40 protein-coding genes and 1 pseudogene (1 of these 41 running past the window's edge) are annotated in these 57,671 nt (G+C 67.8%); 23 read left to right on the top strand and 18 right to left on the bottom strand.

What is annotated here, in order from left to right; translation table 11 throughout:
* Positions 1-640, bottom strand: partial view of a DUF6445 family protein gene (locus VF643_RS01480; RefSeq protein WP_331041587.1) — the 5' portion only. It extends 56 nt beyond the left edge of the window; 640 of the gene's 696 nt are visible here — the first part of the coding sequence; its start codon is at positions 638-640; the stop codon falls past the left edge of the window.
* Positions 641-799: 159 nt separating this feature from the next.
* On the opposite strand from VF643_RS01480, the gene VF643_RS01475 reads away from it, so the two are divergent.
* From VF643_RS01475 to VF643_RS01445, 7 genes are all read left to right on the top strand, one after another.
* On the top strand, positions 800-1,897 hold the full coding sequence (locus VF643_RS01475; protein ID WP_331041586.1) for an alpha/beta hydrolase: 1,098 nt from the start codon (positions 800-802) through the stop codon (positions 1,895-1,897).
* A gap of 21 nt (positions 1,898-1,918) precedes the next feature.
* A complete protein-coding gene (locus VF643_RS01470; RefSeq protein ID WP_331041585.1) occupies positions 1,919-2,398 on the top strand; it encodes a DUF4142 domain-containing protein in 480 nt (159 codons plus the stop codon).
* 136 nt (positions 2,399-2,534) lie between these two features.
* A complete protein-coding gene (locus VF643_RS01465; RefSeq protein WP_331041584.1) occupies positions 2,535-3,074 on the top strand; it encodes an SRPBCC family protein in 540 nt (179 codons plus the stop codon).
* The gene (locus tag VF643_RS01460; protein ID WP_331041583.1) at positions 3,074-4,267 is read left to right on the top strand and encodes a zinc-dependent alcohol dehydrogenase; all 1,194 of its coding nucleotides are present in this window, start codon (positions 3,074-3,076) and stop codon (positions 4,265-4,267) included. Before VF643_RS01465 ends, VF643_RS01460 begins: the two co-directional genes overlap by 1 nt.
* A gap of 94 nt (positions 4,268-4,361) precedes the next feature.
* Positions 4,362-5,147, top strand: coding sequence for an SDR family NAD(P)-dependent oxidoreductase (locus VF643_RS01455; RefSeq protein WP_331041582.1), 786 nt, complete (start codon positions 4,362-4,364; stop codon positions 5,145-5,147).
* A gap of 114 nt (positions 5,148-5,261) precedes the next feature.
* Entirely contained in the window at positions 5,262-6,425 is a 1,164-nt protein-coding gene (locus tag VF643_RS01450) for an isovaleryl-CoA dehydrogenase (protein ID WP_331041581.1), read from the top strand.
* 166 nt (positions 6,426-6,591) lie between these two features.
* A complete protein-coding gene (locus VF643_RS01445; protein ID WP_331041580.1) occupies positions 6,592-8,193 on the top strand; it encodes a carboxyl transferase domain-containing protein in 1,602 nt (533 codons plus the stop codon).
* Between the two features lie 14 nt (positions 8,194-8,207).
* On the opposite strand, the gene VF643_RS01440 is transcribed toward VF643_RS01445, so the two are convergent.
* Complete coding sequence (locus tag VF643_RS01440; RefSeq protein WP_331041579.1) at positions 8,208-8,630, bottom strand: endonuclease domain-containing protein; 423 nt, start codon at positions 8,628-8,630, stop codon at positions 8,208-8,210.
* 74 nt (positions 8,631-8,704) lie between these two features.
* Here VF643_RS01440 and VF643_RS01435 point away from each other — a divergent pair, with 74 nt between their 5' ends.
* The 3 genes from VF643_RS01435 (at position 8,705) to VF643_RS01425 (ending at position 12,160) form a co-directional block, all read left to right on the top strand.
* Positions 8,705-10,594 carry an acetyl/propionyl/methylcrotonyl-CoA carboxylase subunit alpha gene (locus VF643_RS01435; protein ID WP_331041578.1) on the top strand — a complete coding sequence of 630 codons (1,890 nt, stop codon included), beginning with the start codon at positions 8,705-8,707 and terminating at the stop codon, positions 10,592-10,594.
* A gap of 115 nt (positions 10,595-10,709) precedes the next feature.
* Positions 10,710-11,171 carry a MaoC family dehydratase gene (locus VF643_RS01430; protein ID WP_331041577.1) on the top strand — a complete coding sequence of 154 codons (462 nt, stop codon included), beginning with the start codon at positions 10,710-10,712 and terminating at the stop codon, positions 11,169-11,171.
* On the top strand, positions 11,168-12,160 hold the full coding sequence (locus tag VF643_RS01425; RefSeq protein WP_331041576.1) for a PEP-CTERM sorting domain-containing protein: 993 nt from the start codon (positions 11,168-11,170) through the stop codon (positions 12,158-12,160). Before VF643_RS01430 ends, VF643_RS01425 begins: the two co-directional genes overlap by 4 nt.
* On the opposite strand, the pseudogene VF643_RS01420 reads toward VF643_RS01425, so the two are convergent.
* Together VF643_RS01420 and VF643_RS01415 are read right to left on the bottom strand one after the other, a co-directional pair.
* Positions 12,142-13,107 (bottom strand): annotated as a pseudogene (locus VF643_RS01420) (serine hydrolase domain-containing protein); the annotation flags it as partial. The gene VF643_RS01425 and the pseudogene VF643_RS01420 overlap by 19 nt on opposite strands.
* 47 nt (positions 13,108-13,154) lie before the next feature.
* Positions 13,155-16,208 (bottom strand): TonB-dependent receptor domain-containing protein, encoded by a 3,054-nt coding sequence (locus tag VF643_RS01415; RefSeq protein WP_331041575.1) that lies wholly within the window; start codon positions 16,206-16,208, stop codon positions 13,155-13,157.
* A 172-nt stretch (positions 16,209-16,380) separates the two neighbouring features.
* Here VF643_RS01415 and VF643_RS01410 point away from each other — a divergent pair, with 172 nt between their 5' ends.
* Positions 16,381-17,901 (top strand): permease, encoded by a 1,521-nt coding sequence (locus tag VF643_RS01410; RefSeq protein ID WP_331041574.1) that lies wholly within the window; start codon positions 16,381-16,383, stop codon positions 17,899-17,901.
* A complete protein-coding gene (locus VF643_RS01405; RefSeq protein ID WP_331041573.1) occupies positions 17,898-18,917 on the top strand; it encodes a serine hydrolase domain-containing protein in 1,020 nt (339 codons plus the stop codon). Before VF643_RS01410 ends, VF643_RS01405 begins: the two co-directional genes overlap by 4 nt.
* Here the strand turns inward: VF643_RS01405 and dacB are convergent.
* The gene (dacB, locus tag VF643_RS01400; protein WP_331041572.1) at positions 18,898-20,355 is read right to left on the bottom strand and encodes a D-alanyl-D-alanine carboxypeptidase/D-alanyl-D-alanine endopeptidase; all 1,458 of its coding nucleotides are present in this window, start codon (positions 20,353-20,355) and stop codon (positions 18,898-18,900) included. The two genes, VF643_RS01405 and dacB, sit on opposite strands and share 20 nt — an antisense overlap.
* Before the next feature lie 107 nt (positions 20,356-20,462).
* On the opposite strand from dacB, the gene VF643_RS01395 reads away from it, so the two are divergent.
* Positions 20,463-22,298: an amidohydrolase family protein gene (locus tag VF643_RS01395; RefSeq protein WP_331041571.1), complete on the top strand. Its 1,836-nt coding sequence runs from the start codon at positions 20,463-20,465 to the stop codon at positions 22,296-22,298.
* On the opposite strand, the gene VF643_RS01390 is transcribed toward VF643_RS01395, so the two are convergent.
* Genes VF643_RS01390 through VF643_RS01360 form a run of 7 tightly spaced genes read right to left on the bottom strand, consistent with a single transcriptional unit; the run spans position 22,277 to position 31,380 of the window.
* On the bottom strand, positions 22,277-23,521 hold the full coding sequence (locus tag VF643_RS01390) for a dicarboxylate/amino acid:cation symporter (RefSeq protein ID WP_414713770.1): 1,245 nt from the start codon (positions 23,519-23,521) through the stop codon (positions 22,277-22,279). The genes VF643_RS01395 and VF643_RS01390 overlap by 22 nt on opposite strands.
* On the bottom strand, positions 23,512-25,056 hold the full coding sequence (locus VF643_RS01385; protein ID WP_331041569.1) for an N-acyl-D-amino-acid deacylase family protein: 1,545 nt from the start codon (positions 25,054-25,056) through the stop codon (positions 23,512-23,514). The genes VF643_RS01390 and VF643_RS01385 overlap by 10 nt, the downstream gene beginning before the upstream one ends.
* Complete coding sequence (gene dgcA, locus VF643_RS01380; protein WP_331041568.1) at positions 25,053-26,042, bottom strand: N-acetyl-D-Glu racemase DgcA; 990 nt, start codon at positions 26,040-26,042, stop codon at positions 25,053-25,055. The genes VF643_RS01385 and dgcA overlap by 4 nt, the downstream gene beginning before the upstream one ends.
* Positions 26,039-27,037, bottom strand: coding sequence for an N-acetyltransferase DgcN (dgcN, locus tag VF643_RS01375; RefSeq protein ID WP_331041567.1), 999 nt, complete (start codon positions 27,035-27,037; stop codon positions 26,039-26,041). The genes dgcA and dgcN overlap by 4 nt, the downstream gene beginning before the upstream one ends.
* 56 nt (positions 27,038-27,093) lie before the next feature.
* The gene (locus VF643_RS01370) at positions 27,094-28,140 is read right to left on the bottom strand and encodes a carotenoid 1,2-hydratase (RefSeq protein WP_331041566.1); all 1,047 of its coding nucleotides are present in this window, start codon (positions 28,138-28,140) and stop codon (positions 27,094-27,096) included.
* Entirely contained in the window at positions 28,140-30,656 is a 2,517-nt protein-coding gene (locus VF643_RS01365) for an FtsX-like permease family protein (RefSeq protein WP_331041565.1), read from the bottom strand. Before VF643_RS01365 ends, VF643_RS01370 begins: the two co-directional genes overlap by 1 nt.
* Positions 30,646-31,380: an ABC transporter ATP-binding protein gene (locus VF643_RS01360; RefSeq protein ID WP_331041564.1), complete on the bottom strand. Its 735-nt coding sequence runs from the start codon at positions 31,378-31,380 to the stop codon at positions 30,646-30,648. The genes VF643_RS01365 and VF643_RS01360 overlap by 11 nt, the downstream gene beginning before the upstream one ends.
* A gap of 320 nt (positions 31,381-31,700) precedes the next feature.
* Here VF643_RS01360 and VF643_RS01355 point away from each other — a divergent pair, with 320 nt between their 5' ends.
* The 3 genes from VF643_RS01355 to VF643_RS01345 all read left to right on the top strand — a co-directional run bounded on the left by VF643_RS01355 (position 31,701) and on the right by VF643_RS01345 (position 36,744).
* Positions 31,701-33,281, top strand: a complete 1,581-nt coding sequence (locus tag VF643_RS01355; protein ID WP_331041563.1) for a flavin monoamine oxidase family protein — start codon at positions 31,701-31,703, stop codon at positions 33,279-33,281.
* 183 nt (positions 33,282-33,464) lie between these two features.
* On the top strand, positions 33,465-36,182 hold the full coding sequence (locus VF643_RS01350) for a TonB-dependent receptor plug domain-containing protein (protein WP_331041562.1): 2,718 nt from the start codon (positions 33,465-33,467) through the stop codon (positions 36,180-36,182).
* A gap of 55 nt (positions 36,183-36,237) precedes the next feature.
* Entirely contained in the window at positions 36,238-36,744 is a 507-nt protein-coding gene (locus VF643_RS01345) for a RidA family protein (RefSeq protein ID WP_331041561.1), read from the top strand.
* A 5-nt stretch (positions 36,745-36,749) separates the two neighbouring features.
* Here the strand turns inward: VF643_RS01345 and VF643_RS01340 are convergent, their stop codons facing one another.
* The 4 genes from VF643_RS01340 to VF643_RS01325 all read right to left on the bottom strand — a co-directional run bounded on the left by VF643_RS01340 (position 36,750) and on the right by VF643_RS01325 (position 45,244).
* A complete protein-coding gene (locus VF643_RS01340) occupies positions 36,750-39,797 on the bottom strand; it encodes a discoidin domain-containing protein (RefSeq protein WP_331041560.1) in 3,048 nt (1,015 codons plus the stop codon).
* Positions 39,794-41,182, bottom strand: coding sequence for a glucoamylase family protein (locus VF643_RS01335; RefSeq protein ID WP_331041559.1), 1,389 nt, complete (start codon positions 41,180-41,182; stop codon positions 39,794-39,796). Before VF643_RS01335 ends, VF643_RS01340 begins: the two co-directional genes overlap by 4 nt.
* A gap of 70 nt (positions 41,183-41,252) precedes the next feature.
* A complete protein-coding gene (locus tag VF643_RS01330; RefSeq protein WP_331041558.1) occupies positions 41,253-44,210 on the bottom strand; it encodes a TonB-dependent receptor in 2,958 nt (985 codons plus the stop codon).
* The gene (locus VF643_RS01325; RefSeq protein ID WP_331041557.1) at positions 44,207-45,244 is read right to left on the bottom strand and encodes a LacI family DNA-binding transcriptional regulator; all 1,038 of its coding nucleotides are present in this window, start codon (positions 45,242-45,244) and stop codon (positions 44,207-44,209) included. The genes VF643_RS01330 and VF643_RS01325 overlap by 4 nt, the downstream gene beginning before the upstream one ends.
* A 154-nt stretch (positions 45,245-45,398) precedes the next feature.
* Between VF643_RS01325 and VF643_RS01320 the strand changes: the two genes are divergently transcribed.
* The 7 genes from VF643_RS01320 to VF643_RS01290 all read left to right on the top strand — a co-directional run bounded on the left by VF643_RS01320 (position 45,399) and on the right by VF643_RS01290 (position 56,696).
* Positions 45,399-47,693 carry a glycoside hydrolase family 3 N-terminal domain-containing protein gene (locus VF643_RS01320; protein WP_331041556.1) on the top strand — a complete coding sequence of 765 codons (2,295 nt, stop codon included), beginning with the start codon at positions 45,399-45,401 and terminating at the stop codon, positions 47,691-47,693.
* A 56-nt stretch (positions 47,694-47,749) separates the two neighbouring features.
* The gene (locus VF643_RS01315; RefSeq protein ID WP_331041555.1) at positions 47,750-50,956 is read left to right on the top strand and encodes a bifunctional cytochrome P450/NADPH--P450 reductase; all 3,207 of its coding nucleotides are present in this window, start codon (positions 47,750-47,752) and stop codon (positions 50,954-50,956) included.
* Positions 50,957-51,221: 265 nt separating this feature from the next.
* On the top strand, positions 51,222-52,718 hold the full coding sequence (locus tag VF643_RS01310; RefSeq protein WP_331041554.1) for a wax ester/triacylglycerol synthase family O-acyltransferase: 1,497 nt from the start codon (positions 51,222-51,224) through the stop codon (positions 52,716-52,718).
* Positions 52,715-53,167, top strand: a complete 453-nt coding sequence (locus VF643_RS01305) for a phasin family protein (RefSeq protein ID WP_331041553.1) — start codon at positions 52,715-52,717, stop codon at positions 53,165-53,167. Before VF643_RS01310 ends, VF643_RS01305 begins: the two co-directional genes overlap by 4 nt.
* Positions 53,168-53,248: 81 nt before the next feature.
* Positions 53,249-54,091 (top strand): NAD(P)-dependent oxidoreductase, encoded by an 843-nt coding sequence (locus VF643_RS01300; protein ID WP_331041552.1) that lies wholly within the window; start codon positions 53,249-53,251, stop codon positions 54,089-54,091.
* On the top strand, positions 54,088-55,725 hold the full coding sequence (locus VF643_RS01295) for an amidohydrolase (protein WP_414713761.1): 1,638 nt from the start codon (positions 54,088-54,090) through the stop codon (positions 55,723-55,725). The genes VF643_RS01300 and VF643_RS01295 overlap by 4 nt, the downstream gene beginning before the upstream one ends.
* A gap of 305 nt (positions 55,726-56,030) precedes the next feature.
* Positions 56,031-56,696 (top strand): hypothetical protein, encoded by a 666-nt coding sequence (locus VF643_RS01290; RefSeq protein WP_331041551.1) that lies wholly within the window; start codon positions 56,031-56,033, stop codon positions 56,694-56,696.
* Between the two features lie 26 nt (positions 56,697-56,722).
* Here VF643_RS01290 and VF643_RS01285 read toward each other — a convergent pair whose 3' ends face one another.
* Both VF643_RS01285 and VF643_RS01280 read right to left on the bottom strand, forming a co-directional pair.
* Positions 56,723-57,244: a ferritin-like domain-containing protein gene (locus VF643_RS01285; protein ID WP_331041550.1), complete on the bottom strand. Its 522-nt coding sequence runs from the start codon at positions 57,242-57,244 to the stop codon at positions 56,723-56,725.
* Between the two features lie 135 nt (positions 57,245-57,379).
* A partial coding sequence (locus VF643_RS01280) for a winged helix-turn-helix domain-containing protein (RefSeq protein ID WP_331041549.1) occupies positions 57,380-57,671 on the bottom strand: 292 nt, incomplete at its 5' end.

Here is a 57,671-nt window from a genome sequence, read left to right as displayed (position 1 = left end):
CGGCGGGGAGCAGGGTGCCCGCCGCGATATGGGCGCAATGGAGCGCGTGGCTGCGATAGATGAGCGCGCGATTGGGCCGTGCTTCATAGGCGGCGATCTGCTCATACAGCGGCGTGTCGCCCGCTATATACGCCGCCGGGGGCAGGCCGTGCTCGGCCACCCCCGTCCGCAACGCTGCATCGAACGCGGGGAACCGCGCCGCATCGACCGTCTCGAACCCCGTCTTGCGCTGCCGGTAGAATGCGGTGCCGCCCTGATCGGCGCCCGAGAGATAGATCAGGATCGCCAGCCGGTCCGGCTCCAGCCCGTCGACATGCGGCAACCGCTGGATCGGTGCCAACGCCTCGGGCGGAGTGGTGACGATCGAGAAATAACATTCGAACACCTGCGGCACCGGCGCCAGCGCGAAGGTGTCGCCGATCAGCGCGGCCAGTTCGACCCGCATCTCGATCGCCGCCGCTGCGGGGACGAGCGCGCGCAATCCGGGATAATGCGGCCCGATCTGCCGGTACGCCGCCTGCGCCGCCAGATCGCGCCAGCGCTCCGGCGCCGCCAGCATGTCGTCGATCACGATGACCGGCTGCGCTTCGCTGCCCTGGTGCTCGACGCGGACCGCGGCGTGTGGATTGAGTAGGGTCATTGTGCCCGCTTGTTCCACCATTCGTCATCACCGCGCAACGCCGGGTCGTGCGGCGAACGCCTTCGCCTCCGTCAATCCTTTTGCCCTCGGCGGAACCCGGACCGGTTCACCCTTGTTCAACGCTGCGTGCCTCGGGCAGGCAATCAGGGATAAAGCAAGATGAAGACGACGTTTTTTGCAGGGGCAGGCTTGCTGCTGACGGTTTCCGCCGGAGCGCTGGCGCAGTCGCCGCCCTCGATCAACGCCGCTCCGCCGCCGCAGCCCCCCGTCGCCCAGACGGTGCCGCCGCCGGCCGCTGCCGACATGCAGGCGGTCCTCGACGCGATGGTGACGCTGGGCGCAAAGCCGATCGAGATGCTGACCCCGGTGGAGGCGCGGCTGCAACCGACGGCAACCGACGCGGCGCGGACTGTGATGCGCAAGCAGGGCTTGTCAACCGCACCCGATCCGGCCGTGACGACCCAGGATCTCGCTTATGGCGCCGACGACATGCAATATGCGCGCATCTACAAACCCGTCGCGGCCGCAGGCGCTGCGGCGCTGCCGATAATAGTCTATTATCACGGTGGCGGTTTCGTGATCGCCGACGTCAACGTCTATGATCCGACGCCGCGCTTCCTCTCCAAGCAGTTGAACGCCATCGTCGTCTCGGTCGAATACCGCCACGCGCCCGAAGCCAAGTTCCCGGCGCAGCACGACGATGCGGCGGCGGCCTATCGCTGGGTGCTCGACAATGCCGCGGCCTGGGGCGGAGACACGGCAAAGATCGCGCTGGCGGGCGAGAGTGCCGGCGGCAATCTGGCCGTCGCCACCGCGATCTTTGCGCGCGACAACCGGCTGACCGCGCCGGTCCATATCCTGGCGGTCTATCCGATCGCCAACAGCGACATGATGCTGCCGTCCAAGCAGGATTCGGCCAAGGCAAAGCCGCTGAACACCCCGATGCTGAACTGGTTCGGCTATTATTATTCCCGGACCAAGGCCGATCAGATGGACCCGCGCGTCAACCTGGTGCGCGCCAACCTGCGCGGCCTGCCGCCCACGACCATCGTCAACGCACAGATCGACCCACTGCGGTCGGACGGAGAGACGCTGGAAAATGCGATGCGCGCGGCGGGCGACCGGGTCGAGCGGCGCACGTTCGAGGGCGTGACCCACGAATTCTTCGGCATGGGGAAGGTCGTGCGCGGTGCCTACGACGCCGAGCTCTACGCGGTCGATCGCCTCAAGACCGCATTTGGCATCCCGCGCCAGTAAAAAGTCGATCAGGAGACCATCATGAAACTCGCCATCACTACCGCCCTCATCTTTGCGGGCGCGGCGCCCGCTGCCGCGCAGGTCATGCCGCCCGCGCAATATGTGAAGAACGCCGGCGCCAGCGATCTGTACGAGATCACGTCGAGCCGCACGGTGCTCGAATCCACCGCCGACCCGAAGGTTCGCTCGTTCGCCCAGATGATGATCGCGCATCACACGAAGAGCACCGCAGCCGTGAAAGCGGCTGCCACGCGGGCAAGGGTGCGGGCGCCCAAGCCGATGCTCAACCCCGTGCAGGCCGAACTCGTCGCGCAGTTGCGGGCCGAGACGGGTACGGCGCGCGACACGACCTATATCGCGCAGCAGCGTCAGGCGCACGGGCAGGCGCTGGCGCTGCAACAGGCTTATGCCAGTGAGGGCAAGGCCGCGCCGCTGAAGGCTGCGGCCACGAAGATCGTTCCCGTGGTCAAGAGCCACATCGCGATGCTCAAGACGATGTGACCGACGCCGCGGCCCGGCGGACCGTCGGACCGCAGCAATGACTGACCTGGATCAAGTGCTTGCGTCGATGCGCATATTGTCTGGAACCGCATGCGCGTCTCGCGCGGTTCTGCCATTTATCGACACGGAGAATGCCATGACCGACAAGGTCCAGACGGATGACGCCCCGCCCACTACGTCCAAACGTGGCGGCGATGCTGGGGTAGCCCGCGCGGTGACGATCAACCGCCCGGTGGCCGAGGTTTATGCCTATTTCCGCGACTTCGCGCAGCTGCCCAGCTTCATGGAAAATGTCGTGCGGATCGACGTCCACGACGCCATCCGCTCGCACTGGGTCGTCAAGGCACCCGGCGGCAAGACCGTCGAATGGGACGCCCGCGTCACTCATGAGGAGCCGAACCGGCTGATCGCCTGGACCTCCGAAGAGGGCGCCGACGTGCCCAATTCAGGCCATGTCGTGTTCCAAGACGCCGGGTCGCGCGGCACGATCGTCACCGCCACGATCCGTTACGACCCGCCCGGCGGCGCGATCGGCAAGCTGGTCGCCAAGATGTTCCAGCGGGAACCCGCGATCCAGGCGCGCCGCGACCTGCGCCGCTTCAAGCAATTGCTCGAAACCGGTGAGATCGCCACCGCCGCGATGAACCCCGCCCAACGCGAAAGGGAGGACGCCTGATGCGCGCCTTGGCCTGGCATGGAAAGCACGACGTCCGCATGGACACCGTTCCCGATCCCGAGATCGTCAATCCGCGCGATTGCATCATCAAGGTCACCTCGACCGCGATCTGCGGGTCGGACCTCCACCTTTACGACCATTATATCCCGACGATGCAAGCGGGCGATGTACTCGGCCATGAATTCATGGGCGAAGTGGTCGAGGTCGGCGCGAAATCGACCCTGAAGAAGGGCCAGCGCGTCGTCGTGCCGTTCACGATCGCGTGCGGCAGCTGCTTCCACTGCGGCAAGCATCAATATTCGGCCTGCGAGAACGGCTTGCCCGCCGATAACCAGGACATCGCGCAGGAGGCTTACGGCCATCCGATGGCGGGATTGTTCGGCTACAGCCACATGACCGGCGGCTACGCCGGCGGCCAGGCGGAATATGTCCGCGTGCCGTTCAGCGACGTCGGCCCGATTGTCATCCCCGACGGCATCGAAGACGACAAGGTGCTGTTCCTTTCCGACATTCTGCCGACCGGTTGGCAGGCGGCGGAAAATGCGCAGATCGAGCCGGGGGATACCGTCGCGGTCTGGGGTTGTGGCCCTGTCGGCTTGTTTGCGGTGCAATCGGCGTTCCTGATGGGCGCCGAGCGCGTTATCGCGATCGACCATTTCCCGACACGCCTGGCGCTGGCCGCCAAGTTCGGCGCGGAGACGATCAACTTCGAGCAGACCGACACCTACGAAGCGCTGATGCTGATGACCGGCGGCATCGGCCCCGATGCGGTTATCGACGCGGTCGGGCTGGAGGCGCACGGCCTGTTCGTCGACAATGTCGTCGATCAGATAAAGGCGTCGACCTTCCTCGGCACCGATCGCATCCACTCGATCCGCCAGGCGATCATCGCCTGCCGCAAGGGCGGGCGGGTGTCGATGCCCGCGGTCTATGGCGGTTTCGTCGACAAGTTCCCGCTCGGCGCGTTCATGGAGAAGGGGCTGACCCTCAAGACGGGCCAGACCCACGTGCAGCATTACATGCCTGGCCTGCTGAACGCTATTCTGGAGGGCAAGATCGACACGACCTTCCTGATCTCGCACCGCATGGACCTCGAACAGGCGCCGCATGCCTATAAAATGTTCAAGGATCACCAGGATGAGTACACCAAGATCGTACTGAAGCCCGGCATGAGCGGCACGTCGGCAGCGTAGCTGGCGACGAGACCGCGATAGCCGGACGGCCTCGGCCTGCCGAGGGCCGACGACGCGGCTTTGTCGCGGCGACCCATTCAAAGGAGACAGACAGATGGCCAACAAATTCGCGATCATCACCGGCGCCTCGACCGGCATCGGTTTCGAACTGGCGACGCTCGCCGCAAAGAACGGTTACGACATTCTCGTCGCGGCAGACGAACCGCTGATCGACGCGGCGGCGGCGGACTTCAAGCAGTTCGGCACCGACGTGCAATCCGTGCAGGCCGATCTGTCGACCATCGAAGGCGTGGATCAGCTCCTCGCCGCGGCCGGCGGGAGGCAGATCGACGTGCTCTGCGCCAATGCGGGCCATGGTCTCGGCCACGCCTTCCTCGATCAGGATTTGGCGGACTGGCGCAAGGTCGTCGACCTGAACGTCATCGGCACCGCCTATACGCTGCAGAAAGTCCTGAAGCAGATGGTCGCGCGCAACGACGGCAAGGTGCTCGTGACCGGCTCGATCGCGGGCTACATCCCCGGCAGCTTCCAGGCGGTGTACAACGGCACCAAGGCGTTCGTGGACAATTTCGTCTCGGCGATCCAGAACGAGATCAAGGATGCGGACGGCGTTACCCTGACCAATCTGATGCCCGGTCCGGTGGAGACCGAATTCTTTGCGCGCGGCGGCATGCTCGATACCGATGTCGGCACCGATCCCAAGAAGAGCGACCCCGCCGACGTGGCGAAGGACGGCTGGGATGCGCTGATGGCGGGCAAGGCGTCCATCGTCTCGGGCTGGAAGAACAAGCTTCAGGTCGCGACGGCGAATGTCACCCCCAACGCGGTACTCGCGGAGCGCCATCGCAAGATGGCCGAGCCGGGCACCGCCAAGAACTGAGATATAGGTTTGGGGCGGCGCGCGGGCGTCGTCCCGAACCCTGTTGCGTATCCATCCCCCCTTGCGAACTGGCGCGGGAGCGGCGACACGCGGCTCCGGGAGGATCGGAGCCAGATGAACGATTTCGACTTCGCGTTGGGAGAGACCGCGGACATGATCCGCGACACCACGCGTCGCTTTGCCGCAGAACGCATCGCGCCACTTGCGCAGCGGATCGACGCCGAGGATTGGTTTCCGCGCGCGCTATGGCCGGAGATGGGCGCGCTCGGCCTGCACGGCATCACCGTGCCGGAGGAAAATGGCGGGCTGGGTCTCGGCTACCTCGATCACGTCGTCGCCATCGAGGAGGTCAGCCGCGCCTCCGCCTCGGTCGGCCTCAGCTACGGCGCGCATTCCAACCTGTGCGTCAACCAGATCGCGCGCTGGGCGTCCCCTGAGCAGAAAGCGAAATATCTGCCCAGGCTGGTTTCCGGTGAACACGTCGGCAGCCTCGCCATGTCCGAGGTCGGAGCGGGTTCCGACGTCGTCTCGATGAAGTTGCGCGCCGATGCCACGGGCGATGGCTATGTGCTCAACGGCACCAAATTCTGGATCACCAACGCCGCCTTTGCAGACACGCTGGTTGTGTACGCCAAGACCGGCGAAGGAAGCCGCGGCATCACCGCCTTCCTGATCGACCGCGACATGCCAGGCTTCTCGATCGGCCAGAAGATCGACAAGATGGGCATGCGCGGCAGCCCGACCGCCGAACTGGTGTTCGAAGATTGCCACGTTTCCGAAGCGCAGGTCATGGGGCCGCTGAATGGCGGCGTCGGCGTGCTGATGTCGGGGCTGGACTACGAACGCGCGGTGCTGGCCGGTATTCAGCTCGGCATCATGCAGGCATGCCTCGACGTCGTCCTCCCCTATATCCGCGAGCGTCGCCAGTTCGGGCAACCGATCGGCACGTTCCAGCTGATGCAGGCCAAGGTCGCGGACATGTACGTCGCGTTGAACAGCGCGCGCGCCTATGTCTATGCGGTCGCGCGCAGCTGCGATGCCGGCCGGACGACGCGTTTCGATGCGGCCGGCGCCATCCTGCTGGCGAGCGAGAATGCGGTGAAGGTCGCGCTCGAAGCCATCCAGGCGCTGGGCGGCGCAGGCTATACGAAGGACTGGCCTGTCGAACGCTTTCTGCGCGACGCCAAATTGCTCGACATCGGAGCCGGCACCAACGAAGTCCGCCGCATGCTGATCGGCCGCGAACTGATCGGCGCGGCCGAACGGGTGGCGCAGTGATCGCCACTCTAGTCCTCCCCGAGCTTCGCTCGGGGAGGGGGACCGCTCGCGAAGCGAGTGGTGGAGGGGCAAAGCCGCAGGCGAGACGCGTGGGGCGCTGCCCCTCCACCACGACGCTACGCGCCGCGGTCCCCCTCCCCAAGCGAGCTTGGGGAGGATCAGAAACATGACCGCCCTCGTCCTCACCACCGCGCTGTCCCCCGAAGCCGAAACCACCCGCGCCAACGCCGCCCACAACCGCGCGCTTGCCGCATCTCTCCGTGAAAAAGTCGCCATCTCGGCCCTCGGTGGCAACGAGAAGTCGCGCGAGCGCCACACCGCGCGCGGCAAATTGCTCCCGCGCGACCGCGTCGAGCGCCTGCTCGATCCCGGCAGCCCCTTCCTGGAGATCGGTCAGCTCGCCGCGAACGGCCTCTACGACGGCGAAGTCCCAGGCGCAGGGATCATCGCCGGCATCGGCCGCGTCTCGGGCCGCCAATGCATGATCGTCTGCAACGACGCGACGGTGAAGGGCGGCACCTATTACCCGCTGACCGTCAAGAAGCACTTGCGCGCGCAGGAGATCGCGCAGGAAAACCGCCTCCCCTGCATATATCTGGTCGACAGCGGCGGCGCGAACCTGCCGCACCAGTCGGAGGTCTTCCCCGACCGCGACCATTTCGGCCGCATCTTCTTCAACCAGGCCAACATGTCGGCGCTCGGCATCCCACAGATCGCCTGCGTCATGGGCAGCTGCACCGCGGGCGGCGCCTATGTGCCCGCGATGAGCGACGAGACGGTGATCGTTCGCGGGCAGGGCACCATCTTCCTCGCCGGCCCGCCGCTGGTGAAGGCCGCGACGGGAGAGGTCATCAGCGCGGAGGAACTGGGCGGCGCCGATACCCACGGCCGCCGCTCGGGCGTGGTCGATCATGTCGCCGAGAGTGACGAACATGCGCTGACGATCGTCCGCGACATCGTCTCGACGCTGGCACCTGCAAAGAAGGCCGACGTCAATCTGCGCCCCCCCCGGCCGCCCAAATTCGCCGCGGAGGACCTGTACGGCATCATCCCGCAAGACGTCCGCGCACCTTATGACGTCCACGAGATCATCGCCCGGCTGGCCGACGGGTCCGAATTCCACGAATTCAAGGCGCTGTACGGCGCGTCCTTGGTCTGCGGGTTCGCGCATATCTGGGGGATGCCGGTCGCGATCCTCGCCAACAACGGCGTGCTGTTCAGCGAAAGCGCGCAGAAGGGCGCACACTTCATCGAACTCGCGCAGCAACGCCACATCCCGCTGCTGTTCCTCCAGAACATTTCGGGCTTCATGGTCGGCGGCCGATACGAGGCGGAGGGCATCGCCAAACACGGCGCCAAGCTCGTCACGGCGGTCGCCACCGCCAGCGTCCCCAAGATCACGGTGTTGATCGGCGGCAGCTTCGGTGCGGGCAATTACGGCATGTGCGGCCGCGCCTATTCGCCGCGCTTCCTCTTTACCTGGCCCAACGCGCGGATCAGCGTGATGGGCGGCGAGCAGGCGGCCAGCGTGCTCGCCACCGTCCACCGCGACGCCGAGACGTGGACGCTGGACGAAGCCGAGGCCTTCAAGGCCCCCGTCCGCCAGAAATACGAGGACGAAGGCAACCCCTATTACGCCACCGCGCGGCTATGGGACGACGGCATCATCGACCCCGCCCAGACCCGCGATGTCCTGGGCCTGGCCCTGGCGGCCACCCTCGAAGCCCCGATCCCGGAGGCACCCCGCTTCGGGGTGTTCCGGATGTGAGGGGGCGGGTCGGCTCAGTCCTCCCCAAGCTCTGCTTGGGGAGGGGGACCGCCCGGCGCAGCCGGGTGGTGGAGGGGCAGGCGCGCTGTAGCGGCGACGACGATGGCCACAAGAACCGAGTCCAGATCGGCGTAGAGTTTACTAGCCGGTATCCGCAGCGTTGCGACACCGAACTGCCTCAACCATGCGTCGCGCTCGGCATCCCATGCGGGTGCGTCGCCGCGGTCGTGGAATGCCCCATCCACCTCAATCGCCAATCGTGCGGCGGCGCAGTAGAAATCGAGCACATACCGTCCCGCCGGATGCTGCTTGCGGAACTTCAGCCCGCCGGGACGGGACCGAAGCTCGCACCACAGTTTCACTTCGGCAGGCGACATCTCGCGGCGCAGCTTGCGCGCGCGACGCACCGTCTCACCCGGTTTCTTCGGTATCGGCATCGCCCCTCCACCACCGCGCTGCGCGCGGCGGTCCCCCTCCCCAAGCATAGCTTGGGGAGGACAGGAATGCAGCCATGATCCAGTCCCTCCTCATCGCCAATCGCGGCGAGATCGCGTGCCGGATCATCCGCACCGCGCGCCGCCTCGGCATCCGCACCGTCGCGGTCTATTCCGATGCCGACGCACAGGCGCTCCACGTCGCCCAGGCCGACGAAGCGGTCCACATCGGCGCCAGCCCCGCGCGCGAAAGCTACCTCGTCGGCGACCGCATCATCGCCGCCGCGCAGGCGACCGGGGCGCAGGCGATCCACCCCGGCTACGGCTTCCTCAGCGAAAACGCCGACTTCGCGCAGGCCGTGATCGACGCCGGCCTGATCTGGGTCGGCCCGCGCCCGGACAGCATCCGCGCGATGGGGCTGAAGGACGCCGCCAAAGCGCGGATGATCGCCGCTGGCGTTCCCGTCACTCCCGGCTATCTGGGTGAGGATCAATCCCCCGATCGCCTCGCCCGCGAGGCCGAGGCGACCGGCTATCCCGTCCTCATCAAGGCAGTTGCCGGCGGTGGCGGCAAGGGCATGCGCCGCGTCGAGGCACACGCCGATTTCGCCGACGCGCTCGCCTCCTGCCGCCGAGAAGCCGCATCGAGCTTCGGCGACGACCGCGTGCTGCTGGAAAAATACATCCTCTCGCCGCGCCACATCGAGGTGCAGGTCTTCGGCGACACCCACGGCAACCTCGTCCACCTGTTCGAGCGCGACTGCTCGCTCCAGCGCCGTCACCAGAAGGTGATCGAGGAAGCCCCCGCGCCCGGCATGGACGAAGCGACGCGCGCAGCGGTGTGCGGCGCGGCCGTGCGTGCGGCCAAGGCGGTCGATTATGTCGGCGCCGGCACGATCGAGTTCATCGCCGACGCCTCCGAAGGCCTGCGCGCCGATCGCATCTGGTTCATGGAGATGAACACCCGCCTCCAGGTCGAGCACCCGGTCACCGAGGAGATCACCGGCGTCGACCTGGTCGAATGGCAATTGCGCGTGGCAAGCGGGGAGCCGCTGCCCAGGCGGCAGGACGAACTGGCTATAAACGGCTGGGCGATGGAGGCGCGGCTGTATGCCGAAGACCCGGCGAAGGGGTTCCTGCCGAGCATCGGCAAGCTGGAAGTTTTGCGCTTCCCGCACGACGCTCGCGTCGAAACAGGAGTCGAGGAAGGTAGCGCGGTGTCGCCCTTCTACGATCCGATGATCGCCAAGCTGATCGTTCACGCGCCAGAGCGAGAGGCTGCAGCGGCGGCGTTGTCTCACGCATGCGCCCAAGTTCGTTGCGCACCGGTGAGTAGCAATGCATGGTTCTTGTACAGGCTGCTCGGCACGGAGGCATTTACGACCGCCGCGATCACGACGGGAACAATCGACGCGCTAGGAGACGCGCTCGTTGCACGCCCGCAGCCGAGCACCGACCTTCTTCAAGCGGCCGCCCAGGGAGCACTGTGGCGCCATGTGGTCGCCGATGACACGGAGTCGATGCGCGGCCTGTTCGGCTTCCGTCTGAACGCCAATCCGGTGCGTTCGGCTCTCTTATCAATCGATGGCGAAGCCCGCGCGGTTTCGATCGACTTTGCTGCGTCCGAACGATTCTGGGATCGGCCGTTCTGGTCCCACCAAGCGGATCGGTATTTTGAAGACGGGGCGGTCTTCACCATAGAGCCATTCCGAACAGCAGTTTCGGCGGTAGGCGCTGCCGCCGACGGCGCGATCCTCGCTCCCATGCCGGGCCGCGTCATCGCAGTTGACGTTGCGAAGGGCGACCATGTCGCCAAGGGTCAGAAGCTGGTCACCCTCGAAGCCATGAAGATGGAACACGCGCTTGTCGCGCCGTTCGACGGCATCGTCGCGGAATTGAACGCCACCGAAGGCGCTCAGGTGGTCGAGGGGACGACGCTGGTGCAGGTGGATCGAAGTCAGGGATAGTCGCCCTCACCCTTCCCACTCGGCTACGCCGAGCGGGCCCCTTCCCTCTCCCGGCGGGAGAGGGAAGGAGCGCCGAAGGCGCGGAAGGGTGAGGGCGATGACAAGGAGACGAACTATGCCGGGCCGCCACTATGACCAATGGACCGTCGGCGACACGCTGGCCCACGATATCCGTCGCACGGTCACCGAAACGGACAATCTGCTGTTCAGCGTCATGACCCACAATCCGCAGCCGCTGCACATCGACGCGGAGGCCGCCGCGGCGAGTGAGTTCGGCCGTATCCTCGTCAACGGCACCTTCACCTTCGCGCTGATGGTCGGGCTGTCGGTCGGCGACACCACGCTCGGCACGCTCGTCGCCAACTTGGGCTACGACAAGCTGGTGATGCCCAACCCGGTCTTCATCGGCGACACGATGCGCGCAGAGACCGAAGTGGTCGAACTGCGCGACAGCCGCTCTCGTCCGAACGCCGGGCTGGTTACCTTCCGCCACCGCCTGAAGAACCAGCGCGGTCAGATCGTCTGCGAATGCCTGCGCACCGCCTTGCTCGCGCGCTCGGCGCCGGTCGCGGCATGAAGACCGTCCTCGCCGCCCTCCTCGGCCTCCTCGCCACCCCCGCCGCCGCGCAATCCGTCCGCCCGCGAACGATCCTCTTCATCGGCAACAGCTTCACCCAGGGCGCGCTGTCCCCGGTTCGCCGCTACCGGCCCGAAACCGTCACCGACCTGACGCGCGAAGGGCAGGGCGGTGTGCCGGCATTGTTCAAGACCTTTGCCGAGCAAGCGGGGCTGTCCTACGCCGTCAGCCTGGAGACTCAGGGTGGGCGGACGCTCGGCTTCCACTACGACCAGCGGCGACAGCTGTTCGCGCGCGCGTGGGACGTGGTCGTGCTTCAGGAATACAGCACGCTCGACCCCGAACGGCCGGGCGACGCCACTGCCTATCAGCGAGACGCGGTGCGGCTTGCGCAGTTTTTCACCCGCGCCAACCCCGCCGTCGATGTCGAACTCGTCGCCACCTGGACCCGCGCCGATCTCACCTATCGCCCCGGCAGCCCGTGGTCGGGCCGCCCGGTCGGGGCGATGGCGAGCGATCTTGCGGCGGCGGCCCGCACGGTTCGCGCCGCCTCCCCCGACATCGACGGTGTCATCGCCGTAGGTGAGGCATGGAACCGCGCCTTCGCCCAGCGGATAGCCGACGCGAACCCCTATGACGGCATAGGCTTCGGCCAGGTCGATCTCTGGGCGCACGACCAATATCACGCCAGCGTCCACGGCTATTATCTCGAAGCGCTGATGATCTTCGGCAAGGTGACCGGCGTCGATCCACGCTCGCTGGGCGAGCGCGAGCGCGCCGCCGAAGACCTCGGCATCGCGCCGACCGTCGCGGTGGCACTCCAACGTATCGCCGCTGAGCAACTCGCCGCCGGCGCCGATCAACGCGCCAGCCGCTCCTCGGTCGCGGTGAAGGCGGAACTGCCGGCGCCGGCCGGAACATCGGTCGCGAAATACGCGACCCCCGTACCCCGCGCGCGGTCGACCCAAAGTCCCGAGCGCAAGCCATAGGCTTCGCCCGCATGGCCCAGCCGCTGTCGCCCATCCCCGAACAGATCGTCGCGGCACCCCGCCGCCTTGGTCGCCAGGAACATCACCGCCAGCCCGTAACGGCAATTCAGCCCCTGTTCGGTCTCGCCATTGCGCCCGTCGAACGTCCACGACGGCTGCTCCAGCATCCTGGCCGACCGTGGCGTCAGCAACCGGACGCCATCCACCTTGCCGCGCCCCAGCAGCAACCGCCCTATCGTCGCCAGCCCCCGCGCCGAGATGCGCAGGCCCCCTTGCGGAGAGAAGGTCGCGCCGTTCCATCCGGCCCGCCAGGTGCCCAGGTCGCAGCCGCCATCGCGTGTCGGTTGGACCGGGCAGGCCGGGACGCCGCCGCGATGATCGTCACGCACCGCGACGCCGTCGCGGTACAGCACCACCGCGCGCGATGCCGTGGCATCCGTACAGGCCGCCCAGTTGAAGCAGGCATCCAGCTTCAGCGGCGCCAGCACCAGCCGCTGCATCGCCAGGTCGAACCGCTCGCCGGTCGCCCGCTCGACCACGCTCGCGATCACCGGATAGCCGATGTTGGCGTAGCGAAAGTATTTGCCCGTCGCATGCGCATCGTCCCAGACCTTGGGATCGCCCAGCGCCTCTCGCAGGCTCACGTCCAGTGGCAGGACATAGTCGATGCCGTCGATCAGGCCGGAGCGGTGCGACAGCAGCAGCCGCAGGGTGATCGGCACGCCGGGATGCGCGGGATTGCGCAGGGGCCACCCGAGCAGCACAGACACGTCCGCATCCAGGTCGAGCCGCCGCTGCTCGACGAGCCGCATCACCGCGATGGCGACGACCAGCTTGGAAATCGACGCGACCCGCACCGGATCGTCGGCGGTAACCGCACGCCGCGCCGCCAGATCGGCGTAGCCCGATGCGGCGATCGCGGTGACGCCGCGCCGGTCGAACGCCACCCGCACCGCCGCGACGGGCTGCGCCGCGGCCAGCAGGGCGAGCGCGATCAGAACTTGGTGTCCACCGATATAGTGAACGAACGGCCGCGGGGATCGGCGACGCGCGGCTCCCACGAACTGCCGGCGCCCGTGTTGCTGTCATAGGTGATGGCGAACGGCGGATCCTTGTCGAACAGGTTCCTGACGCCCGCGATCAGCGTCATCCGATCGGCGATCCGCGTACTGACGGACGCATGATAGATGATGTATGGCTTCACCCGCTCGTTGAAATCGGGGCGCACCACCGTGCCGTTGGCGATGCCCGGCAGCGCCTGGTTCGTGTAGCCGGCGCGATAGATCTGGGTGAGGCTGAACACATAGTCGCCGATCGCATAGGTGGCGAAGGCGGTGTGCTTCCAGCGCAGCCCCAGGTCGCCGGCAAAACTGAAGATGCCGATCTGGCTGGGTCCGTAAGGCGCCGCCGGCAGGAACTTCTCGCGCTTCTTGAGCAGCAACGTCCCGTCGATCCCGACCGAGAGCAGCCCCGTGCCCACGTCGATGCCGCCTCGCCCAGAGACTTCCAACCCTTGCGTCCGCCGCGAGCCGGTATTGGCAGAGCGCAGGTCGGCACCCACGATCGTACCCGTTCCGCCCTGATCGCGGATCAGCCGCTCGGGAAAGAATTGCGCATTCTCGAGCAATTGGCGCAGCGTCAGCGCACCGATGACGTCGTCGACGTTGATAGACCAGAAATCGACCGAAGCGCTGAACCGTGCAGAGGGCTGAACGACGACGCCGCCGCTGAACTGTTTCGACGTCTCCGGCCCCAGGTTCAGGTTGCCGCCGCTCAGCGTGTCCGGCGTGATCGCCGCGCAACCGGGAATGGCAGGGTTGACCGCGCCGGTGGGACAGCGCGTCGGATCGACCAGCGTGTTCCCGGGGTTGGGCGAGACCGTCGTGCCGTTGAAGATCTGGTTGAACGCGGGCACGCGGAACCCGGTGTTGTACGATCCGCGGAACAGCAGCCAGTCGGCCGGCCGATATTTTGCCGCCAGCTTGGGATTATAGGTTCGGCCGAAGCCGGTGTAATCGTCGACGCGGCCCGCGGCGGTGAAGTCGAACCCTTCGAACACCGGGATCAGGATTTCGGCATAGGCCGCCTTTACGTCGCGGTTCACGCGGGCGAGCGCGTTCACATTGTCGAAGGCGGCGTTGAAGATGTCGGGCGCGGCCAGGGTCGCTGAGGACGATCCGTTGAAGCTATAGATTTCCCGCCGGTAATCCACGCCGATCGCCGCCTGCACCATGCCGCCGGGCAGACGAAAGAGCGGGCCGGAGATCGACCCGTCGAACTGCGTGACCTCGTACTTGCCGCCGTACAGCGTGGCACCGCGTGCCGAAACCGATTCCAGGGCGGCGAGGCCCGCATCCGTCTGGGTCAGCGAAAATGGGTTGAGGAGTCCCGCGTTCAGGACGCCGACCAGCCCCGGCTGCGTCGCCCCGGGGGCGGTCGGCGCACGCCGGTCCGGCCCGCCGTTGACCGCGCCCGCGATGCCGGAACCGGTCGCCGCGGCCGCGCCGTTGAACGTGCCGCGGTAATAATAACCGCTGCCCAGCACCGAGGAGGATTCGCTGCGCGCATAGGAAGCGCCCGCGCGATAGTCCCAGCCCCCGCCCAGCGGCCCGTCGGCTCCCACCGCCGCGCGCAGCGTCGTGGTGTCGGTCACATATTCGCGCGGCCCGCACGCGATGCAGCGCCAGCGATACGCGATCGGCTTGCCGTAATTCGCGGCCACCCCGGGAAACACTGCCGCAATGCGAGAATATACGTCGTTGTAGGTCGCCGCGGTCAGTGCGTTCAGCGGATAGGCGACCGCCAGGCTGGTATTGTTGCCCGTGATCTGATTTTCCGAGAAGCGCTTGGCCGACGATGCGTCTGATCCCGTCACCTCGGCAAAGAGTTCGTGGCTGCCGAGCTTGACCGTGCCGCGCGTGTAATAGGTAAGCGTCTCCAGCGGCTGCTGGATGACCGCTGCACGCCCGGTGTCATAGGAGCAGGCGTACAGCGCGCCCGGCACCGCCCACAATTGCTCGTCATAGGCAAGACCGCCTTCCATCGTCGAACATCCCGCGCCGCCCGGCAGATCTAGGATGTTGATGCCGCCGTTCGCCATCACGCTGGTGCCCGGCACTGTCAGATTAGCGCCGCTCAGCAACGTCCCCGTGGGCGTGATCGACCCCGGCACCGTCGATCCGGCTGTCGGGAACGCCGTCGCGATCGGCGTGCCACGGGTGTCGATCGACAGGCCGCGGTTCGGCTGGTTGCCGTTGACGAAGTCGCGATCCGATCCATTCAGCACGCCGTTCCAGCTCTTGCTGACCGCGCCCATGATGTTGAAACCGTCCTCACGCAGATCGCCGAAGCCTGCGGTCGCGGACAGCCGATAGATCGGGCTGTCGCCTTGCTGGGTGATGTCGGTGAAGCCGTTCAGCGCCAGGCCGGTGAAATCCTTCTTGGTGATGAAGTTGATGACCCCGCCGATCGCGTCGGTGCCGTAGATCGCCGACGCGCCATCCTTCAGCACCTCGACCCGCTCGATCGCCGCAAACGGGATCTGGTTGACGTCCACCGCCGACCCGCTGAGTCCGTGCGCGGCCACCCGCCGGCCGTTCAGCAGGACCAGGGTCGATGCGCTGCCCTGGCCGCGCAGGTTCGCCGACGACAGCCCGTTGGTGCCGCGCTGCGCGCCCGAGGTCACGTCGGCGTTGGAGGCGAGGTTGTCTGCCCCGCTGCCGTTGGTGCTCAGGAACATGATGAGTTGCTCGGGGCTGCTGATCCCGTTGCGTTGAATCTCCTGCGTCGTGATGATCTGCAACGGCAGGGCGCTGTTGTTCGGATCCTGCCTAATCCGCGACCCGGTGACCAGGATCTCGCCCGATTCGTCCGCACGGTCGCTCTCGGCGGCACTGGTCACAGGGCTGGCCGCGCCGGTGGGCGTCGCCGCTTCGCGCGTGGTCTGCGCATCGACCGGCGCATTCTGCGCGGCGGCTGCACCGCAGACGAGCATCGCGATCGCCGATCCGGACGGAAGCAGCCGCAGCACGGACATGGACTTGCGCATTGTATCTGGAACCCCCTTGGCTCGCCTCCCCAGGCGACTGCGGCAATTAGCAACGAAAGTGTCATCCAAGGCTAGTGGCAATCTGCCGCACTGCAAAAAATATCCGTGCGTCATGGAGTTGACGCGGGGCGTGGCCCGCCCGACGCTGCCGATCCATTCATTGGAGAAGCCCTTGTCCGCACCGCCGATGACCGCCCAGGCAGTGGTGACCGCGGATCGCGCGCGCCATGGTGCTGCACGCCTCGCGCTGTTCGGTCTGCTGGGCTTTTCGGCGGGACTGCCGTTCTACATGTTCTCGACCGTGCTCGCGCTTCGGCTGGCGGAGCATGGCGTCGCGTTGGCGGTGATCGGCTTCTTTGCCTGGGTGCAATTGCTGCCGACATGCAAGTTCCTCTGGGCGCCGCTGCTCGATCGCTTCGGCGTGCCGGGGTTCGCGCGCTTCTGGGGGAAGCGGCGCGGGTGGATCATGCTGGCGCAGCTCGGCATTGCATCCGCGACCGCGGCGATGGCGCTGACCGCGGACGATCGCAGCCTGGGCGTGACCGCGCTCTTTGCGGTGCTGCTCGCGTTCTGGACGACGACGCTGGAGGTCGCGGCCGACGCCTGGCGCATCGAACTCGCGCCGACCGCGGACGAACAGGGTCCGATCGTCGCTGCCAATCTGTGGGGCTACCGCAGCGCGATGGTCGCGGCCGGGAGCGGCGCGCTGCTCGTCGCCGACGCGGCCGGGTGGAGCGCCGCATATTGGCTGATCGCCGCGGCGGCGTTGGCACCGTTCCCGCTGCTCGTCGCGATGCGCGGCCAACCGGGTGGGCAGGCAAACAGGGCGGCCGCGTTCTTCGAGGGGCTGCTCGCCAGTGCGGCAATCCTGGGCGCCGCGCTGGGGATCGTCGCGACCGTCGGATCGGCCTCGCTCGCCGGCGCCGCCCGATTGGGAATAGACGGCAACGCGAACGTCACGCCCTATGTGCTGGCGATCTGCCTGCTGCCCTTCCTCGCCATGGCGGCAGCACTGCCGCGGATCAGGCGGGCAGGGCCGGCGTCGCGGCTGCGCACTTCGGTCGCGATCGGGCCGTATGTCGATTTTTTCTGGCGGTACGGCACCGCCGCGCTGGTGCTGATGGCGTTCGTCTCGCTCTATCGTATGGGCGATGTGCTGGCGCTCAACCTGTCGAAGCCGATGATACGAGACCTGGGTTATTCGCTCAGCCAGATCGGTCGCGCCGACAGCGTGGTCGCATTGGTGGCGAGCATGGCCGGCGTGGGCATCGGGGGGTGGATCGTCACCCGCTGGTCACAGGGGTGGACCTTGGCAGCCGGAGCGATCTTTGCGGCGATCGGCAATTTCGGCTTCGTCTGGCTGGCCCACCGCCCGTCGGATGAAGCGGCGCTTTACCTCGCCACCGCCGCCGATCAGTTCGGCAACGGCATGGCGGGGGCGGTGTTCGTCGTGTACCTGTCCATGCTCGTCAACCCGCGTTATCCGGGGGCGCAGTACGCGTTTCTATCCGGCTTCGCCTTTCTGCTGCCCCGGCTGCTGTCGGGCGCGGGCGGTACGATCGTCGAACGGCTGGACCGCGCGGGCTTCGCAGGGTTCGACCTGTTCTTCCTGGGCTCGGGCGTCGTCAGCCTCGCGGCCATCGCCTTCCTGCCCGCGTTGATGCGGATCAGGCCACGGGAGGACGAACGATGATCGAGGATGTGGCGGACATAGCCTTCGCCCCCGCCTTGGCAGCGATTGCTGACGGCCGCATTCCCGGCGCGACGCTGGGCATCTTTACGCGCGACGGCGCCAGCGCGGTGCGGGTAGCGGGCATGGCTGCGCTGATCCCAGACCCAGAGCCGCTGACGCCGGATCACTGGTTCGATCTCGCCTCGCTCACCAAGGTGATCGCGACGACGACGATGATCCTGCACCTTGCAGACCAGGGGCGGCTCGATCTCGATCGCCCGCTGACCGACGCCATTCCCGACTTGCGCCAATATGACGTCGACGGCGCACCGGAGCGCCGCCTGACCTTCCGCGACTGCCTCACCCACGCCACGCACCTGCCCGCGGTCGAACCGATCTACACCTACGGCGGCGACCCCGCCCGGCTGCGTGCCTTCGTGCTCCAGCGCGCATGGACGGGCGGCCCGCCCGTCTATTCGGACATCAACTTCATCCTGCTCGGCATCGCGATCGAGCGGATCACCGGCGCCGGGCTTGATGCCTGGCCGATGCCTCCGGGCCTGTCGTTCACCCCTGCCGGACCTGCGGTGGCGACCGAAGCCTGTACGTGGCGCGGAAGAATACTGAAGGGCGAGGTGCATGACGAGAACGCCTTTGCCTTAGGCGGTGCGGCGGGACACGCCGGGCTGTTCGGCACCGTCGCGGGCGTGCTCGGCTTTGCCCGGGGCCTGCTCGACGGCAGCGGCGCTTCGTCCGCGATGCTGGCCGCCATCCGGACCGCCACCAACGGTCACCGCACGGCAGGGTGGGAGCGGCGCTTCCCCGGCTGGCACGGCGGGGACGCATGTTCGGGCGAGACGATCGGCCATACCGGCTTCACCGGCACCGGGCTGTGGATAGACTTCGAGCGCGGTCTCGCCTGGACGCTGCTCACCAACCGCGTCCACCCGACCCGCCACCGTGACAGCGGCATCTTCGCGCTGCGCCCCGCCACCGGCGACGCGCTCATTGCAGCGTTCAGTTCTCCGCGGCGATGAGGAGCAGTGCGGCATCCACCGTCGCGCTTGCCGGCGCGTCCTCGGGCATGTCGCCCGCAAAGGTGGCGAATACCAGCGTCCGCCCGCTGGCGGCGACGAGAAAACCCGACAGAGCCGAAGCGGCGTTGAGCGTGCCCGTCTTGGCGAAGACCTTGCCCGCCAGCGCGGTGCCCGCGAAGCGCCGTCGCAGCGATCCGTCCACGCCCCCGATCGGCAACGTCGCGCGATAGGTCGCGCCCCAGGGCTGCGTCTGCGTCCAGCGCAGGAAGCGCACCACGCCGCGCGGCGACACCCGGTTGTAGCTCGACATCCCCGATCCGTCGGCCAGATCGTAGCGCCACCGCTCAACCCCCGCCGCATCCAGCATCCCCCGCACCGCCGCCTGCCCGTCGGCGATCGAGCCCGATCCCGCGACCAGCCCGATCCGGCGCAGCAACAGTTCGGCGTGGACGTTCTGGCTGACCTTGTTCGTCGGCGTCAGGTCGTCGATGAGCGGCGGCGCGATGAGGCGAGCGAGCGCCTCTGCACGCGGTGGGCGGGCAGGGGGCGCGGTTCCCCGAATGGCCGGATCGTCGGCCGGCGACAAAGCGCGATGCCGTACCGACACGCCGCCGGTAACGCGCACGCCCCGCGCCACCAGCATCCCTCGCAACCGCCAGCCGGCATAATGCGCAGGATCGTCGATCCCGACGCGCAACATTGTGGGTTCGGCACCGACGCGGATCGTCCCCTCCACGCGTATCACGTCGCCGCCGGGAGCACGATCGTAGCGCAAGTCCGTCCTGCCCGTCGTCGTCGTGGTGCGGTTGTCGATGCGATAATAACGCAGCGTGTCGATCGTGGGCACGCTACCCGCCGCGACGCCGGGGCTCACGCGCAAGACCAGTTCGTTGTCGTCCAGCGTGAGCGCCGAGATGCCGGTCCCCGATCGCGTCGGCATGTTGTTCCAGCTCATCCCCGGGCTCCATCGTTCGTCGGGGAAGGCGGTGTCGTCGCCGATCACGTGGCGCACGACGCGGGCCTTCGCCGCCACCGCGTCCGCCAACGCCGCAAGGCAGTCGCGCACGCAATCCGCCGCGCTCGACAGCCGCGCGTCGCCGTGACCCTCTACGATCACGTCCGGCGGCCCTCTATGGTCGCGATCGAGCCGCACGGCAGCACCGCCGTCCGCATCGTCACGCATGACGTCGCCCAGCGCTGCGAACGCGGCTGCGGTCGTGAACAGCTTGGTGTTGGATGCGGGTACGAAGCGATCGTCCGGCGCGATCGCGACGATCTCGCGTCCGTTCATATCCGCCACGACCAGCCCGAACCGCGTCCCCGAACCTTGCGCCCGCAGAATCGCAGCGACGCGTTCCGTCAGCGGCGTATCGGCATGGGCCGGCACCGCAATGGCGACCAGCATCAGGGCCAACGCGCGGAAGTGTCTTGTCGCCATCCGCCAAGCCTAACGCGCCGCTGCCGTGCCGCACAATAGAGGCTTGTCCGCCCGGCGCTCCGGTCGCAAACAGGATGCGGTCATTCGCGCAAACGGGGGCAGACCGCATGATCCGTAATGCGCTTGCGATGCTCGCCACGTTGCTCATCGGGATCGCGCCGCCGCCGCAAGCGCCGTCGACGCTGATCCGCGGCGCCTGGGTCTTCGACGGCACGGGCGCGCCGGCTACGATCGGCGACGTCTTGGTGACCGGCGACCGCATCGCTGCCGTCGCACCGCATTTGAAGGCGCCGCGCGGCGCCCGCACGATCGACGCGCGCGGCGCGACGCTGCTGCCGGGGCTTCACGATCTCCACACCCATGCTCGCGCCCCCGGTTTCCCGGCGCCCGACGATCTAGGAAAGGCGTATGCCGCCTATCTCGCGAACGGCGTCACGCGCACGGTGGACTTTTCACTTTCCGGCGAGATGCTGGCCCCCATCCGCGAGATGGCGGGGTCGGGCGCGGTGGCCGCGCCGCGGCTCGCACTGGCGGTGCGGCTGGGCGTACCCGGCGGGCACGGCACCGAATATGGCTGGGGCAGCTTCTTCACGCTGGAGGTCGCCACCCCGCGCGCGGCGCATGCGGCGATGGCGCGTGCGCTCGCCTATCGTCCCGATGTTATCAAGGTGTTCGCCGATGGTTGGCGCTACGGTCGCTCGCCCGATCTGGGCAGCATGAACGTCGCCACTTTGTCGGCGATCGTTGCCGACGCGCACGCCGCCGGACTGCCGGTCATCACCCACACGGTCACGCTGGCCGGTGCGAAGATGGCGGCGGCGGCGGGCGTCGATGCACTCGGCCACGGCATCGGCGATGCCCTGGCGGATGACGAACTGATCGCCGCGATGCGCGCGCACGGCACCGCCTATATTCCCACATTGGTGGTGTACGAGCCGCAGCAGGATCGTACTTTCACGCAGGCCGAATGGCGCGCCATGCGCCCGCCCGAACGTGCGCGCGAGGCCGCCCGAGGGGCCGGGGGTGCCCAGCCCATCCCGGCACTGGAAGCGCGCCGCTGGACGATCATGCAGGACAACGTCCGCCGCCTCCATGCCGCGGGCATCCCCATCGGCGTCGGCACCGATGCGGGGATCGGCGGGGTCTATCATGGCGGCGCGACGATCCGCGAAATCGCGCTGCTCGCCCGCCTGGGGCTAACCCCGGCAGAGGCGCTGACCGCCGCTACCGCCACCAGCGCGCACATCCTGCGATCGACCGATCACGGCCGCATCGCGGTGGGGCAGCGCGCGGACCTCCTGCTCGTTCGTGGTCGGCCCGACCGGCGGGTCGACGACTTGCGCAATGTCCGCCGGGTCTTCGTGGCGGGGCGGGAGGTCGGCCTGAAACCACTACGCCGCATGTTGGATTCGGATGAACCCTCGCCGCTGCCCGTCCACCGCATGACCGGTCCGATCGACACCGGCATCCGCAACGATGGCCGCACCGATCTCGACACGCTGCCGGTCGATGCGAGCGAACCCGGCGTCGATCACAGCACGCTGGACCTGGCGCGCCCCGGAAAGGCGCTGTTCCTGGTCGCGCGCTTGGGGTCGGCGCGGCGACCCTATGCGCAGTTGATCGTGCCGCTCACCCGCGGCGGCATCCAGCTTGCGGACGCGCGCGGTTTCGCCGGCGTCGCCTTCACCGCGCGGGGCAGGGGCCGATATGCCCTCGCTCTCGACAGCTACGGCCAGGGCGACCGCCTCGAAGCCGCATTCGACGCTGGCGACACAGCAGCCCAGGTCCGCATTCCCTTCACCGCCTTCGTCGGCAAGGCTCCCGCGCGGGCCATCGACCTCACCCGTCTGCGCGCCCTGGTGTTCCGCCTTGACGGTACGCCCGGCGCGCGCGCGTGGCTCCAGCTCGAAGATCTGCGCTTCTACCGCGAGGGTGAGCGGTAGCGGGCCTCGTCCATCTCCCCCTCCCACCGCGCAACCGTGGTCACCACCGCAAGGTTCGCGCTGGCGCTCGGCACCGTGCGGGTCATGTCGAGCAGCCGGTCGAACGGCAGGACGAAGCCGACGACCAACGCGGTCTGCTCCGGCGCGATGCCGACCGCGGACAGCACGGCCGCCAGCATGAACAGCGAGGCGGAGGGCACCGGCGCGGTTCCGAACGCCGCCAGCGCGCCGGTCAGCAGCACGGTCGCATAGACCTGCGGCGTCAATGGCGTCCCGAACGCCTGGAGCGCGAACATGCTGAGCAGCCCGACGTACATCGCGGTGCCGTCCTTGCCGATGCTGGCCCCCAGCGGCAGCACCGTGGAATAGACGGTCCGCCCGACGCCCAGCTCGTCCCCCGCCACCCGCATCGCCACCGGCAGCGTCGCCGAACTCGACGCGGTGGAAAAGGCGACGACCAGCGCATCGACCGCGCTGCGAAAGAACGGCCACACCGGCAACCGCGCGAGCAGCCGCAGCACCAGGCTGTGGACGATCACGATCTGCACCAGCGATCCGATCACCACCGCCAGTGCCAGCCAGCCGACATGGACGAACACCGCAGCGCCGTTTGCCGCCACGGCATTGGCGATCAGCGCGAACACCCCGAACGGCGTCGCCTCCATCACGATGCCGACGACCCGCAGCAGCACTGCGGAAAGCGACTGGAGCAATGCAGCGAACGGCTTGCCCGCTTCACCCGCCAGCAACGTGGCAATGCCGATCAGGATCGCGGCGAAGATCAGCGCCAGCATGTCGCCCTTCGCCAGCGCCTCGACGATGTTCAGCGGCACGATGCCGACGAGTTGGTCATAGGGCGTCACCGGCGGCCCCAGCACATGCGGCGCAGCGGTGCCCAGCGCCGCGCCGACCCCCGGCTTGACCACCGAAGCCACCGCCATGCCCACCGACACCGCCACGAACGTCGTGCCAGCAAAGAGCGCGATCGCTCGTCCACCCAGCGATCCCAGCCGTTTCGGGTCGCCCAGCGCCGTGATCCCCGCCGCGATCGTCACCAGCACGATCGGCGCGACCAGCATCCGTATCGCGCGCACGAAGAGATCGCCGATGAGCGCCACGGAGGGCGTTGCATCCGGCAAGACGAGCGCGAACGCGAGGCCCAGCGCCAGGCCCGCGAGCACCCGCTTCCACAAGGGGATGCGGAACCACGCGCTCAAGAGCAGTGCCCCGTCGGCGTGCGCCGCAGCGGCCGTCCCGCGGCGCGTCCGGTCGCGATCCCGCGCTCGACCGCGATCACGCCGTTGACGATCACCGTCTGCACACCCCGCGCGGGCAGGGTCGGCTGTGCATAGGTCGCCCGCGCGGCAAAGGTCGCAGGGTCGAAGACGACGATGTCCGCGAACGCTCCCGGCCGCAGATGCCCGCGCCCGGCCAGCCCGAACGTATCGGCGGTCAGCGCCGAACTCCGCTCGATGAACTGCCGCAGCGTCAGCACCCGCTGCGCCTTGACGTATCTGGCGTATTTGCGCGCGAAGGAGCCATAGACCCGCGGATGCCCGGTCGACGCGTCGGAGCCGGTCATCACCCACGGCTCGCGCATGAACGTGGTAATGTCCGCCTCGCTCTGATTGAAGGATGCCACCGCCGGATCGCGGACGCGGATCGTCGCGATCGCCGCCGTCACCGCGTCCATGCGCATCCGCGCCGCGACCTGGGCCAGCGTCCGGCCGCGCTCCGCCCCTTGCGTGACGAGAAGAGCCGCAGCGCCGCCACGCTTGCGCAGGTTTTCGGCCATGTCTCGCCGCAGACGCTCGGCGAGCGACGCGTCGGCGAAGCGGCGCAGCAATGCTTCGCGCCCGCCATCCTGCGCCCACATGGGCACCAGCGCCGCGACCAGGCTCGTGCCGCTCGCATCCCAGGGATATTGATCCGCGGTCACCGCTTCGCCGCGCCGCCGCGCAGCCTCCACCTTGGCGACGATCGCGGGCGCCTGTCCTCGAACGTCGATCCCCAGCGCCTTGATGTGGCTGATATGCACCGGCATTCGCGCCGCGTGGCCGATCGCGATCGCCTCGTCGATCGCCGCCGCAAGCCCAACCGTATAGCTTGATTCGTCGCGGACATGGCTGTCGTAGGTGCCGCCGCGCGAGGCCGCTTCCTCCGCCAGCGCCACCACTTCGGCGGTCGTCGCGAAACTCTGCGGCGCATAGAACAGCCCGGTCGAAAGCCCCAGCGCGCCCTGACACATCGCCCGCGCGACGATCCCGCGCATCGCCGCCAGCTCGCCCACATCCGGCGCCCGTCGCGCCTCGCCGATCACCGCGCGCCGCACCGTGCCAAAGCCGACATAGGTCGCATGGTTGATCCCCACCGCCGGGGCTGGGGCCAACGCTGCCGCGCCGTCGATCGTACCGCCGCCGTCGTTGCCGACGAATGCGGTCGTCACCCCCTGCATCAGGAAGGGCAGCACCAGCCGCACCCGCAAATCCGGCGCGGTGAGCATCGTCTCGACATGGGTATGCGGGTCGATGAAGCCGGGCGCGACGATCATTCCGCGCGCGTCGATCGTCCGCCGTGCCGCCATGGTCGTGTGCGGCCCGACATAACGGATTCGGTCGCCAGTGACCGCCACGTCGCCGACGAACGGTGCATCGCTTCCGGTGAACACCGTGCCGCCCCGGATCAGCACATCGGCGCGTTCGGGTGCTGCGCCGAGCGTCAGCAGCGCCAGCGCCGCCAGCGCGACCCGAGTCCTCACGCGCCGCCCCAGAAGCCTGGGGCAGGGGGCATCAGCACGCCCCCGTCGTCGCGAACCCCGCCGGCGCGATCCTCGGCCAACCACAACGGCCCGTCCAGATCGACGAAGTCGCTGACGCTCGCGATATGCAGCGCCGGCGCGATCGACAGCGAAGAGGCGACCATGCACCCGGTCATCACCCCCAGGCCCCGCGCCCGCGCCGCCCGCGCCAGGTCCAACGCCGCGGTCAGCCCGCCCGCCTTGTCGAGCTTCACGTTGACGACGCCGTACCGCCCCGCCAGCGCGTCGAGATCGGCCGCGACATGGACCGATTCGTCGGCACACACCGGCACGCCAGCATCGAACCCGCTCAGCCAGGCGTCCGCCCCTGCGGCCGCGGGCTGTTCGAGCAGCGCAACCCGCGCGTCGATCAGCACCGCGCGCATTGCGGTTGCCACCGCCTCGTCCCAGCTTTCGTTCGGATCGACGATCAGTGCGGCATCGGGCGCCGCCGCACGCACGGCGCGGATTTGCGCGGCGGGGTCGTTCGCATCGACCTTGATCTTCAGCACCGGCGCATGCGCCACCGCCGAAGCCGCCCGAGCCATCGCCTGCGGCGTGTCGATGACGATCGTCAGCGCGCTCGCGATCCGCCCCGGCTCCGGAGTGCCCAGAGACGCCGCGACACTGCGCCCCGACGCCCGCGCTTCCAGATCCCACAAAGCGCAATCCACCGCGTTGCGCGCCGCACCGGGCGGCATCAGCGTCAGCAGCGCCTGCCGGTCGGCGCCGTCGCAGACCGCCTCGCGCACCCCTGCGATCTGCGCCAGGACGCTTGCCACGCTCTCCCCGTAACGGGGGTATGGCGCGCCTTCCCCGCGGCCGACGGTGTCGCCATCGCGGATCGCCACCGTCACCACATCCGCTGCCGTCTTCACCCCGCGCGAGATGCGGAACGGCGTGTGCAGCGGCAGGCATTCGTGCTGCGCGGTGAGCGTGCGCCTCACGCGAGCAGGCGATCGACGATCGCGTCCAGCCCGAAGCGCATCGGATCGGTACACGGCAGCGCATGCTCCTCCGCCGTCGCATCGCACAACGCGTGCGCTGCACCCTCCTCCATCGCCGATGTGTTGAGACAGATGCCAACCGCCCGTACCGCTGGGCTGGTCAGCCGTGCGACCGCCAAATTCATCGCCAGCGTCTCCGCGATGCCTGGCAGCGCCTGCCCCGGCAGACCACGCATGTGCGCGCGTCCTGGCTCGTGGCACAGCACGATCGCCTCGGGCTGGGCGCCGTGGAGCAGCCCGGTCGATACGCCGGCGAAGGAGGGGTGGAAAAGCGACCCCTGGCCCTCGATCACGTCCCACCCGCCGTCCTCGCGCGGCGGAGCCAGCCGCTCGATCGCACCCGAGATGAAGTCGGCGACGACCGCATCCACCGGCACGCCGCTCCCGGCGATCAGGATGCCCGTCTGCCCGGTCGCGCGAAAGTCGGCACGCACGCCGCGCGCCACCAACGCGCGCGTCAGCGCCAGCGTCGTGTACATCTTGCCCGTCGAACAATCGGTGCCGATCGTCAGCACCCGTCTGCCCGCGCGCGGGCGCCCGTTGCCGACCGGCAGGTCCACCGGGGCATCGCGCACGTCGAACAGCGCGACACCCGCCGCGCGTGCCGCCTCCACCAGCCGCGGTTGATCGCGCAGCCGCTGATGAAGCCCGGCGGCGACGTTCATCCCCGCCGCGATCGCGTCCAGGGCGTCGTCGACCAGCGCCGGCTCGATCGTGCCCCCCGAATTGGCGATGCCCAGCACCAATGTCTTCGCCCCCGCCGCCGCCCCCTGCGGCATCGTCATCCGCGGCAGGCCCAGCGAGAACGGGCAATCGTCATGCCGGAATTCGCCCACGCATTTCTCGGGCGCAAAGGTCGCCAGCCCGCGCGAAGTTTTCACCCCGATGAAGTCGGTGCTGTGGCCGAGATAAAGGAGCAAGGGGGCGGGGATCATGCCGCAGGTCTATCGGCGAGCACGCCGATGCGCAAAGGGCTTGTCGCGCACCCCGGTCACAGCGAGATCGCGCGATCGTACCCGGTCAGCTCCAGATACCCGCGCCCGCCCCGCGTCCGCACCGCACCCTCCCAATAGACGGGCAGGCCACTGCGCCGCGCATCCAGTTCCTGCGCCGGAAACAGCGGCACCAGCGTCCACCGTCGCACGCCCTCGGGCAGCCGCACCTGCAGTTCCTGTGCCACCGGATAGACCGCGCCCGTGGCCGCACTGCGCCACCGCCGCAGCGGCCTGAACGCCACGTCGCCGGGCGCCAGCCGCACGACCTGCCCGTTCGCGCGCCGCAGCGATCCTCCCGCCCACAGCACCCCGCCACCTTTGCGCCGGATGCGGAATGCCATCAGCGCCGCGCCATCGTCGAAGTTGATCCCGGTCCAGTCCCATCCCTGCGCCTGAGGGGCCAGATAGTCCGAAGACCATTCGCGATCGAGCCATGCCTGGCCGGTTACCGCCTGGCTCGTCCCGCCCCGCCTCAGGCGCCCGGCGACGCGCAGATGGGGCAGCGAGTAATAGTGACTGGCCTGGCCCGGCAGCGGCCCCTTTCGGCTATACCCCGCCACGCCCTGCAACATCGGCGGCTGCGTCGGCGCCAGCGTCAGGTCGAACGCGAAGTCGCGCGTCGTCACCCGCGCGGACCAGCGCCCGTCGGGCAGCCGCCGCATCCGCCAGTCGCGGATCGCGACATCGCCTTCGCCCACCCGCACCTGCGCGATCCCGAACCCCTCGCGTGCAGACCGATCGCCGTGGAGCAGATGGCCCACCGCCGGGTCGGACAGCGCCGCATGCGCGAACAGCACCTGGCGTGCCGCGAAGCGGCTAGGGTTGCGCGCATCGACCGGTGGACGGGTACGAAAGAACGTCACCTGAAATCCACGCTCGCGCCCGTCCGTGCCGCGCAGCCAGCCGGTGACATACCACCATTCGGTTCGGTATTGCGGATGCGCACCGTGGTCCGCCGGGAAACGGATCGGCACGCCGGGCCGCACCACGGGATAGGGGACCGCAACCGCCCCTGCGACCAGCATCCCGATCAGCGCGCGCATCACCAATCCTCCCGCACCGCCAGCACCACGTCGCGCGCGGTCGCACGTCTGCCCGCCAGCACGGCCGTGCCTGCCGCCGCTCCGGCGAGCGCGGCGATCACGCCGCCCAGCGTCGGCCAGGGCACGATCGTGGTCATCGTCCAGTTGAACGATTGCGGATTGACCACATGGATCAGCACCTGCGCAAGCACGAGGCCGAGCGCGACCCCCGCCACGCCTCCGATGACCCCCAGGATCATGCCCTCCAGTGCCAGCATCGCGACGATCTGCGCCTTGGCCACCCCCAGATGCCGCAGCATCCCGAACTCACGCGCGCGCGCCACGGTCTGTGCGGACATCGTCGCCGCAACTCCGGCCAGCCCGACCAGGATCGCCACTGCCTCCAGCAGATACGTCACCGCGAAACTGCGATCGAACAGGGCCAGCGCGAAGCGCCGCAGCCTGGCCGGCTCCGCAATCTCCACCTGACCGCGCAGGTTCTCCGGCAAACGGGCCATCAGCCCGCGCGATACCTTGGCCGCGTCCGCGCCCGGCCGGAGGGTCGCCGATGCCTCGTCCCGTGTCGCATCGCCGGTCAGCCGCGTGTAATCCCGTGCAGTCACCGCCACCGCCCCGGCCTGCCGCGCATAGTCACGCCAGACCCCAGCCACCGCGAACCGCGCACCGCCTGCGATCGGCAGCGTGACGATCTGCCCCGGATTCCAGCCGTAAAGCCGTTGCGCCGGCTCCGACACCCACATCGGCGGCACGCTCGCAGGAAGCGTGCGCGCCCGCTCGATCAGCACCGGCGCTTCGGCCTCGGCCCCGCGCGCGATCAGCGTTACCGCAGGCCGATCGGCGGCGATCGTCAGCGGCAGCTGGCGGCTGAACGCCAGCGCCCCGATACCCGGCGTCGTCGCAAGCCGCGCCTGCGTCACGGGATCGAACGCCGCACCGGCGTTGGCGCGTATGTAGAGATCGGCGCCCAGCACCTGCCCAAGCCAACTGTCCACCGCACCGCGAAAGCTGGTCACCATCGTCGCCATCGCGATCATCAGCGCAGTCGATGCGACGATCCCGCACAACGCCGTCGCCGCGGCGCCCGGCGCACCATGAACATGCCGCACCGCCAGCAGCCGCGGCACATGCGCGCTCTCCCCGCGCGCCAGCGGCGCCAGAAGGGTACGCGCGAGCCAAGGCACACCTGCCACCCCGCCCGCCAGCAGCAATGCAATGCCCACGAACCCGAACAGCGGCAGCCCGCCCACCGCCGGCAACAGCGAAAACCCCGCGCCAGCCACCAGCAGCGCAAGCGCAGGCCACCATGCCACCGGCGTGCGCGGGTCGATCAGGTCGCCCGCATTCTTCAGCGCAGCCGCCGGCGCAGCGTGCGAAGCGGCGCGCGCGGGCAGGGCGCTCCCCAAAACCGCCGCCGCGACGCCGAGCACGAAGAACCCCGCCGCCGCCAGCGGCTGAAAGGCCACGCGCGACGTACCCGTGCTGAAATACCCTGCGCCCAGGTCGCCCCCGAACCACCGCAACGCACCCCAGGCCAGACCATAGCCAGCCAGCAGGCCCAGCCCTGCGCCAGCGATGCCGATCACCAGCCCCTCGATCGCCACCGCTGCAACGATCCCACGCCGCGGCAGCCCCAAAGTGCGTACCAGCGCGAACGCGCGCAACCGCCGGGTCACCGAAAGCGACTGTGCCGAAAAGACCAGGAACGCGCCGGTGAGCAGCGCCACCAGCGCGAGCATGTCCAGGTTCACGCGGTACGCACGCGACAGCGCGTCGCCTTGCGCGCCTTGCGCCTGCGCGCTCGACAACACCGCCTCGGCGGGCAGCAATGCGCGCAAGGCCGGCTCCGCCGCGCCGCGATCGTTCAACGACAGGTCGATGCGGTCCAGCTTGCCCAATCGCCCGAATCGCCACTGCGCCGCGGCAATGTCCATGACGCCCAGCGCCGCCTCGCCCGCGCCCGGCAGCGTTCCCGCGATCGTCAGCCGCACGGCGCGTCCGTTCGCCACGGCCGTTACGTCTTGGCCGACCTTTGCGCCGGTTTGCACCAAGGCGGTGCGCGACAGGAACAGCGCTGTCTCGTCGAACACCGCGCCGCCGCGTGTGTCCGGCCCCTGCGATGCCATGCCGATCAGCCCCGGCGTCACGGTCGCCGCGCGGATGACGTCCAATCCCAGAATGGTAACCCGCTTTCGTCCGATCTGCGCATCGACGCGCACCACGGGACTGGCATCCGCGACGCCCGCCGAAGCGATCACGCGGGGATAGATGCGTTCGTCGAAACCCAATGGCGTCGTCGCCCGGATGGTCAGTTCGGCGGCCCCGTTCACCCCGCGTATCGCGCCGTCGAACGAGGCAAGGGCCGATCCGTTGACCAGATGCACCGCAAACCCCAGCGCCACGCCCACCGCGATCGCCACCGCTGTCAGCACGAACCGCGCCGGGTGCGACCGCGCTTCGCCCCAGGTCAGCCAGAAAAGCGCCAGCCGCGATGCTGCCAGCCCCGGCTCACCTGCCACGCGGCACCAGTCCCTCGGCGGTCAGCGTCAGCACGCGGTCCGCAATGGCTGCGGTCGTCTCCGAATGGGTCACTAGCACCGCCGCCGCACCGCCTCCCTCGTCCCGATCGGCGCGCACGGCGTCCGCGAACAGCGCCAGCACGCGCGCCGCGGTTTCGGGGTCCAGGTTGCCGGTTGGCTCGTCCGCCAGGATCAGCGCAGGGCGATGCACCAGCGCGCGCGCGATCGCCACCCGCTGCAACTCGCCCCCCGAAAGATCGCGAGCATAGCCGTCGCCCCGGTTCCCCAGTCCCACCGCGTCCAGCATCACATCCGCCCGTTCTCGCGCAGCATGCGCGTCCGGCGACACCAGCGCCAGCGGCAGCGCGACGTTCTGCCGCAGGGTCAGATAGGGCAGGATGTGAAACGCCTGGAAGACGAAGCCGATGCGTTCGCGCCGCACGCGGGTGCGCGCCGCCTCGTCCAGCGGGCCGAGCGCGATGCCGTCGATCCGGACCTCTCCCGCATCCGCGCTGTCCAGCCCGGCCAGGATGTTGAGAAAGGTCGATTTGCCCACGCCCGATTCCCCGACGATCGCCACCAGTTCACCGCCGCCGATCGCCAGATCCAGCCCGGTGAACAGCATGCGCGGGCCGGGCACCGCCTTGGCCAGCCCTGCCGCCGAAAGGCGCAGGCCGCCGTTCTCGATCGCTTCGTTCATCTCGCGGTTCACTATCTCCTTCATCGCTCCAGGGGTAGGCTCTGCGGATGTGGTATGAAAAGCACGGTCCGCGTCGCTTTCATAATATCGTAACAGAGCCGTAATTTTCCGCATTGCCAACATTGCGCAAATCAGTTCTCTTGCGATCAACCAAAACAAAACGATCCGCAGGCGTGCAACTGAACCCTTGGCAATACACCCGTATCGCCAAGTCGTCGGTCGACGCCTGCAAAGGACGAGGATGCCTCCGATCGGCCGTCCCGAGGATCTCGGGACGCGGTGTGACCCGGCTGCGACGCTGCCGGGCTTCTGCGGAGGGGGCATTGATGGTTTCACGAAGGCAGATGTTGGGGCGGCTCGGACTGGTCGGGGGCCTCGGCGCGACGATGGGTGCGATGCAGGCGCTGGGGCTGATGGGGACGGCCTTGGCGCAGGATATGAGTGGCCTCGTCCCGACGCTCGGCAAGGGCAAGCATGTCGTCGTGCTCGGCGCCGGCATCGCCGGGCTCACCGCCGCATACGAGCTGGAACAGGCGGGCTTCCTCGTCACGCTGCTCGAAGCGCGCACCCGGGTCGGCGGCCGCGCATGGACGGTGCGCGACGGCGACAAGATCGAGATGACGGGTGAGGACACGCAGACCGCGCGCTTTTCCGACGGCATCTACTTCAACGCCGGCCCCGCGCGCATCCCCAGCTTCCACCAGGGCCTGCTCGGCTACGCCAAGAAGTTCGGCGTGCCGCTGGAGGTGGAGGTCAATTCCAGCCGCTCGGCCTATGTGATGGCTGACGACGGATCGAAGATCCGGATGCGCACCGCGATCAACGACATGCGCGGCAAGATCGCCGAACTGCTCGCCAAGGCGATCAGCCAGGGTTCCCTCGATCAGCAATTGAGCGTCGCCGACCGCGAGAAGCTGATGCCGTTCCTCAAGGCTTACGGCGATTTGGAAGAGGGCAACGTGTTCAAGGGCACCGAGCGATCGGGCTTCGGCACCGCGCCCGGCGCGGGCGCCATCTTCGCCTCGCCTTCGACCGCGATGCCGCTCGACCAGCTCCTCGCCAACCAGCGTCTGCCGATGACGGTGTTCGAGGACAACCTCTATATGCAGGCGACGATGTTCGAGCCGGTCGGCGGCATGGACCGCATCCACGCCGGCATGGACGCGGCGCTGCGGCGTCCCGCCCTGCTCGGCGCGGAGGTGCAGCGCATCCGCCAGAAGAGCAACGGAGTCGAGATCGTCTATCGCGACACGGCGAGCGACGCGGTGGAGACGGTGCAGGGCGATTACCTGATCTGCACCATTCCCTTCCCCGTATTGGCGAAGATCGACACGAACTTTTCCGCATCCCTCAAGCGCACGATCGCTTCGGTGGTCTACGATTATTCGAACAAGGTCGCCTTCGAATCCCCGCGCTTCTGGGAGAAGGAGCAGATCTACGGCGGCATCTCCTTCGTTGGCGGCCCGACCGCGCTGGTCTGGTATCCCTCGGCCGGCCTGCACAGCGAACGCGGCATGCTGCTGGGCTGCTACGGCTCGGGCAAATCCGCCGGCGAGTTCCAGAAGCGTTCCATCGCCGAGCAGATCGAATTCTCCCGCGGCGTGGTGGACAAGCTCCACCCCGGCCACGGCCAGGATCTGACCAACGGCATCGCGGTCAACTGGAACAAGATCCCCTACAGCCTCGGACCCTGGCCCAACTGGAACGCCGGTTCGGCGAACGGACGGCAGGAGGGGCATATCGACACCCAGGCCTTCCGCTTCCTGCAAGCGCCCGAGGGCCGCGTGTATTTCGCCAGCGCGGCGCTCAGCCAGACACCCGGGTGGCAGGAGGGCGGCATCCAGTCCGCAAGGACTCAGGTGCTCGCGCTCGCCCGTCGGGTCAGCGCCCAGGCCCTGGTCGAACCGGCCCGCCACGCCGCCTGAGCACCACGCTACGCACGGCGCGGTCGGGGGCCTCGCCGAAAGAGAATACGCAAAACGTCACGAAATCAGAGGGGATGTCTGGACGGCGCCAATCAATGAGGGGGAAACCTTATGAAGCGCGTGTCCACGATTTCGTACACTGCCATAGCCGTCGCTCTTGTCGCCGGGGGGCACCAGTCAGCCGTGGCGCAAGCTGCCGCGACTCTGCCTGCGGCCGTGCAGGCGGGCGTACCCGCCGCTTCTACTTCGGTCGCAGCGGACGCTGCGCAGGCTGGTGCCACTGTCGCCTCCGCCGCGTCCGTCACCGTCGACGAACCCCAGGGCGGCGACGATGTCATCGTGACCGGCACGCGCACCACCGGTCTGCGCGCTTCGGACAGCCCGACGCCGATCCAGGTCGTCGGCGCCGATGCGCTGAAGACGGTCGGCCAGACCGATCTGATCCAGGCGCTGGCGCAGCAGCTGCCGTCCTTGCAGGCGCAGGCGTTCGGCACCGATCAGGCGCAGTTTCGCCCGTCGCTCAAGCTGCGCGGCCTCAACCCTAACCACACGCTGATCCTCGTCGACGGCAAGCGGCGGCACGGCTCGTCGAGCGTCAACGTCGCCGGCGGCGCGTTCGGCGGCAATGCCGCGGCCGATCTGCTGCTGCTGCCGCAGGACATGATCGAGCGTGTCGAGGTGCTTCAGGACGGTGCCGCCGCGCAATATGGCACCGATGCGATCGCGGGCGTGGTCAACTTCATCACCAAGAAGCGGACCTCGGGCGGCGATCTGAACCTGACCGTGGGCCGCTACCTGGATCAGGGCGGGGAGCGATATGACGTCATGGGTACGGTGGCCTTCGCGCCGTGGGAGGGGGCTTATGTCGACGTTACCGGCGAGCGCCGCTATCAGGGGCGCAGCTTTCGCGGCGACCTGGACCCTCGCGTGGTGGATACCGGCGTCAACGCCAATTCGAACACCGGCGTGAACGGTGGCCGCTACCTCCTCGGCCGCTTCCCGGGCATTCGCGACTTCAACAATTACCCCGAGGTCAATCAGATCGCCGGCGACGGCAAGCTGCAATTGACGAACGGCGCGGTAAGCATGGGCACGAAGCTCACGTCCAATATCGACCTCTATTCGTTCAACACCTATTCGCATAAAGAGGGCTATTCGTTCCAGAACTACCGCGTGCCCACCGTGGTATTCGGCAAGCGGCGGATCACGGGCGCGCCGACGGCCACCGGGGTATCTGCCGCATGCGCCAACAACCTCGTGGTCGCGACGTGCGCCGCGACGTCGGCGGACATTCCCTTTCCGCAGGGCTTTCTGCCGCAACAATTCCTCGACGAGACCGATTATTCGGTCAACCTCGGCATCAAGGGTGCGTTTTCGGGTACGACCTTCGATCTGAGCACGACCTACGGCAAGGACATCAGCCGCACCAACGTGCTCGATTCGGCCAACGCCGCGCTCTATTACGACACGTCGACCACGACCACGCCCGGCTATACGCCCCGCGACACGCACAACGGGGACTTCATCTTCGACCAGTGGGTCACGACGCTGGACCTGACGCATCAGTTCAACGCCGGCCTGGCCGAACCGATCACGCTGGCCGGCGGTCTGGAATATCGCCGAGAAAGCTATGAGCTGAAGCCGGGCGAAGTCGCGTCTTATTACATCGGCACCGGGGTTGCCGGCGGCGGCATCCAGTCCTTCTTCGGCTATGCGCCGTCCGACGCCAGCCTCAACCGCCGCCACGTCTTCGCGCAATATCTCGACGTCAGCGTCAAGCCCGTCGATCAGGTGTTCATCGAGGGCGCCGTCCGCCACGAGAATTACGACGATTTCGGCGACACGACGATCTTCAAGCTGACCGGCCGGTTCGATATCTCTCCCGCGATCGCCATCCGCGGCACCGCTTCCACCGGCTTCCGCGCGCCGACCCTGGCGGAAGGATTCTATTCCGGCGTCAACGTCGCCCCGACTTCGATCACCGGCGTGTTCCCGCCCAATTCGGCGGGCGCGGCCGCGCTCGGCATCTCCAATCTCGGGCCGGAAAAGTCGACCAACTTCAGCGCCGGGCTGGTGCTGCATCCGGTCGGCCAGCTGACGGTGACGATCGATGGCTATTACATCAAGATCAGGGACCGGATCGTGCCGTCGAGCACGTTTCTGGGCTATTCCAACAATTGCCGCACCAATATCGCCGGGGCGCCCTGCACCGCGATCGTCTCGCCGTCGGTCATCACCGCGTTGCGCAGCAACGGCGTGCCGGTGGACTCGGTGATCGCGGCGATCGACGGCGGCGCGGCGGGCACGGTCGGCGTCAGCACCTTCGTCAACGGTATCGCCAGCCGCACGCAGGGTATCGACATTCTTGCCACCTATCCCCTCGATCTGGGGAATGCGGGACGGATCAACCTTTCGCTGTCCGGCAACTATAACGAGACCAAGATCCTGTCGGTCAATCCGCCGCCGACGAACATCGACCGCCGCCAGCCGGTATTCGACGTCTACGCGCAATCGGCCCTTACGGACACCACGCCGAAGTACCGCGTGACGGCCAGCGGCAACTGGCGCTGGGATCAGCTGAGCGTCAACCTGCGCGAGAGCTATTATGGCTCGCAATCCATCATCAGGACGCTGCCCAATGACGGCGTGGCCCGGTACAGGCAGACGATCAAGCCACAGTTCGTCACCGACCTTGAAATCGGCTACCAGATCATCGAACCGGTGAAGCTATCGATCGGCGCCAACAACCTGTTCAACAACTATCCGACCCAGATTCCGAAGTTCATCCGCGATCAGCAATATGCGCTGAGTTCTACGGCCTTCATCACGCGGTATCCGACCGATTCGGCAATAGGAATCAACGGCGGCTATTATTACGCGCGCCTGAGCCTGAGTTTCTGATGTGATCCACGCCGGGCGCATCGTCGCGCCCGGCGTTCAATGCCAGGGAGGATATATGATCTTGAAGACACTCGCCGCCGCCGTGCTGCTCGCCGCCCCCGCCTGCGGCTACGCCCAGGCGAAGCCCGCGATCACCCGCCACGCCAACACCCCGCCGGGGCTGATCCTGCAAAGCGTCACCGTGCCGCCCGGCATGACGACGCTCTACCTCAGCGGACAACTCGCCTCGCCGGTCGATCCGGCCAGCAAGACGCCGCCCGCCCAGATGACGATGGCCGATTTCGGCGACACGAAGACGCAGACCGTGAGCATCTTCAACAAGATCAAGACGATCCTGACGTCGAAGGGCTATACGATGGCCGATATCGTCAAGCTCACCGTCTTCGTCGCGGGCGATCCCAAACTTGGCGGCAAGATGGACTTCGCCGGCATGAACGAAGGGTTCAAGATGTTCTTCGGCACGCCCGAAAACCCCAACACCGTCGCGCGTTCGACGATCCAGGTAGCGGCGCTTGCCGGCCCCAACTTTCTCGTCGAGATCGAGGCGGCCGCCGTCAAGTAAACCGATCAGGCGCCGCTCAGCCAGCGCACCGTCACCGGCCGTCCGGTAGCGGGCACGTGCAGCCCGTCGGCGGCGACACGGGCAGGGCGACCGTCGATGGTCGCCTTGCCCGGCTTGCCCGCCAGTGGCCAGGGTATCACGAACCCGCCCGCCGGCCGTGCGTCGCCTGCTATCGTGACCAGGACGCCATCGCTGTCGCGCCGCATCGCCAGATCGACCGTCCCCGCGGTGGTCCGCAAAGCCCGGATCGACGATCCCTCGCCGACCAGCCACGCCGCATCCAGGCCACCGCCAAGAACGACTGCATCGCCCCGTTCATAGGCGAACAGATCGAGCGCCGCGCGGATGAAGTCCGACGCTACCCACGCATGCGGCATGTCGCCGATGAACCGGATTTCCCGCGGCACCCTGCCGACCACCTCGGCCCAGCCGTTCCACGCCGCCGGCCGCCGATCCGCCATATAGGCGTCGAGCAAGCCGTTGGCGCGCGCTCGCCAGCCGAGCCGCACGAAAGCGGACACGTTTCGCAGTTCATAAGGCGTGTAATCCGCCCAATCCTTGCCTGACTTCCGCGCCGTCACCCGCTGCCATTGCCGCTCGAACGTGTTCGCCAGCAGCTTGGGATCGAGCCGATCCTGCTCGCCCGCCGGGTCGAGCGCCATCGTGGTCGACGTCGCATCGAAATCGCCCAGGCTGGTCGCGCCCGGAATGAAGTCGATGCCGAACTGCTTCACCGACGCAGCAATTGCCGCGTGGAGATCGGTCGCGAACTGATCGCGCTGGTCCGCGATCGTCGCCGCCTCCGGTTGCCCCAGCACCCGTGCCGCATCGGCCGCGTCTTTATAACCCGTCAGCGCCCAGAAATCGTCCCACAGGCTATATTGCGCCTGCGCCGAATAGCCTTCGTGGCTGATCGACGGCGGCATGAGTCCGTAGCGCGCGGTCCCGACATTTGCCGCGATCCGCTCCGACTGGCGCAGTCCCTCCATATACCGCCGCGCCGCGTCCAGCCGGGGCCAGTCGCGCAGCAGCGCCGCACGGTCGCCGGTGAAGCGATACAATTGCGTCACCAGGTGAATATATTCGCCGTGTGAATCATTCTCCGGCACCGGATCGGCCCCACGCGCGTCGACGCAGCACGGCACCTTGCCGTTCTCGAAAAGATAACCGCCATACCAGCCCGCAAATTCGCGCGCAGGGGCCGTCACGCCCAGCCTCAGCAGCGTATCGGACATCATCGCCCCGTCGCGTATCCAGCTGCGATCGTAGGATCGCGTGCCGGGCTTCAGCGCCGCGCCGTCGCGGCTCATCAGCACATGCGCCAGCGCGGTGCGCACGGTATCGGCGACCGCCTGTTTGGACGGCGGCACGCGGATCGCCACGCCCCCCAATTTCGCCCGCCACTCCGCTGCCACCGCGTGATGCGCCCGATCGAACGCCGCCGTGTCGATTGCCGGCGCCGCGCCGAACGGGATGACGACGGGAACGTCGGCACTTTCGCCAGGCGAAAGGTCGACGTCATAGGCGAGATAGGCGGACGCGAGGCCGGTCGCATCCTCCAGCATTTGCGCATTCGCACTGCCGCCTCGGGTCTCGTCGATCGGCGGCGTGAGCGCGCCCTCATCGAAGGCGCGCAGCGCCACGGCGGTGGGCGGTGCCAGACTTTGCACCATCCGCACCGTCGCCGGATCGCCCTCGACCGCGCCCGGCGTCGTCACCGCGAGCGACCCTTCCTTCCACGCGATGCGTGAGATCGTGCTGACCCCGCCCACCTGGCTCAAAAATTGCGCTGGTGGGTTCACCTGAAACGGCCGGACGGCAAGCACCAGCCGCAGCCGGCGGCGCGCGGTGCCGGTATTCGTCAGCCGCCACCGCGCCATCAGACGCGCGTCGGTCGCGAACAGTGCGGTATCGAGCGTCCATCCGTCGCCGGTCCACAGGACGTGCGGCATTGGCAGGCTGGCCTCCTCCAACGATTGCCGCGCGCCAACGTCGGCCCAGCCGAAACGTCTGCCGCCCGCGACCACGAACGGCTCGATCGAGAACGCACCCTTGGCCACCTCGATCGCCCCGTCCTCGCCGATCAGCCCCGACGCGGGGCCGCCGTCGGGGCCGACGAGCGTCCAATAGGATTGCTCGGTGAAGCCGCGCGGAAAGGTGCCGCGCGGCGCCGCCTTGGCCAGCGCCGCCACGAACGCGTTGGGCGTCGCCCCCCATTCCGGCGGCTGCACCATTATCTCGGCCAGCCGTGCCGATGCCGCGCCTTTGGGCAGCGTCACTCTCACCCACCGCGTTTCCAGCCCCGCCAGTGCGATCGGATCGTCCGCGCCGTCGCCTTGCTGCACCTGTCGCACCACGCGCCAGCGCCGCCCCTCGTCCGACGCCTCCACGCCGTAGCGCGGTGCCGCCCCCAGCCAGTGCAGCGTCACCCCGCCCAGCGCCTTGGTCCCTCCGAAATCAACCGCGAGCGCTCCACCGCCGCGCCCGGTCCAGGCGGTCGCCATGTCACCATCCATTACGCGCGCGTCGCTGGCGCGCGGGGCGGGCAGGGGGGCGGGCGGCGGCAGCGCGGTGTAGCGCAGGTCGTCGATGTCGATCGTCCCCGCCCCGCCATCGCGCCCGCGCACCACCACCAGCTCGACCCGATCGGTATGCCGCAAAGACTTGTCCGCGATCGGCCCCCACGCGAACGCCACGTCGCGGGCGCGGATGCGCAGCGTCTGCCATTCCTTGGACGCGCGAAAATTGGCGCGGCGATACCACCAGACGTTGGTGCCGCTCGCGTCGGTGAACTTCAATTGCAGGTCGTTGACCCCACCGGTTCCCCGCACCCGCAGCGTCACCTCGAAATCCGCGGCCCAGTCGATCGCGAGTGGCCGCGCGACGAAGGCATAGCCAGACACCTTGCCGAAATCATAGGCGAGCCGCAGCGCGCCGTCGGGCGCGCTGGCGCTTGCCGAAACGCCGTCGGACCCTTGCGCGGTCCACGGCGCGACGCGATCGAACGTGTCGAGCGTCACCCCCGCCTGCGCGGCCAGCAGCAGCGCGATCATGCCAGCCACCCGCCGGTGAAGCCTGCGCGCTCCAGCCCGCGACGGATGTGCGGATTACGCCGCATCGTCTTCCAGACAAGCCCGCTGCGCCAATTCTCGATTCCCCCCAAGATCGGTCCCTGATCGATCCCCAGATAGTCGCCATCGACCCAGCCGGTTCCGGGCACCACCTTGCCGTGGCGAAGCGGCGCCGACCCGTCGGTCAGGGTCGGGTTGAACGAATCGAGGAACCCGTACCGGCCGTATATGCCCCGGCCGTAGCGCCCATGCATCGCGCGTATCGCCGGAACGACGATCTCGGGCGCAAAGGCGATCGAACCGAGCGCGGCGGTCGGCGCGATCGTGCCGTCGTCGCGGTCGCCCGGCCCGCGCGCCGAATAGCTGAAGAACGCGCGCCTCCGCCCGTCGATCGTCGCTTCGAAGTCGCCAGGCCCGTCGCAGGCTGTCAGCCCCCAGCAGTCCGCGCCATAGCCCGCGAACCCGCCCGGGTTGACGATCGCATAGCGCCGCTGCGCATGGGTCGCACGCACGCTGTTCTCGAAGTAATCGATTCCCCTGGACGCGATGTACGGCTCACGGATCCCGCGGAAGTCGATCCACAGGTGGCTGTACTGATGCCCGAACAGCGGCGGGAAATGCAGGTGTGCCGGCCCATAGCGATCCGTCCAGCTAGCATCGAACCGCCGGGTCAGCGCGCTCCAGCTCGATGGCGGCACCGGATGGGTCGGCGACGCGAGTGCCAGTATGTAGAGCAGCATCGCTTCGTTGTAGATGTCCCAGTCGCTGGCGATGAACCCGGTTTCCGGGTGCCACCCCATGCCCACGAAGGTGCCGCGCGGCATGATCGACGTCCAGTCGACCGCGCGGTACAATTGCTCGGCCAGTTCCCGGATGCGCGCCTCTCGCGCGTCCTCCCCATCGAACCAGGTCTGCGCGAACAGCACGCCGGCCAGCAGCAGGGCGGTGTCGATCGTCGACAGCTCGGTCCGCCCGAACCGCGTGCCGGCGCGCATGTCGAGGAAATGGTAGAACAGGCCCTTGTGCCCGCTCACGCCCGTGGCGCCGGGGCCTTGCGGCGCCGCGGCCAGAAACTCCAGGCACGCGAGCGTCCGCGCGCGCGCCTCGCCCCGAGTCATCCAGCCGTTGGTCACCCCGATCGGCCAGGCGGTCAGCGCGAAGCCCATCGCGGCGATCGACGCGAACGACGGCGTCGGCCAGCGATCGGGCGCCAGCCCCGTCTTGCGGTCGGTGGTATCGCGAAAGAAGGCGAAGGTGCGTCGCTGGATATCGCCGATCAGGTCGCGCGAAGGCCGGGCAAGCCCATCGCCCGCGATCCCCACCAGCCCCAAACCCGCCGTGCCCAGAAATCCGCGACGGTCGAGCATGGCCTGGTCCTTGATACGCAAACAATGGAGCGGGCGGAGCCCGAGGGCGCCGCCCGCTCCGGGAGGAGGGTCAGAAGCGGAAGCCGGCGCGGAACTGGACGCGACGGGGCAGGGTGATCGTGCTGTTGCCAATCTCCTGGCGGATCAGCGGGTCGGTCGCGCTGAAGAACCCGTCGAAACCGGCGAAGTTTCTGTTGTTGAATGCGTTCAGCACGTCGACTGCCAGTTCCAGTCCGTCGTTGCTGCCGAAGATGCTGAAGCGTTTGGCAAAGGTCAGATTGACCTCGCAGAACGCGAACACATCGCCGAGGCAGTTCTTGACCGGATAGGCGGTCGTCGGCAGCGCCGCGCCGCTGTCCGTCCCGCGGGTGCCGTCGGTCACCTGATAAGCCGACCCACTGCCCAGCGTCGTCAGCGTCGAGAACTGGATACCCAGCGGCAGATCGACCAGCCCCGAAAGCACCAGCCGGTGGCGCTCGTCGCCCGGGCTCTTGCGCCAGCCATAGCCGTCCGGGGTCAGCCCATCGAGGCTGAACAGATCGCCGCCGTTCTTCTCCGCCTTGCCCAGGGTATAGGCCAGATTGAAGCCCCAGCCCGAGCTTTCCGAATAGGTCTTGTCGAGCGTGAAGTAGATCGCCTTGTACCGCGTATCCAATCCGTCGAAGCCTATGATCGCATTGGAATAGCCGTTGGCGACGACGGTGGCGGTGTTGCAGCAGCCGCCCAGGCCATTGTTCTGCCGGGTGGCGAACAGGTTGGTATAGCCGTTGCGCCCGCGCTGGTAGGAGGCGGTCAGCGCGGCCTGGAAGATGCCGACCCGCTGGCGGACGCCCAGCGAGAATTGATCGTTGACCGGCGGCTTCGCGTCGTTCTTGACCGAGAACAGTTCGGGCAACCCCTGCGTCGAAGTCGCGGCCAGCGTCAGCAGGCCGGCGCGTGTGCCATAGGACGGCTGGTAGATGACCGTTGGCAGGCCGTTGCGCGGCAGGCCGGTGCGCGAAAAGCGGAATACGCCGACCGGATTGATCGTGCGGCTCAGTTCGTCGACCGTGTTGTTGAAGTTGTTGCGATCGTAATAACGGCCTGCACCGCCGAAGAGCACGGTCGACTGGTCGCCCTTCAGATCATAGGAAAAGCCCAGCCGCGGCGCAAACGCCTTGGCGAACGGGCTGCGATCGTTGCCGTCCGTGATGTAATTGGCCGGATTGAAGTAGAAGGTCGACGGCAGCGACCGCAGCGCTGCCGCCGCCGCGGCGGGCGTGCGATATTCGTTGTTGAATCCATTGGTTTCATAATCCCAGCGGATGCCCAGGTTCAGCTGGAGCCGCTCGGTGATGTTCCAATCGTCCTGGATGTAGAGGCCGATCTGCGTGTTCGACCCCAGGATGCGGCCGTTGCCGAGGCCGAGCCGCGCCTCCGCGGGGAAACCGAAATCGGTATCGTCGTTGAGATTGGCGGGCGTGTCGGTTCCGGTCTGCGTGAAGGTATAGCGTGGCTGGAGGAACGACTGGTTGTTGAATTCGATGTCGGTGATCTCGACACGCGCGCCCAGCTTGATGACGTGCCCCTGGAGCCCGGTGTATGTGAGGTCGTCGCGGAAGGAGTAATTCTCCTGGATCTCGCGCCGGCTCGAATCCTTGCCGCCATAGGTGATGACGCCGATATATTCAAATTGCGGCAGATCGGGATTGAGCGACGTCGGGTTGAACGTGTAGTTCAGGTAATTGGCGTTGAACTCGTTGACGAAAGTATCGCCGGTGTGGGTCCACTTGTAGAGATACGTGTCGACCTTGTTCTTCTTGTTTTCGGCGACCTCGAAGCTGGTGTTGCCGCCGAAGCCCTGAATATCGGTTTCGGTGCGTCGGCTGAACGACACGTCGAACACGTCGGTGTCGTTGGGGGTCAGCGTCAGCTTGCCGAAGTAGAAATCGCCGCGAAACGGGCTGACGAAATTGCCTTCCAGATCGGCAAGGCGGCGACCCGAACTCGCCTCGAACGCCGCACGGTTGGCCGGCGAGCCGCCCGATTGCACGGCAAAGGCGCGATCCTGGTCGTTGCCTTCGTAGGCCGCAAAGAAGAACAATTTGTCCTTGATGATCGGACCACCCAAGGACACGCCATATTGCTTGCGCTCGAATGCGGGTTCGGGGCGGTTGTTCAGCTTGTCCAGGAACGCGCGCTGGCTGAGGCCCTTGTCGGTGTATTGGCCGAACGCCTCCCCGTGAAACGCGTTGGATCCCGACTTGGTGATGGCGGTGATGACCGCGGCGCCCGCCTGCTCGTATTCCGCCTTGTAGTTCTGCGTGGCGACGCGGAATTCCTGCACGGCCAACTGCCCGAACGGGTTGCCGCGGCTGTTCTGCTGCCCGGCGACGCCGCCCTCGCGCAGCTTGTTCTTCAGCGACACGCCATCGATGAAGACGTTGACCTGCGATGCGGTCTGCGCGCCCGAACTGAAACCCTTGTCCGTCTCGCTGTCGTTGTAGCGGACGCCGGGCGCCAGCGCTGCGAAGCTCAGGAAATTGCGGTCGGTCTGGGGCAGTCGGCGGATTTGCTGCTGGCTGACGTTGGTGGCGATCTCGCTCGTCTTGGTCTCGACCAGCCTGCCGCCGGTCACGATGATGTCGTCTCCGGCCGCTGCCGCAATATCGGCCCCTGCATCCGCGCCCGCCGTCGCGGCGGCGCCCAGTGTCACGTCGAGCGTCGCGGACTGGCCGATCGACACGGTGACCACCTCCTCATGCACTTCACCCGTGGCACCCGTATAGGTCAGGGTGTAACTCCCCGGGCGCAGGCCGTTCAACGTGTACGAACCCGATGCGTCGGTGGTGCCCCGGAACGTCTGGTTGGTCGCCTGGCTGACCGCAACCACCGTGGCGCCTGCGGCCGGCGCGCCGGCGGCATCGCTGACCTGCCCGCGGATCTGCGCGGTCGTCGTCTGCGCCGCCGCCGGCGTGACGGCAATGCCTACGCCCCCGATAAGCGCGGTGCTGGCCAGCAGCAGGTGGAGCGTCCGATACGTCCTCATGATGTCATTCCCCTTATCGGCCCGATTGCCGGGCTTGTTGTTGATCTCTTTGGCGCGGTCGTTTCCCGCTGCATCAGCTCGGGCACCGAAAGTTCGACCGCATGCTCGGCATCGCCCGCGATGGCGCGGACCAGGCGGGCGATCGCGCGCGCGCCAATGTTCGCGATGTCGGTTCGCATCGTCGTCAGCGCCGGTGAAACCAGGCGGGCAAGCGGAATGTCGTCGAAGCCCGCGACCGCGACATCGTCCGGCACTAAGACCCCGGCACGGCGCAGCGCCATCAGCGCACCGATCGCCATCATGTCGTTGGCCGCGAACAGCGCATCGGTCGGCTCGGTCTCGCGCAGCAGCACCGCGGCTGCGACAGCACCGCTCTCCTCCATGAAATCGCCCGCAATGATCCGCGGGGTCAGGCCATGCCGCGTCATCGCCGCGCGGTAACCGTCGGCCCGCTCCGCCGCGTCGATGTTGCCCTGCGGCCCCGATAGGTGGACGATCCGCCGCCGCCCGCCGGCGACCAGGTGATCGATCATCGCCGCGGCTGCCTGCGCATTGTCGACGCGGATCTCGGGGCGTTGCTCGTGATGGGGCGCGCAATTGACCAGCACGACCGGCAATCCCGGCGGTAGCTGTGCGAACAGCAGGTCGGGATCGACATGCGGCGCCATCACCACCAGCCCGTCCACCCGCCCGCGCATCGTCTGCAGCGCGCCGACCGCGCGTTCGGCATCGGCGTGCATGTTCGATAGCAGCAACTGCAGGCCGCGCCGCGATGCCTCGCGGTCCATGCCGCGCAGGAATTCCGAAAAGAACTCGCCATGGATGTCGGGAAGCACGATGCCGATCGCATTCGCGCGCGCCAGGCTGAGGTTGCGGGCGCCCGCATGCGGGACATAGCCCAGCGCCGCGGCAGCGGCCTCCACCCGGTCGCGCAAGGCGGGGCGCACGTTGTCCAGGCCGTTCATCACGCGGGACACCGACGCGACGGAAACCGCCGCTTCGCGCGCCACGTCGCGGATGGTGGCATTGGGCATGCGCGGCGTCGTCCTCTCCTGCGCGTCGACCGGTCGCGATGCCCGTCGATCACGTCTCTTGATGTAACCGGTTACATCATCCACAAACGCGGTTCAAGACCGGACCGCATCCGCTACAGCGGAACGGCAACGCCAAAACTCGGAGAGGGTAGACATGGACGATCGGCAGATCACGCGGCGCGCGGCGATGCTCGGCGCGGCCGCGACCACAGCCTGGCTGGCCAGCCCGGCACGCGCGCTCGTCCAGGCGGCCGGCACCGCCGCGCTGCCGCCGAAGGTGGAGGCGCTGTTCGCGCAGATGACGCTGGAGGAAAAGGCCGGGCAGCTGACGCTTAACGCCGCGACTTGGGCGGGCGGCGCGGCGACGACTCTGAACCCGGCGGGCAATGCCGGCACCTTCGACGGCCAGCTGGCGGAGGTGCGGGCAGGGCGCCTCACCGGCGTCTTCAACGGCAATGGGGCGGAAATGGCGCGGCGGATGCAGACGGTCGCAATGCGCGAATCACGGCTGAAAATTCCGCTGATCTTCGCCGCCGACGTCATCCACGGCTTCCGCACCGTCTTCCCCATGCCGATCGCGGAGGCCGGCAGCTTCGATCCCGACCTCGCAATGCGCACCGCGCGCGTCGCGGCGGTGGAGGCGGCGGCGGCGGGGATCGACTGGACGTTCGCGCCGATGGTCGACATCGGCCGCGACCAGCGCTGGGGCCGCGTGGTCGAGGGCGCGGGGGAGGACGTCTTCCTCGGCCGTGCCATGGCGGCGGCGCGCGTCCGCGGTTTCCAGGGGACGCGCGGGCTCGCCGCCGACGATGCGGTCATGGCCTGCGCCAAGCATTTTGCGGCTTACGGCGCGGCGGAGGCCGGGCTGGACTACAACACCGTCGACATTTCGGAACGCACTTTGCGGGAGGTTTATTTTCCCCCGTTCCAGGCCGCGTTCGATGCCGGTGCGCTCTCGACGATGGCGTCGTTCAACGAACTGTCCGGCATCCCCGCCACCGCCAATCCCTGGCTGCTCGATACCGTGCTGCGCCGTGAGTGGGGCTTCGGCGGCATCGTCGTGTCCGACTATACCGGTGACGAGGAATTGATCGCACACGGCTTCGCCGCCGACGCCCGCGAAGCGACCCGGCTCGCCTTCATGGCCGGCGTCGACATGTCGATGCAGTCGAGCTTCTACATCAGGCATCTGCCCGATCTCGTCGCCAAGGGAGAGGTGCCGATGGCGCGGCTCGATCAGGCGGTGCGCCGCGTGCTCGCGGTCAAGCAGGCGCTCGGGCTGTTCGACGATCCGTTCCGCCGGATCGACCCCCGCCGCGAGAAGACCCGCGTGCGTACCGCCGCCAACCTCAGGCTGGCGCGCGAGGCGGCCCGCCGCTCGATCGTCCTGCTCAAGAACGACGGCAGCCTCCTGCCGCTTCCCCGCGCGGGCAAGCGGATCGCGCTCATCGGCCCGTTCGCGTCGGGCCAACAGGATCTGGTCGGCCCGTGGAACGTCTATGGCACCGATGCCGAGGCGATCGACCTGGCGACCGGGGTCCGCGCCGCCGTTGCCGATGCCTCGCTCGTCACGACCGTCGCGGGCTGCGCGGTCGAGGCACCGATACCCGGCGGCATAGAGGCCGCAGTCGCCGCTGCCCGCGCCGCCGACATCGTCGTGCTGGCGATCGGTGAGAGCCAGCGCATGTCCGGCGAAGCGCAATCGCGCAGTGCGATCGTCGTCCCCCCGGCGCAACAGGCGCTCGCCGAAGCCGTCGCCGCAACGGGCAAGCCCATCGTCGTGGCGCTGCGCCACGGCCGTGCGCTGGCACTGGAAGGCGCGGTGCTGAACGCGCCCGCGATCCTCGCCACCTGGTTCCTCGGCTCGCAATCCGGTCCCGCCACCGCGGACATCCTTTTCGGCATCGAAGGCCCGTCGGCGCGGCTCGCCGTCAGCTTCCCGCACGTCAGTGGTCAGGAACCCTATCATTACGACCACAAGGCCACCGGCCGCCCCAACCCGCCAGGCGCACCGGCAGAATATAAGGCGCATTACCGCGAGGCGCCCAATACCGCGCGCTTCGCCTTCGGCCACGGTCTGACCTATGGCGAGATCGCCTATTCCCGGCTCTCGCTCGGCACGGGAACGCTGGCGTGGGACGGCACGCTGACGGTGCGCGCGACGGTCACCAATTCGGGCCGCACCGCGGCGGTCGAGGTCGTCCAGCTCTACATCCGCGATGTCGCCGCCAGCATCACCCGCCCCGTCCGCGAGCTGAAAGGCTTCGAGCGCATATCCCTCGCCCCCGGTGCCAGCAAGGAGGTCAGCTTCACCCTGCGCCGTGCGGATCTGACCTTCGTCGGCGCCGGCCTCACGCGCACCGTGGAGCCCGGCCGCTTCGACCTGTGGATCGCTCCCTCCGCCCAGGCCGAAGGCGTCGCCGGCAGCTTTACCCTGACCGCGGCCTGAGATTGCATCGACGCCCCGCCTATGGTGAGGTGCAGGAGCAAACGAGAGGACGACCCATGGCGACTGCGGCACCCGAGCGGCACAGCGTCCCCGCTCCACCGGGGCTGCCCGTCGTCGGCCACCTCCACCAGATCGCGCGCGCCGGGTTGATCGGCCATCTGCTCGCGGTCAGCCGCCAATTTCCGGGCGGCATCTTCAAGCTCCGCTTCGGCAGTCGCGTCTCGCTCTTCGTCACCGATCCCGATCTCGTCGCCGAACTCAGCGACGAAACCCGCTTCCGCAAGATGCCCGGTCCCGGCCTGCGCGTCGTCCGCAAGTTCGCCGGCGACGGCCTGTTCACCGCGTTCAGCGAGGAACCCAATTGGGGCAAGGCGCACCGCATCCTCCTGCCCGCCTTCAGCCAGCGCGCGATGCGCGGTTATTTCGACATGATCGTCGAGGTCTGCGACCAGCTGATCGCCAAATGGACGCGCGCCAGCGGCACCGACGTGCTCGTCGCCGACGACATGACCAGGCTGACGCTCGATTCCATCGCCATCGCCGGCTTCGGCCACCGCTTCGACAGTTTCGAGCGTGAGGAACTGGACAGCTTCCTGCTCGCGCTCGGCCGCGCGCTCGGCGAATCCATGGCCAAGCTCACGCGGATGCCGTTCCAGAAACCGTTCGCCAAGCGCGCCGAAGCCCAGTTCGACACCGACATCGCGGAGATGAACGCGCTGGTCGACGGCATCATCGCCGATCGTCGCGTGCATCCGACCGCCAAGGAAAACGGGGGCGGCCGCGATCTGCTCAATCTCATGATCGACGCGGTCGATCCGGAGACGGGCGAGCGCCTCGACGACGTCAACATCCGCTACCAGGTGCTGACCTTCCTGATCGCCGGGCACGAGACGACCAGCGGGATGCTCACCTTCGCCTTCCACTATCTGCTGCGCAACCCGCATGTACTCGCGCAGGCCTATGCCGAGGTGGATCGCGTCCTGCCCGGCGACACCCGCCCGGATTATGCGCAGGTCGCAAAGCTCGAGGTCGTCGAGCGCATCCTCAAGGAGGCGCTGCGCCTGTGGCCCACCGCGCCGTCGTTCAGCCTCGCGCCGTTCGGGGACGAGGTGATCGGCGGCAAGTGGACGCTGCGCAAGGATCGCCCGGTCAACGTCTTCATCCCCGGCCTCCACCGCAGCGCCGCGGCGTGGGAGAACCCGGAGGAGTTCGACATCGACCGCTGGCTTCCGCAAGCCGAAGCCGCGCGCCACCCCCACGCCTACAAGCCTTTCGGCAACGGCGAACGCGCCTGCATCGGCCGCCAGTTCGCGATGGTGGAGGCCAAGATCGCGATGGCGATGATGCTGCGCAGCTTCGCGATCAGCGATCCCCACAATTACCGGCTGCGGATCAAGGAGACGCTGTCGATCAAGCCCGACGACTTCCACATGCGCATCCGGCTGCGCCTGCCGCACGAGCGCATTGCCGCGGCGCCGGTCGCGGTGGAGGAGAACACCGCCGTAGCCTCGGTCGCGGGCACCGGGCAGGCGTTCGCCGTTCTCTACGGCTCGTCGCTGGGCACCGCGCGCGACATCGCCGAGGAGATCGCCGAGCGCGCGCGCGTCGATGGCTTCGACGTCGTCACCCGCTCGCTGGACGACAGTTTCAAGGGTGGTGCCGCACCGCAGGACAAGGTCATCGTCATCGTCACCGCCACCTACAACGGCCGCGCGCCCGACACCGCGATCGAGGTCGAACGCGCGCTCGACGCCGGCATGTTCCACGAGGCGGACTGGGCCGGTGCGCGCTTCGCGGTGCTGGGCATCGGCAACAGCCAATGGCCGAACTATCAGAAATTCCCCAAGCGCATCGACGCCGCGATCGAAAAGGCGGGCGCCACCCGTCTGGTCGCGCGCGCCGAAGCTGACGGCCAGGGCGATTTCGACGGCGCCGTCGCGGGTTTCGTCCGTTCGCTCTGGACGGCGCTCGGCAGCGAAGCGGCGCCCGCCGAAACCCAGGCAACGCTCACCCTCGTGCCGGTCAGCGCGGCCGACACCCGCGCCGCCGCGCTTCCCGCTCATGCGCAGCGGCTGGAGATCGTCGCCAACGACGAACTCGTCCGTCCCGCCGATGGCTTGTGGGATTTCGCGCTCGAACCCCCGCGCCCCTCCACGCGCCTGATCCGCATCCGTCTGCCGGAGGGTCAACGCTACCACACCGGCGATCACATCGCGGTCTATGCCCGCAACCGCCCCGATCTCGTCGATCGCGCGCTTGCACGGCTCGGCGAAGATGGCGCCGCGCTCGTGCAGGTCGGAGGGCAGGGGAACCGCTTCCGCCACCTGCCCACCGGCCGCACTGTCACCGTCGCACAGTTGCTTGGCGATTTCGTCGAGCTGTCCGACCCGGTCTCGCGCCGCGCCATCGCTACGATCGCGTCCCAAACGCGCTGCCCCGATACCAAGCGAAAGCTCGCGGCGATCGACGATACCGCCTTCGAAGTGCTCACCGCCAGACGCACGACCCTCCTCGACCTGCTCGATGCGCACCCTGCCGCCGAACTCTCGCTGGACAGCCTCGTCGAACTGTCCGCGGCCATCGCGCCGCGCTTCTACTCGATCGCCTCCAGCCCGCTCGTCGACGCCCATGTCGCCGACCTGATCGTCGGCACGATGGCTGCCCCCGCCTGGTCGGGCCTCGGCGAGCACCGCGGCTTCGCCAGCGGCTATATGGCAGGCGTCGAACCCGGCGCGCAGGTCTTCGGCTACGTCCGCCGTCCGAACCCGCCCTTCGCGCCAGCCGAAGATCTGGACGTGCCGATGATCCTCATCGGCCCCGGCACCGGCTTCGCGCCACTGCGCGGTTTCCTTCAAGAACGGGCGTCGCAAAAGGCCGATGGCGGCAACGTCGCCACCTCGCTCCTGTTCTTCGGCTGCCGCCATCCCGACCACGACTGGATTTGCCGCGCAGACATGGAACGCTGGCAGGCCGACGGCGTCGCCGAACTCCATCTCGCCTTCTCCGCCGTCCCCTCGCACCCCTGGCGGTTTGTCCAGGACGCGCTTTGGGCCGAGCAGGGGCGCGTATGGGCGGCGTTGGAAGCGGGTGCGAGCGTGTATCTTTGCGGCGACGGCAAGCACATGGCGCCCGCCGTGCGCGACACGCTCATCCGTATCCAGATGCAGCAGACCGGCGGCGAACATGCGGCGGGTTCCGACTGGCTCAACACGATGATCGAACAGGGCCGCTTCCACCAGGACGTCTTCGGCTTCGGGAAGTAGCGCGCCACGTAATCGTTGCCCAGGATCGGGGCTGCTCTGTCCTACACGGCCCGGCCCTGCCAGCGTCGCATCATGTGCGCTCTCCGCTTATCGTCGTCTTTCGCTCTTCGATTTCGCCTTTGCTGCCGAGGGGCTCTCCGCTCGCGACGTAGCGTGTGGTTCGTCCGGTTTGGAACCCGCGGTATGGCGATGCGGCTCTTGTGGTCTGCATCGACTCGGTTCAGCATGCGCGCAACGCGTCACCCGAACGCAACCGGAGAGTCCCATGCAGCAATTGAGCGCGCAGGACGCGTCGTTCGTCTATTTCGAAACGCCGCACACGCCGATGCACATCGGATCGGTCGGCATCTACGACCCCTCGACTGCACCCGGCGGGTTCGTGCGTTTCAAGGATATATTGGGCTTCATCGAAAGCCGCCTCGGCGGCGCGCGCAGCTTTCGCCAGCGCCTCGTGCGCGTCCCCTTCGATCTCGATCATCCCTATTGGATCGAAAACCCCGAATTCGACATCGAATTTCACGTCCGCCACATCGCCTTGCCCAGGCCCGGCGACTGGCGTCAGCTCTGCATCCAGGTATCGCGCCTGCACGCGCGCCCGATGGACCTGACCAAGCCGCTGTGGGAATTCACGGTCGTCGAGGGGCTCGACAATGTGGAGGGCCTGCCCCCCGGCTGCTTCGCGCTGGTGTCCAAGGTCCATCATGCCGCCATCGACGGCATGAGCGGGGTCGAGATGTCCGCTGCGGTCCACGATCTCGACGCCTCGATGGCCCCGCCCGCCGCCGGCGATGCCTGGCAGCCCGAACACATGCCCAAGGTCGCCGATCTGCTCGCCCGCAGCTATTTCAACAGCCTCGTCCAGCCGATGCGCGTCATGGAGACGATTGGCCGGTCGCTGCCCGGGATCGCGCGCCTCGGCACCCGGACGGCCAAGGGCGACATCAGCATCCGCAGCGCCCGCCCCGCGCCCAAGACCCGGTTCAACGGCAAGGTCTCCGGCCACCGTGTCTGGGATGCGGTGCCCTTCAAGCTGGCCGACATCCGCGCCATCAAGGATGCGGTGCCCGGCGCCACCGTCAACGACGTGGTCCTCTCGATCGTCGGCGGCGGTCTTCGCGCCTACCTGCTGGCGAAGAACGAACTGCCCAAGGAAACCATGACCGCGATGGCCCCCATTTCGGTGCGCGAGGAAGGGGAGAAGGCCGCGCTCGGCAACCTCGTTTCGGCGATGGTCGTCGGGCTGGGCACCCAGATCGAGGATGCGCTGGAACGCCTGCGCTTCGTCCATGCCGAGGCGGTGAACTCCAAGGCGATGACGAACGCGGTCGGTGCGAAGACGCTCGCCGATTACAGCCAGTTGATGCCGTCCGCCCTCGCCGGCTTGGCGGCACGGCTCTACACCCGCGTCGGCGCGGCCAACGCTCATTCGCCGGCGTTCAACTGCGTCGTCACCAACGTCCCGGGCAGTCGTGTGCCGATGTATTTCGCGGGCGCGAAGATGGTCGGCATGTACAGTACGGGGCCGTTGTTCGACGGCATGGGCCTCATCAACGCGGTCTACAGCTACGGCGACACGATCGCGATCTCCTTCACCTGCGATCGTGCGATGATGCCCGATCCGGACGCTTATGCAGCCGGACTGCGTGCCGCCTTCGATGCGATGAAGGCAGCGGCGGTGAAACCAACGCCCGCGCCGCCGGTTGAGGAAAACGACAACAGGCCCGCCGAAAAAGCGCGTGTCCGCAGCAAAGGAGCAGCATGATGGCCGACGAGACGAACGAGAACATCGACCACGCCGCCAACGCCACCAGATCGGCGACCGACCGCGCCGCGAATGCCGCCAAGGAGGCCGCCGACCGCATGCGCGCGGGTGCCGAACAGGCCCGCGGCGCCTTTCAGGAAAACGTCGTTGCCCCTGCCATGCGCGCGGGCGAAGCCATGAAGGCGTCGGGCCAGAAGGTCGCTGAGGGTGGCGCCAACATCGGCGTCAAGATGATCGACCAGGCCGAACAGAATGCCCGCGAGGCGTTCAACGCTATGCGCGAGGCGGCTGCGGCAAAGGACTTGTCCGACGTGATGCGCATCCAGGGCGATTACCTGCGCGAACAGGGCACCCGCTCGATGACCCAGGCCAAGGAGATCGGCGACCTCATCATGCAATTCGGCCGCGACGCGGTCGCTCCGCTGCGCGGCGGGCAGGGGGAAGGCTGAACGCCCACTCCAGACTAGGGGAGCCGGTCGCGTCACGGTGAAGGCTGGCGAGCGGTGCGGCGCCGGGGTAAGGCCAGCGGCATGGCCAGACTAGCTTTCATCGGAACGGGCGTCATGGGCGCACCAATGGCACGCCATCTCGCCAGCGCAGGGCATGAGGTGACGGTGTTCAACCGTACCCGTGCCAAGGCGGAGGCGACGGGACTTGCCGTGGCCGACACGCCTGCCTCCGCCGCGGATGGCGCGGATGCGGTGTTCGCCTGCGTCGGCAACGACGACGATCTCGCCGCGGTGACGCTGGGTCCGGACGGCTGCTTCGCGGCGATGCGGCAGGACGCCGTCTTCGTCGATCACACCACGGTGTCGGCCGCGCTCGCGCAGCGGCTTGCGGCAGGACGTTCGCTGGTGGTCGATGCACCCGTCTCGGGCGGTCAGGCGGGGGCCGAGAAGGGCGCGCTGTCGATCATGTGCGGCGGCACCGCGGCAGCAGTGGCGGCGGCCCATCCGTTCATGCAGGCCTATGCCGCCCGCATCGTCCACGTCGGCGAGGCGGGGGCGGGACAACAGACCAAGATGTGCAATCAGATCGCGATTGCGGGCGTGTTGCAGGGGGTGTCGGAGGCGCTGCGTTTCGCCCAGAAGAGCGGGCTGGACACGGCCAAGGTGCTGGAAGCCATATCGGGCGGCGCGGCGCAAAGCTGGCAGATGGTCAACCGCTGGGAGACGATGGCGCAGGACCGCTTCGATTTCGGCTTCGCGGTCGATTGGATGCGCAAGGATCTGGGCCTGGCGCTGGACGAGGGGCGCAGGAACGGCGCAGGTCTGCCGGTGACCGCATTGGTCGATCAATTCTATGCCGAGATACAGGCCATGGGCGGCGCCCGCCAGGACACGAGCGCACTGGTACGGAGATTGCCGAAGTGAAGCCTCTGTTTATCCTTGCCGGCCTGATCTCATCGCCTGCTCTGGCCGATGCGCTGGTCGATAACGTCGCCGGGATCACCGTCGATGCGGATGGCAAGGTGACCCGGTTCACCGGGCTGACGATGACGCTCGACGGCAAGGTCACGAAGCTGCTGTCGGCCAAGGACAAGCGGCCAGAGCGACCGGACTGGCGCGCCGATATGAAGGGCCGGGTGCTGATCCCGGGCTTCGTCGATGCGCACGGACATGTGATGGACCTGGGCTTTCGCGCACTCGAACTCGATCTCTCGACCGCCCGATCACTCGACGATGCGAAGGGGCGCATCCGCGCTTATGCGGCGGCCAATCCGGAGCGGAAGTGGATCTGGGGCGGCGGCTGGAACCAGGAAGCCTGGGGCCTCGGCCGCTTCCCGACCGCGGCCGATCTCGATGAAGCGGTGAGCGACCGACCGGTGTTCCTGGCACGCGTCGACGGCCATGCCGGCTGGGCGAACAGCGCGGCGCTCAAGGCGGCGGGCGTGACGGCCAAGAGCGTATCGCCTCCCGGCGGCCGGATCGAAAAGACCGGCGGGCAGCCATCGGGCGTGTTCGTCGATGCGGCACAGGATCTCATCCGCAAGGTCGTGCCGCAGCCGAGCGGAAAGGATCGCGATGCCGCCTTCCTCAAGGCGCAGACCATTCTGCTCGCCGCCGGGATCACCGCGACCGCCGACATGGGCACGACGCTGGACGAATGGCTCAGCTATCGCCGGATGGGCGATCTCGGCGCGCTGCGCGTGCGGATCGTCAGCTATGGCTCCGGCATCGACGATACCGTGCGGATCGGCGGAGCAGGGCCGACGCCGTGGCTTTACGGCGACAAACTGCGGCTGGCCGGCGTGAAGCTCTACGGCGACGGCGCGCTCGGATCGCGCGGCGCATGGTTGAAACAGCCTTATGCAGACGCTCGCGGCGAAGCGGGTTTAGGCTTCATGACGGATGACGTCATCCGCAATCTGATGAGCCGCGCTGCAATGGACGGCTATCAGGTCGCGGTGCATGCGATCGGCGACAAGGCTAACGCCCAGGTGCTCGATGCGATCGAGGAGTTGTCGGAAACCTACAAGGGCGACCGGCGCTGGCGCATCGAACACGCACAGATCGTGGATCCCGCCGATCTGCCGCGCTTTGGCAAGCACGGAACGATCGCGTCGATGCAGCCCGTCCACCAGACGAGCGATCGGACGATGGCCGAGGCACGTCTCGGCCAGGCGCGTCTCGGCGGCGCCTATGCCTGGGCGTCGATGCTGAAGAACGGCTCGCCCCTCGCGTTCGGATCGGACTATCCGGTGGAAAGCCCCGATCCGTTCGCGGGCTGGGCAGCGGCGTTCACGCGAATGGGTGCGGACGGGCAGCCGTTCGGCGGCTGGCGTCCCGAGGAGCGCGTCACCCGCGAACAGGCCTGGTGGGCTTTTACCGGCGGCGCGGCCTATGCCGGCTTCGCGGAAAAGCAGTTCGGCAGCCTGTCTCCGGGCCAGCGCGCGGACTTCGTGATCCTCGATCGCGACCCGCTCGACGCCTCGCCTACCGAGTTGCGGCAGACCAAGGTCGAGGAGACCTGGGTCGGTGGCCAGAAGGTCTGGACCCGCAAGTAATGGCGCTTGTCCGGGTCATATGGCGCGGACGGACGGGGCGGTAAACGAGGGGCGGGCATGCGAGCGACGACGGGAATCCTGATCCTCACGCTACCGGTCGCCGGATGGGCGCAGGACGTGCCACCGCCGGAGCCGGACAGCCGGTAATTGTGGTCGGAACCCGCCTGACGCCTGAGGAGCAGCGACGGCGAGCATCCGCCTTCGTCCGTCGTACCGGCGTCGCCAATGGTCAGCGGCCGGCCGCGCGCTGGGTCGATCCCATCTGTCCCCTGGCGCTGGGGCTTTCTCCTGCTCTCGCCCGCCAGGTGGAGGGCAAGGTTCGGCAGATTGCCCGCGAGGTAGGGGCAAAGGTGGCCGCAAAACCCTGCACGACCAACATCGCGATCAGCTTCGTCGCGGATGGCAGCGCCATGACCAGGGCGGTAGCCCGCAGCAAGCCACGCAATCTCGCCGAGGTTGCTCGCGAGGACCGCGCCGCGCTGCTGGACGGTGAAGCGCCGGTTCGGTGGTGGTACGCGACCGACCTGCAAGGCACAGACGGCCGCCGCAGCACCGCCGACATGTCCGCGGCGTTGCTCGGCGCCATCGAAGGCGGTGGAGGATTGCCGTCCGACGAACGGGCCTCGTTCCTGGCGCGCACCGGATCGAGCGTCATCAGTACACAAGTGGTCCGCGTGCTGAAGACCGCCACGGTCGTCGTAGATGCCAACCGGGCCGCAGGGCAGACCCTCAACGCGGTCGCTACCTATGCGGCCTTCGTCGCGCTTGCCGAAATCGGGCCCTCGGCGCCACCCGAGGGCTCGATCCTGCAACTGTTCGCCACGCCGGGCAATGGCGATGCCCGGCTGACGTCATCCGACGAAGCCTTCCTGCGTGCTCTGTACCGCCTGCCGCTCGACAGGACCGCCCAGCAACAGCGCGGCCTCCTGGTCGGGCACATGCTGGGTCCAGCGCCGACGCCGCGTGAATAGCGCCGCCCGTTCACCAACCCGCTGGATCAGTGCCCGGCGGTTTCGCCGACCGCGCGCAGCGACGCGTACTTCAGCGTGGTTGCCGGAATGCTTTCGATCACCCACTGCGCCATCCGCTGCTCCTCGCTCAGCGACTGCTGCAAGGCCGAGGTTGCCCAGGAGAACGCGCCCGCGTCCGCCAGTGTCAGCAGCGACGTATAAGCCGCCGCCTCGAAATTCTCGAAGGCGAAATTGGCAAAGCTGTTCTTTACGACCTCGTCCGGGGCGAACACGTGCGCGATCGCGGCAATGTTGCCCGAGATAGTCAGTGCGATGTCCTTGAGCGCCGACGCGCTTTCGCCGAAGCTCGCAAGTACCTCGTCCAACCGGACGATCTGCTGCTCGGTCTCGACGCGGTGCCTTTGCAGCACGTCGACGATCTCGGGATAGTTGGCGAGATGCTCGATCTGCCGATCCATCAGCGCCAGCGCCTGGTGCTCGACGCCATGTGCGTTCTTCAAACCGGTGATGAAGATCGACTGGAGAAGGTCTGCGTGGGATACGGCCATGTGATGCTCCTGTGGGCGATGCGTCGGCCGACAAGCGCATCAGGCGCAGTCCCGATCCCGAATCTGATCCAGGTCAAACAAAAAGGCCGCGGCGCCACGCGCCACGGCCTTTCGCGGGTAAATGGACGAGAGCGTTCAGGCGACGCGAGCGGCCGCGACCTCGTCGGGCTCACGCAGCACATAGCCGCGGCCCCATACGGTTTCGATGTAATTCTCGCCTTCGCAGGCCAGGCTCAACTTCTTGCGCAGCTTGCAGATGAAGACGTCGATGATCTTGAGTTCGGGCTCGTCCATCCCGCCATAGAGATGGTTGAGGAACATTTCCTTGGTGAGCGTCGTGCTCTTGCGGAGCGACAACAGCTCCAGCATCGCATATTCCTTGCCGGTCAGATGGACGCGGCTGCCATCGACTTCGACGGTCTTGGCG

It is taken from the genome of Sphingomonas sp., assembly GCF_036387595.1.
Lineage (GTDB): Bacteria > Pseudomonadota > Alphaproteobacteria > Sphingomonadales > Sphingomonadaceae > Sphingomonas.
The sequence above is the reverse complement of the archived record's forward strand: the minus strand, read 5'-3'. Positions and strand labels throughout refer to the sequence as shown.

Bases quoted from the DNA above. Each gene is read 5' to 3' on its own strand.
- VF643_RS01475 (WP_331041586.1), top strand. From the start codon at position 800: ATGAAGACGACGTTTTTTGCAGGGGCAGGCTTGCTGCTGACGGTTTCC.
- VF643_RS01470 (WP_331041585.1), top strand. From the start codon at position 1,919: ATGAAACTCGCCATCACTACCGCCCTCATCTTTGCGGGCGCGGCGCCC.
- VF643_RS01465 (WP_331041584.1), top strand. From the start codon at position 2,535: ATGACCGACAAGGTCCAGACGGATGACGCCCCGCCCACTACGTCCAAA.
- VF643_RS01460 (WP_331041583.1), top strand. From the start codon at position 3,074: ATGCGCGCCTTGGCCTGGCATGGAAAGCACGACGTCCGCATGGACACC.
- VF643_RS01455 (WP_331041582.1), top strand. From the start codon at position 4,362: ATGGCCAACAAATTCGCGATCATCACCGGCGCCTCGACCGGCATCGGT.
- VF643_RS01450 (WP_331041581.1), top strand. From the start codon at position 5,262: ATGAACGATTTCGACTTCGCGTTGGGAGAGACCGCGGACATGATCCGC.
- VF643_RS01445 (WP_331041580.1), top strand. From the start codon at position 6,592: ATGACCGCCCTCGTCCTCACCACCGCGCTGTCCCCCGAAGCCGAAACC.
- VF643_RS01440 (WP_331041579.1), bottom strand. From the start codon at position 8,630: ATGCCGATACCGAAGAAACCGGGTGAGACGGTGCGTCGCGCGCGCAAG.
- VF643_RS01435 (WP_331041578.1), top strand. From the start codon at position 8,705: ATGATCCAGTCCCTCCTCATCGCCAATCGCGGCGAGATCGCGTGCCGG.
- VF643_RS01430 (WP_331041577.1), top strand. From the start codon at position 10,710: ATGCCGGGCCGCCACTATGACCAATGGACCGTCGGCGACACGCTGGCC.
- VF643_RS01425 (WP_331041576.1), top strand. From the start codon at position 11,168: ATGAAGACCGTCCTCGCCGCCCTCCTCGGCCTCCTCGCCACCCCCGCC.
- VF643_RS01415 (WP_331041575.1), bottom strand. From the start codon at position 16,208: ATGCGCAAGTCCATGTCCGTGCTGCGGCTGCTTCCGTCCGGATCGGCG.
- VF643_RS01405 (WP_331041573.1), top strand. From the start codon at position 17,898: ATGATCGAGGATGTGGCGGACATAGCCTTCGCCCCCGCCTTGGCAGCG.
- dacB (WP_331041572.1), bottom strand. From the start codon at position 20,355: ATGGCGACAAGACACTTCCGCGCGTTGGCCCTGATGCTGGTCGCCATT.
- VF643_RS01395 (WP_331041571.1), top strand. From the start codon at position 20,463: ATGATCCGTAATGCGCTTGCGATGCTCGCCACGTTGCTCATCGGGATC.
- dgcN (WP_331041567.1), bottom strand. From the start codon at position 27,037: ATGATCCCCGCCCCCTTGCTCCTTTATCTCGGCCACAGCACCGACTTC.
- VF643_RS01370 (WP_331041566.1), bottom strand. From the start codon at position 28,140: ATGCGCGCGCTGATCGGGATGCTGGTCGCAGGGGCGGTTGCGGTCCCC.
- VF643_RS01360 (WP_331041564.1), bottom strand. From the start codon at position 31,380: ATGAAGGAGATAGTGAACCGCGAGATGAACGAAGCGATCGAGAACGGC.
- VF643_RS01355 (WP_331041563.1), top strand. From the start codon at position 31,701: ATGTTGGGGCGGCTCGGACTGGTCGGGGGCCTCGGCGCGACGATGGGT.
- VF643_RS01345 (WP_331041561.1), top strand. From the start codon at position 36,238: ATGATCTTGAAGACACTCGCCGCCGCCGTGCTGCTCGCCGCCCCCGCC.
- VF643_RS01340 (WP_331041560.1), bottom strand. From the start codon at position 39,797: ATGATCGCGCTGCTGCTGGCCGCGCAGGCGGGGGTGACGCTCGACACG.
- VF643_RS01335 (WP_331041559.1), bottom strand. From the start codon at position 41,182: ATGCTCGACCGTCGCGGATTTCTGGGCACGGCGGGTTTGGGGCTGGTG.
- VF643_RS01330 (WP_331041558.1), bottom strand. From the start codon at position 44,210: ATGAGGACGTATCGGACGCTCCACCTGCTGCTGGCCAGCACCGCGCTT.
- VF643_RS01325 (WP_331041557.1), bottom strand. From the start codon at position 45,244: ATGCCCAATGCCACCATCCGCGACGTGGCGCGCGAAGCGGCGGTTTCC.
- VF643_RS01320 (WP_331041556.1), top strand. From the start codon at position 45,399: ATGGACGATCGGCAGATCACGCGGCGCGCGGCGATGCTCGGCGCGGCC.
- VF643_RS01315 (WP_331041555.1), top strand. From the start codon at position 47,750: ATGGCGACTGCGGCACCCGAGCGGCACAGCGTCCCCGCTCCACCGGGG.
- VF643_RS01310 (WP_331041554.1), top strand. From the start codon at position 51,222: ATGCAGCAATTGAGCGCGCAGGACGCGTCGTTCGTCTATTTCGAAACG.
- VF643_RS01305 (WP_331041553.1), top strand. From the start codon at position 52,715: ATGATGGCCGACGAGACGAACGAGAACATCGACCACGCCGCCAACGCC.
- VF643_RS01300 (WP_331041552.1), top strand. From the start codon at position 53,249: ATGGCCAGACTAGCTTTCATCGGAACGGGCGTCATGGGCGCACCAATG.
- VF643_RS01285 (WP_331041550.1), bottom strand. From the start codon at position 57,244: ATGGCCGTATCCCACGCAGACCTTCTCCAGTCGATCTTCATCACCGGT.